Raw genomic sequence first — 46,007 nt, 5'->3', positions numbered from 1 at the left:
GTTTTAACCAGAGGTAATTATCAATTATCCATTATCAATTATCAATTAATGAAGATCCCCCTAAATCCCCCTTAAAAAAGGGGACTTTGAAGACTCCCCCCTTTTTAAGCTATCCCTTATAAGGAACTTCTAAAACTCTTTTCTGATAGGGAGATGGGTAGGTGGGGGGAGAAAAACCTCTAATTAAATAGGTTTACTCTCCTGAAATCTGCATTGAATAGCAAATACATAACTTCTCTATGCGTGTGAAATTTTATGTTAAGAAAGATGTTTATAACCCACATTCCGCACTTCAATTTGTAACATGAAAATTAGTCTAAAATTCCATAGCTTAGTAAGTATTTATACTATGCAAATTATCTCAATTACTGTTTCTTCATCAAATTCCCAGTACATAATTAAGCATAAATACTTGCTCGATCAAGTAATCGATCGTGGCAGCTATGATTTTCTCCTGAATTCTGTCTCCTGTCTCCTGTCTCCTGACTCCTTCTTCTATACTACGTTTTGTCGTGCGGAATGTAGGTTATAAAGCATAGCTTTTTAAGGGGGGCGGGGGGATCTTAATTTGGTATAAAAAAATGTTTCATCTTCAGCTATTAGCAAATATTTCTAAATTCTCTTCCCTCCTAACTCCTGACTCCTGACTCCTGTCTCCTGACTCCTAAACAGTAACCTAAATATTTGTAGCCAAAATTTATCAAACTAATATTACTCAAAATAAGCAGTCGCATCTTCTACCTTTAAGGGATAAGATAAAAAATATCCTTGTCCATATTCACAACCAAGGGATTGAAGAATATCTAATTGTGCAGCAGTCTCTATTCCTTCAGCAATTAATTCCATTTCTAATGTATGTGCTAGGCTAATAATAGCACGCACAATTTCTAAATCTTCCTGAGAGTTATCCATTTGATTCACAAAAGAACGGTCAATTTTTAAACTATTTAGAGGCAACCTTTGTAAATAACTCAAAGAAGAATAACCTGTGCCAAAATCATCCATACTTAACTTAATATTCAATTGTTGTAACTCGGATAAAATCTCAACTGCTTTAACCGCATTTTCCATCAAAGTAGTTTCTGTAATTTCTAACTTGATATTTTTCCCACTAACTTGTGTTTTTGTCAAAATCTGCTGAATTTTATTCGTTAAACTTGAATCATTGAGTTGTCTTGCAGATAAATTAATACTGAGGACAATATCTCTTGCTTGTGGAAAATTTTCCTGCCAAGCTTTTAATTGCAGACAAGCGTTTGTGAATACCCAATCATCAATTTCAACGATTAATCCTGTTTCTTCAGCGATAGGAATAAACTGCCCTGGAGAAATAAAACCTTTTTGAGTATGTTGCCAACGAAGTAATGTTTCAAAACCAACAAATTTTTGGTTTGTTAAAGATATAATTGGCTGATAATACAAGAGAAATTCTTGACGTTTGAAGCTTTGTTGTAAATCCTGTTCCAACTCTAATCTCTTGAGAGTATAAGAGTGGATATCTTGGTTGAAAATAGCATAATCAACTTGACTACTTTCTTTAGCTTCTCTCATTGCTAAATGAGCATCCCGTAAAATATTTTCACCACTTTCATAAACATTACAATCACAAACAATGCCAATACTAACCGAGATAATTACTTCTTGTTGATCAAAGTGAAAAGGAGATTGTAATGTTTCTTGAATGCGTTGAGCTAGACGAATTCCTTCCTCACAAGATTTGCTATTTTCTACTAAGATAGCAAATTCATCTCCTCCACAACGGGCGACAGAATCTTCAGTCCTAATTATAGTTTTTAATAAATTAGCGAATTGTATGAGTATTTGATCTCCAGTAGGATAGCCTAAACTGGCATTTAAGACCTGAAATCTATTAATATCAATCAGCAATATGGAAAAGAAATAAGTTGCATCTCGTTTAGCAATTTCTAATACATGGGATAGTTGTTCGATAAACCAAGCACGATTTTGTAAATTTGTCAAAGAGTCATGGGAAGCATTGTAAAGTAATTCTTCTTCAATGTTTTGACGTTGATGGATAAGGTGGTTTAGTTCTTGTTGAAGTTGGTTTAGTTCTTGAATTTGTATAGCAATACGTTGTTCTAATTGCTGCTTTTGTGATAAAATTTCAGTTTCTGAGTGTTTTCGTTCAATGGCATAGTAAATTGACCGAACTAAAAAAGCGGTGCTAACTTGTTCTTTGATGAGGAAGTCTTGTGCTTTTTCCCGAACCGCTTCTATCCCTAATTCTTTGCTATTAATTACTGTCAGTACAATGATGGGAGTATGTGGAGCTTGTTGGTTAATTGAGATAACTGTTTCAATTCCTCGACTATCGGGTAAATTCAAATCCAGTAAAATTACCTCAAACTTATGTTTCTGAAGTTGTGTAAGTCCTTCTTCTAACCGCTCAACCTGAGTTACAATAAATTTCGTTGTATTGGCTAATCTTAACATTTCGAGAATTAGGAAAACATCTCCTGGATTATCCTCAATTAATAAGACATTTAAGGTTATAGATGATGGGTAGAGTTGGTTGGACATAATTAATAAATAGATAGCAATCCCCATAGCTATGAGGTACAAAATTCTAGGTTTTAGGGAATAGGGAATAAAAAAGAAATTAAAGATAGGTGTACTTCATAAGCTTGAGAAACGCTATAAATAATTAGATTAAGAGTAAGTGGAAATATCCTACCTTATGTAAGATTTTTCTTTCTCTTAAAGCTTCTTTCTTCTTCCTTCTTCCTTAGCAAATTCGGAGGTCTAAAGCCTCCACTTTTAAGTGGATAAAAAAATATTTAATATCATGTCCGCTGGTATCGTTTGTGTAAAAGTTAGGGTGAATATGTACAGGAAATTTAAGTTTTTTCCAGCTTTTAAGCCTTCTTTCTTCTTACTTCTTCCTTCTTCCTTACCCTTACTTACAATACTGATGCTACCGGACTTGATATAACTCAGTATTTTAAGCCTCCGACTAAACTTGGAGGTTCACTGATAACTGATAACTCCAATAACCTTCCCTATACAAGACAGATGCTACCGGACATGATATAAAGACTAATTCCCGATTAATAAAGCTTCTAATGCTTGAGCTTCTAATGGTTTTGAGAACAAATATCCTTGTCCTTTTTCGCATCCTAATTCCTTAAGTTTTTCCAATTGATACTTAGTTTCAATCCCTTCAGCAATGATATCCATATCCAAATCATGAGCCAAATTAACGATAGAACGAATAATAGCTATTTTCTCATCATTTGGTTGAATCTGACTAACAAAAGATTGGTCAATTTTTAAGACATTAACAGGAAACAGATGTAAGTAACTCAAAGATGAATAACCTGTGCCAAAATCATCCAAACAAACATCAATATCTCTCAGTCTAAGCTCCTTGAGAAAGTTAGTTGCTATGGTCATATTTTCCATAAGTATGCTTTCAGTTAACTCTTGCTTCAAACTTTGAGCAGGTATATTAGTTTCCCTGATAATCCTGTCAATTTCTTCTATTATAGTTGAGTCTCTAATTTGCCGACTAGAGATATTTACACTAGCAGTAAGCGAATTTTGATGAGGGAATTTTTGATGCCAAATAGATAGTTGACGACAAGCTTCTTCTAGTACCCATAAACCTATAGGAATAATTAACCCAGTTTCTTCTGCTAGAGGAATAAACTTACTAGGAGAAATGAACCCTTTTTGGGGATGTTGCCAACGAATTAAAGCTTCAAAACCCAAAATCTTATTAGTAGTTAATGAGAAAATTGGCTGATAGTAAAGCCTAAATTCTTGACGTTCTAGAGCCTTTCTTAATTCAGTTTCTAATTGCAACCGATTAACTGCTAGGTGGTGCATTTGTTCATCAAAAATCATGCAACCCCCTTTCCCCAATTTTTTAGAACGATACATTGCCGTATCCGCATCCCGGAGAATTTCTTCTGGTTTGTTATACTTATCTTTACTGAGGGTGATACCAATACTGGTATTAATAAAAACTTCCTGATTATTAAGAATAAAAGGAGCCAATAATTGTGCGTGGATTCTCTCGGCAACCTTGAGCGCGTCTTCAATATCCTTGATTGGTTCTAAAAGGATCGTAAACTCATCTCCTCCCAAACGAGCTAAAGTGTCCCCAGCACGCAACAGAATTTGCAAACGATGGGCAAAAGTTACTAGCAGTTCATCACCAGCTAAATGTCCTAAACTATCATTAATATTTTTGAAATCATCAAGATCAAGGAAAAGTAGAGCAAATAAATATTCTTTATTGCGCTTAGTTTGACTAATAGCTCGCTCTAAGCAATTCATAAATATTTCTCGGTTAGGAAGATTCGTTAGTGAATCATGAGAAGCATCGTATTCTAACTTTTCTTGCATGCGAAGACGCTCAGTCACATCACGAAGAATAGCAGTATAGATAACTTCATCGTTTATCTTCAACTTAGCAATAGAGACTTCAGCAGGAAACTCACTTCCATCTTTGCGACAACCAAAAACCCTCGGACGTTTAGTCATTACCTGTGCTTGCACCTCTGAGTGACTAAACTGTTCTATATGGCCTGTATGAACCTGAGCCAAATGTTGAGCTAGCAGTATATTCATGGGTTTTCCTAAGACTTCCTGAACGTCATAGCCAAATATTTTTTCTGCTCCCTGGTTAAAGAGAATAATGCGATGATTCTGATCAATAGAAATAATGGCATCCTCAGCATTATCCACAATACCTCTGAACCGTGCTTCTGATATTTCCTTTCCTTTCTCTGCTTGTTCACGAGCCAGAATATTCAATGATATTTGATAGCTTTGAAAAGAAATAACCCCCAAAATAAGCAGGTTAACTCCAAAAAGTAATCCCTGAAGAAGTTTAAGACTTTTTACTTGAGATTCTGCCAATTTTTGAGATGTCAATGTTGCTTTATCGGCTGCCATCCAGAAGTTTTCACTAGCTTCTATTAGGATATCTTTTTGCTGAGAATCTTGTTTAAATATCTCGATAGCTGACTTTAATTTTATCCAACTCTGTTCCACTACTTTCATATCATTGATGAAAGTCCGATCTTTTGGTTTAGGGATCTTTAAAGTTGGGCTACCATGAATTAAACCTTGAATCTTCTCCTCAATTTCAACAATTATTTCTTTATTTGTGCTACTTCCCATCAGCTCTTTTTTGATGAGTCTTTGAGCTCCACCTCTCACCATTCCGGAAATATTAATAATTCTTTCATCGTCTATCATCTCATTGATTTTTTGATAGATTAATCCTAGATTTAAAATAGCAAATATCAAAAGAATAATTATTATATTTCTCAGTTTATTAGTAATGTTCATTATTTTTTTTATTGCTCTATTTTAAGTAGTTTTAACTTATCCAATTAGTTAATTGAAGTTATAGTTTCAATGTCGAGAATATCAGGTCATTAATGGATAATGGATAATTACCTATTCTTAAAACCGTAAGGGAATTGAATATAAAGAAATCAAAATTTCTTCTCTTGATAGATTTGCTATAGTGAGGTTTCCTTACCATCGCATCTTAGGGAAAGCTCCGCTTTTCATGTCCCGCAGCTAAACGACCGCTTTTTCTCTTGAAATAGAAGGCTTTAAACCTTTGGGGATTAATTATCAATTATCAATATTCAGAAGGCAAAGAATTCAGCTTGTATAAATGTATAATTAATTTTGTGTATCTGCTTAACTTTTTCATATAACAAAATCATACCAATTTCATTCACTTAGACTGCACTACTTTCTTAATACTGAAATGTGAAATAATTTCCTGAAATTACTCTAGCGTCAAAGTTTTGAGCCTATAAAATCTTACTTTTAACTTTTAACTATCTTGAGTGCGTCTTACATTCTGTTCGCGGAGCGTTTCCGCAGGAAATGAAGACCTCAGAATTACACACTCCCTTTTGACTTCCGTAAAACGGTATTAGATAAACTCCATAATAATTGGAAAATACTGACAGTTTCATTTGATTAAAAAATATTACAAATTGTATCTAAATATCTATTTCTGTGAATAAACCTTTGAAAAAATTCGCAAGAATTATAATATCTATAAATATCCTAAATAGGAAAACTGGAAATTATAGCTGCCATAAGTATTATTTCCTAATAAACTGTTTGGTGGTCAAAGACTAGATAATTTATAAAACAGTTTATATATAACATTAGTGATATTATTTAATCCTAATTTAACCCTAGTTTTTATTTCGTTGAATCATAATAAATTATGCAATTATTGTCCCAACATCATAAAAATACTCAAATAGTAACTTATAATATTTCTTATATCTCAAATGAGAATAAAACCATGTTTAGCAATAACCATGTCAATCAAAAATCTTATTTAAATACCTTATTAGTAGAGGATAATCCAGGAGATGCTTTTCTGATCAAAGAGTTGTTGAAATTTAACTCATCATTGGATTTTAATGTAATTCATTGTAATAGATTATCCTTAGCCATTAAGCAACTTAATGAAGAAAAAATTGATCTAGTTTTGCTCGATTTAGGACTACCTGATAGTCAAGGATGTGAGACGATTTCCCAGATGATAGAAATGGCTCCTAATATTCCAATTATTGTTTTAACCGGAAAACATGATGACGATTTTTCTGTTGAAGTAGTTCAAAAAGGAGCGCAAGATTATTTAGTTAAAAGTGAAATTTCCGCAGAATTATTAATTCGTTCGATCCGCTATTCCTTGGAAAGAATTCAGTTAGTGCAAAAACTACAGGATAGAGAACAAGAATTAAGTTGTTTTAATAAAAAATTAGCTGATGAAGTCCGAGAAAGAACTTATGAGCTTAAGGAACAAAATGAGAAGCTCCAACATCTACTAAAAATATCAAATACAGATGGTTTAACAGGTATTCCTAATCGCTATTGCTGGGAAACAGTTTTAGAAAGAGATTGGCAAAAATCTATCCGCGAATCTCAGCCCATCTCTTTAATAATGATAGATATTGATTTTTTTAAATTATTTAATGATACTTATGGTCACCCTGAAGGGGATATTTGTTTAAAAAAAGTGGCTCAGGTAATTCAAAAAACTTTAAAAAGACCAACAGACTTAGTTGCTCGTTATGGAGGAGAAGAATTTGTGGTAGTATTACCTAGTACAGAAAAATCTGGAGCCATGTATATTGCTGAAAGTATTCGCAGTGGAGTTAATAGTTTGAAAATTATCCATGAGGCTTCAAAAGTTGATGAATATATCACTATTAGTTTAGGTTTGGCAACAACTATTCCGACTATAAATTCACATGCAGATGAATTAATTAGTCAAGCCGATAAAGCACTTTATTTAGCGAAAGAAGAAGGAAGAAATTGTGTTAGGTCTTTGACTTATAATATTGATTGAATCAACTGCTTTGGGGGAGGCAAAAAGTCAAAAGTCAAAAGTCAAAAGTCAAAAGTCAAAAGTCAAAAGTCTTCCCATGCTGATGAATTATGGGGTTGAGATCAAGTTGATTTTTTCTCTGTATTCAATTCATTATAGCAACTTTTGTGACAATTGAAAAAGCAAATTCATTAATTGATAATGGATAATGGATAATTGATAATTACCTCTGGTTAAAACCGAGAGGATTGAAGATCAGGAAATATTATTTCTTTTAACTTTACATATTATAATCTGGCTGAAACCTAAAAACTGACCGCTATTTGTGCAGTATTCCAGTTGAGTAATTATTGTTTTGAGAAAAAATATATATAGAAATACTATAAGTTAAAAATCATGGCTAAAACCATTGCCTTTGCCAACCTAAAAGGTGGCACAGGAAAAACTACTATTTGCATAAATATAGCCGGATGTTTAACTTTAATTAATCCAAAAAGTCGGGTATTAGTAGTAGATTTTGATCCTCAAGCTAATGCAACTTCTGGATTGGGAATTGATGAGAAGAGTTTAGAAAATTCTATTTATGATGTAGTCTTAAATCAATTTCAGGAATATCAAGGAGTTCCTATTACTCAGACAATTGTAGAAACACAAATAGAAAATCTTCATTTAGTTCCCTCAGAATTAAATTTAGCAGTAGCTTCTATTTTAATGCACCAATGTAAAGATCAAGTCGGAATTTTAAATCGAATTTTAGCTCCGATTAAATCCTACTATGATTATATTTTAATTGATGTACCATCGGATACGGGCTTATTTATGCTGAATAGTTTACGAGCAGCAGATGAAGCTGTTATTCCTATTGATAGTAGTATTTTTTCTCTCGAAGCGTTAGAAAAATTCCAAATTTATTGTCAAGATATTCAGAACATGACTAGATATAAAATTAGTCGATTTATGGTTGTTTTGAATCGTTATACAAAATCTAAAACCTCATCTCAATCGAAAAAAAAATCAAAAAATAGTATATCTGAAGAAATTGAGGAGGCAGTAAAAAGAATGTCTTATCCTCTATTTAAAATCCCAGAATCTCTTTTAGTTTATCGTTCACAACAGGAGGGAATGCCAATTTCTCATTTTTCACCGACTAGTCAAATTGTGAAAAATTATATGGAAATAGCTAACTATTTATCATAGGTAAATTGACCATAAATTCCTCAAAAATAAGTCTGTCATTTTAATAATTTGAAAATCAAAGGTGAAAATTATAGCAGTTCTTTAATCTATGAGGTACAGATTTAGATCCCCCCCCGCCCCCCTAAAAAAGGGGGGAGTCTTCAAATTTCCCCTTTTTAAGGGGGATTTAGGGGGATCATAAATTCACCTCATAACTGTGGAAATTGCTATATAATCAAACCAAATAAATAAGGTTTCAATACTACTCTCTTAAGGGGATAAAAGAAAAAGAAAATTCCATATTTCTAGCCTCCTACTAATTCCTTCATTTGCTGATAACTGATAACTGATAACTGATAACTGAAATGACAATTCCTAAAAAACGAAATCCTGGTCGTCAGGTCTTCTTTGAACATCCTGAACCAACTGCAGAAAACCCCCAAGAGACTATAACTGAATCTGAATCTGAATCAATTTCATCAACTCCAATTTCTCAAGCAAAAACTAATATTGATATGAATAATAATCCTAATTTTGACTCCTTATTAACTGCTCTTAAAGCTGCTAGAGATGGAGATTTTACCGTGCGTCTTCCCGAAAATAATGGCTTAGGAGAAATAGCTATTGTCTTTAATGAAATGATAGTTATTAATCAAAACTTTGCCGAAGAAATGCGGCGCATTAGTCTTGAAGTTGGAGAAGAAGGAGAATTAACTGCTAGAGCAAGTTTGACAGAATCTAAAGGGTCATGGAAATCAAGTATTTATGCGGTAAATGGACTGATTAATAATTTGGCGCGACCCACTACGGAAGTTTCGCGGGTATTAGAAGCAGTAGCAAATGGAGATTTGTCCAAAAAAATTAACTTAGAATTGCAAGGAAAATCCTTAAAAGGAGAATTTTACCACATTGGTACCATTGTTAATCAAATGGTGGACAAACTTAATAGTTTTTCCTCAGAAGTAACGCGGGTTGCTCAGGAAGTGGGAACAGAAGGTAAATTGGGAGTCCAGGCCAAGGTTGAAGGAGTATCTGGTGTTTGGAAAGAGTTAACAAACAATGTTAATGAGATGGCCAGTAATTTGACAAACCAAGTGAGGAATATTGCCAAAGTTGCTACAGCTATTAGTGTGGGAGACTTAACTCAGAAAATTACGGTAGAAACAAGAGGGGAACTCCAACGACTGAAAGATACTATTAATTTGATGGTGGATAGTCTCAATACTTTTGCTTCAGAGGTAACGCGAGTTGCCAAAGAAGTGGGAACTGAGGGAACATTGGGAGGTCAAGCGAAAGTAAAAGGAGTCGCGGGAACTTGGAAAGAGTTAACAGATAATGTGAATGGTATGGCAGCGAACCTAACTTTACAGGTGAGAAATATTGCTGAAGTAGCTACTGCTGTTGCCGAAGGAGACTTAAATCAGAAAATTACTGTTGATGCTCAAGGGGAGATATTGGAACTCAAAACTACCCTGAATAAAATGGTAGACCAACTTAATGCTTTTTCATCAGAAGTAACCAGGGTTGCCAAAGAAGTAGGAAGCGAAGGAATATTAGGAGGTCAAGCTCAAGTTGAAGGAGTAAGTGGCACTTGGAAAGATTTAACAGATAATGTAAATGGTATGGCATCTAACTTAACTTATCAAGTTCGCAATATTGCAGAAGTAGCTACTGCTGTTGCCGAAGGAGACTTAAGTAAAAAGATAACCGCAGAAGCGCAAGGGGAGATATTGGAACTCAAGACTACCTTGAATAAAATGGTAGATCGACTTAATGCTTTCTCCTCGGAAGTAACGCGGGTTGCCAAAGAAGTAGGAAGCAAAGGAGTATTAGGAGGTCAAGCTGAAGTAGAGGGAGTTGCAGGAACCTGGAAAGATTTAACAGATAATGTGAATGGTATGGCAGCTAACCTAACTTTACAGGTGAGAAATATTGCCGAGGTTGCTACCGCTGTTGCGGAAGGAGACTTAAGTAAAAAGATCACTGCAGAAGCACAAGGGGAAATTCTCGAACTCAAGACTACCCTGAATAAAATGGTAGATCAACTAAATGCTTTTAGTGGAGAAGTAACGCGAGTTGCTAAGGAAGTGGGAAGCGAAGGAACATTAGGAGGTCAAGCTGAAGTAGAGGGAGTTGCAGGAACCTGGAAAGATTTAACAGATAATGTGAATGGTATGGCAGCTAACCTAACTTTACAGGTGAGAAATATTGCAGAAGTAGCTACTGCTGTTGCTGAAGGAGACTTAACTCAGAAAATTACAGTAGAAGCGCAAGGGGAGATATTGGAACTTAAGACTACCTTGAATAAAATGGTAGATCAGCTAAATGCTTTCTCATCAGAAGTAACGCGGGTTGCGAAGGAAGTGGGAAGCGAAGGAATATTAGGAGGTCAAGCTGAAGTTAAAGGAGTAAGTGGTACTTGGAAAGATTTAACAGATAATGTAAATGGTATGGCAGCGAACTTGACTTACCAAGTTCGCAATATTGCAGAAGTAGCTACAGCGGTTGCTGAAGGAGACTTAACTCAGAAAATTACAGTAGAAGCGCAAGGGGAGATATTGGAACTTAAGACTACCTTGAATAAAATGGTAGATCAGCTAAATGCTTTCTCATCAGAAGTAACGCGGGTTGCGAAGGAAGTGGGAAGCGAAGGAATATTAGGAGGTCAAGCTGAAGTTAAAGGAGTAAGTGGTACTTGGAAAGATTTAACAGATAATGTAAATGGTATGGCAGCTAACCTAACTTTACAGGTGAGAAATATTGCTGAGGTTGCTACGGCTGTTGCTCAGGGAGACTTAACTCAGAAAATTACGGTAGAAGCGCAAGGAGAAATTCTGGAACTGAAGAGTACCCTCAATAAAATGGTAGACCAACTTAATACCTTCTCATCAGAAGTAACGCGGGTTGCCAAAGAAGTAGTTGCAGGGCAATTAGGAGGTCAAGCTAAAGTACAAGATGTCAGGGGAGTTTGGAAAGATTTGACAGATAACGTCAATACAATGGCAGCTAACCTCACCGAACAAGTGAAAAAAATTGCCCAAGTAGCGATCGCTGTTGCTAAGTCTTCTGAGGAGATGATGTCGGAAAGTCAAACTATGAGTCAAGCATCTCAAGAAACCTCCACTCAAGCAGAGTCAGTTTCTAGTACCGCCGAACAAGTTAGTGCCAATGCTCAGTCAGTTGCTACTGGTGTAGAAGAAATGACTGCTAGTATCCGAGAAATTGCCAAAAATGCCACTAATGCTGCTCAAGTTGCCACAACTGCTGTAGAAACTGCTGAAATTACTAATGAAACTATTGGCAAGTTAGGAGTTAGTAGTGCAGAAATTGGTAATGTGATTAAAGTCATTACTTCTATTGCTCAACAAACCAACCTCCTCGCCCTTAATGCCACCATTGAAGCAGCAAGAGCGGGAGAAGCAGGAAAAGGTTTTGCGGTAGTTGCCAATGAAGTTAAAGAATTAGCTAAACAAACCGCCAGTGCAACTGAAGATATTAGTCAAAAAATTGAAGCTATCCAAGGAGATACCAAAGGAGCAGTAGAAGCGATCGGTCAAATTACCACTATTATTAATCAAATTAACGACATCCAAAATACGATCGCTTCGGCGGTAGAAGAGCAAACTGCCACTACCAACGAAATTGCCCGTAACGTTAACCAAGCAGCAGAAGGTTCATCAGGAATTGCGCGTAATATTACCAGCGTGGCACAAGCAGCACAAAGTACCAATAATAGCGCCGCTAAAACCCAACAGTCTGCAACTGAGTTATCTAAAACAGCGGGGGATTTACAAGAATTGGTAAATCAGTTTAAATTTTAGAAACTGTAGGAGCTATTACAAGATATTGTAATATTATGTGCCCCCTTCGGGGGAGCTACGAATTGCGGTTAAATAGTTATTATAATTAAAGTTCGTAGTAGGGCTTCAGCCCTATCTACAGTTCGGGCTGAAGCCCTACTACAAACCATATACTTTATTATAAGTGATTATCCGAACATGATATAAGTCCTGAATTATCAATTAATGAACATCTGTTAATCAGTTGCTTAGTCTAGTGAACTGACACATCTAAAATATTGCAATAGTAGGGGCGGGTTCGGCGTTCAAATTAATACATCAACATTCAGTCAAATGAACCCGCTCTAATGTACTTATTAGGTAAATTATCAATCCTAAATTTTTAACAAATAAACCTAAGTTCTTCTCATAATTAGAATATCTGACTCCATATATTTTTCTAATATTTTATTTATATTAATCAACTTCATCAAAACTGCTCTTTATCAGAGGTTATTTTTCTTAATAATTGTTACGTCTAATAAGCAGGCAAACAAAATAAATTACACATTGAGCGCAGCTAAAATCCTTACTGTGTAAACATTGTTTGTGTAAATAATTCTGTGTAAGTGGCCATTATTAATTATCCTACATCCTAATTGTAAAACCACTTTATAGGAATTAATAAAATCCTTCAATAATCAATATTTTAGGCTATTTTGATGGGTGGGGTAAGAAATATAGATTTATATAAATAGTTTTGCAATTCAAAAAAAATTATATTTTTCTATCTCTATTAACTTCATCAAAACTTCATAAAAGTAGGGATTTTTGTAAAGATTTAATGAAGTTTCCGGATTCTGTGAGAATACGGATTGACGCGAGATTTTACTTCTGGCTATAGTGTGAACGTGAACAAAAAAACAAGCAATTTTTCTTATAAGGTAATTTCCATGATTAACAAAACTATTTCTGCTTTAATTGGTTCTTCTGTTTTGGCTACTGGTGTTGCAGTAACTTCTTCTTTTATAGCTCCTGCTGCTCAAGCAGCATCTTTTTCATTTAGTGATTTTTCTAGGATTGAACCTTCTAATAACGTAGAGGATTTATCAGATCAGTTATCTTTTAGCGTTCTAGATGCTACCAGCGCTTTCGATCTTTATAACATTACATTAGGCGCAGAAGAGGTTCTTTTTACTTTTACTAATGACGTTGGTATTGCTTCTAATATCGCTGAAATTTACATAGACGATAACACTGATCCTTCAACGTTTAATGGATCAGTAAATGTATTTAATAGTCTTGGTGGATTTACTAAATTTGGTATTTATCCAGGTACTACTACAAATCCAGGTAATTTACCAGGTGGACAAAACGTTGGTTTTGACGCAGATATTACCCTTTCTGCGGATACTTTATCTGGACCACCAAAAAACGGAATTAATGAAGCAGCAGATATCCTTGGTATTTCCTACGACATTGGTGGTGCTTCTTTGACAGATATTGAAAATGCTTTTACTTCCGGTGATATTCGATTAGGCTTCCATATCAGAAGTATTGGTCAGGCAGGAGGCAGTGATTCTTATGTGACTCAAGGCGGCGGCACAACAGGAGGCACAACAGGCGGCACAACAGGAGGCACAACAGGCGGCACAACAGGAGGCACAACAGGAGGCACAACAGGAGGCACAACAGGAGGCACAACAGGCGGCACAACTGGTGGCACAACAGGCGGCACAACAGGAGGCACAACAGGCGGCACAACAGGCGGCACAACAGGCGGCACAACAGGTGGCGGTACAACAGGTGGTTCAACATCCATTCCTGAACCAAGTACAGTGTTAGGTTTAGCTTTATTCTTAGGTGGTTTAGTAACTTCTCGCCGTCGTAAATCTAACTAATTTCTTAAATGATTTGAAATTAAAAAAAATAATATCAGGACTTACGCATTAGGTACGAAAAACTAGGGTTTGAGATTGCTTCCCTATCGGTCGCAATGACGAAAATACGTTGTAATGCGTAAGTCATAAATAGAGTTGTTGGGGTTATAAGTTTAGAAGAAAAGCTTTTAACCCTGATTTTTTTTCTATATTATATAGGCACCAATATAATATGCTTCGTTCCTCGCAATGACGAAGCAATCCCAGTTATACCATGTCCGGATAATTAGTGATAAAAAAGTTTTTGTTTGTAGTAGGGCTTTAGCCCGATAAATACCTATCTTAGGGCTAAAGCCCTACTACGAGCTTTAATTATCACTGTTCAACCGGACATGATATTATGTGGAATCTGCTTTATGATTAGGGGCGGGTTCACCTGATTGAATGTTAAACTTCATTAATTTACAGCGGTTTTCATATTAATAAACCACAATGATACTGACTCATTACTCCTTACTCATTACTCCTTACTCATTACTCCTACAACAGTTTTGTGGTCTACTCAACTGAAAAGCGCTGTAACGTGGAACCCGCCCCCACTATTGCAACATTTTAGGCGTATCACGCCACTATGATAATGGACTATTTTAGCTTGGGGTTATGAGTTTATTTAAGCCCAATTTTTGTTAATATCTATTTACAAAGATTACAAGGTTTTATTCTGTAATGACTTCTAGAGAACATCCATTACCAACTTATTCCCTGGCAACCCGAGAACAACTATTCGGATTAGACTTGCGATCGCTAGCTTTATTTCGGATTGGTTTAGCCTTAATTATTATTGTTGATTTAATCCAGCGTTTTCCTTATCTTAAAGCTCACTATACAGATTTTGGCCTGTTACCTCGCGGACCACTAATTGAAAAATTTTTAAATCCTTGGGTTTGGTCACTTCATCTTTTCAGTGGTAATGTTTTATTCCAAGGACTACTTTTTACGGTTGCCTTCATTTTTGCAATAGCACTTCTAATTGGTTATCGGACTCGGTTATTTACTATTTTATCTTGGGTATTACTTGTTTCTTTGCACAGTCGTAATCACATGATTCTCAATGCTGGAGATGTGGAATTACGCCTACTTTTATTTTGGGGAATATTTTTACCTTTAGGTGCACATTATTCAGTGGATAGTGCCTTAAATTCTTCATCAAAACCCTTACCTAAATCAATTATTTCAGGAGCTACTATCGCTTTAACCCTACAAGTATGCTTTGTTTATTGGTTTACTGCGGTTCTCAAATCTCATCCGATGTGGTGGGAAGATGGAAGTGCTGTTTATTACGCTTTAAATATCGATCAACTTGCTACTCCTTTGAGTAGTTTAATGTTGCAGTTTCCTAAACTTTTAATATTTGCTAATTTTGCTACCCTTTGGGTTGAATTATTAGGACCTTTTTTATTGTTTTTACCAATTAAAAACAGCTTTTTTCGTTGCTTGACAATCTTTACTTTTGTTGGTTTACATATTGGTTTTCGGCTGGGCTTAGTTTTAGGCTTATTTCCTTATGTATGTATTGTTAGTTGGTTAGTATTCTTGCCTAGTGATTTTTGGGATTGGTTGAGTCAAAAATTAAAATCTCAAGAGACTAAGAGTATCAAAATTTATTATAATTCCGACCATAGTACATATCAAAAAATATTATATTTACTTTGCAGCTTTTTATGTTTACCAAGAGAATTAGTTGTCTCAGCAAAGACACAACCTGAAATTTACACAGCAATTCAAACCACTAATTCATTGTTATTAGTTGAAAATCAAGGCAATCAATATATTCAATTTCAAGCATTAATTCATCTTTGTAGTTTTTCTCCTATATTTCGACCTCTAACTTTTATTTTGAGTCTGCCTATAATTACAAACTTAGGCAAAAAGCTATCCAGTCAGCTCAACAATATCAATAGTAATTTTTATCAACTAATTTCCAGATTACAATATCGTCCCATTCAAGTTTATCCAACCAATTATCAGAACATACTTGCCTTATTATTTATTGCTTTTGTATTCATCTGGAATCTTCATAGTATTTCTCCAGAAGTATTTCCTATCCCCAAAATAGTACGAGCAACTAATTTAATCCTGAGATTAGATCAAAAGTGGAGTATGTTTGCACCTTATCCTTCACTCGAAGATGGTTGGTATGTCATTCCAGGTAAACTTAAAAATGGTACAGAAATTGATTTATTTCAAAATGCTCAACCTGTAACTTGGGATAAACCTCTATTAGTCTCATCAACTTATCCTGATGAACGTTGGCGTAAATATATGATGAACATTTGGTTAAAGGGTTATGCTGCTTATCGTCTTTATTATGGTCAGTATTTGTGCCGTGACTGGAATAGTAAACATCAGGGAGAGGAACAACTTGATACTTTTGAAATCTATTTTATGTTAGAGAAAACCTTACCTAACTATCAAACTCCTGAAGTAGAAAAAGTTATGATTCATAGACATTATTGCTTTAAAAAATCTGAAAAATAATCATTTTAGCAGTTAGGTTTATTCAGAAAATAATCAATCTAAAATTGTTAATATATAAACTGTCAAAGGAATAACGGGAATACCCCAAAAAGACATTTTTATCAGCAGATTTATAACATCATGTTTGAAGAAAAGCTCGTAATTACCAACAATATGCCTCTGGATAAACTACAACAGCTAACAACTAAGTCTGTTGATTTGCTAGGGACGATTCTTGATAATTCAAACATACCACTAATAGAAAGAGCAGAAATTGCTTTGCGAATATTAGAGATAGCTCAATCCACTGAAGGAAATATTCAAAATCAAATAACTTCAGCTAATAGTAATATTGTTGCACCTCCCACCTTCAAAATACCGAGATTTATCCATAATTATTCTGAGTCAAACTCAAATCAAAATCAATCCACTATTTTACCTATCAACTACCTGCAAATTGATAATTTTCTGCAACCTCAAGAACTAGAAGCAGCGCTCACACTTGCCATCCAAAATAAAAGTAATTTCACTGATTCTTCAGTTCACAATAAAAGTACGAATCAAGTAAAGAAATTTCGACAATCTTCAGTTCTTCACCATAAATTTTATCCCGAAATTGCTGCATCCATACAAAATAAAGTCTTAAAGACTCTCCCTTCAGTTTTGGCAAAACTAAACCACCAAAATTTCTCCACATCTAATATTGTTATTCAATTAACAGCACACAACGATAATTGTTTCTACACAATTCATAGTGATGCTAATACAGAAATGACTGCCACCAGAGAAATGAGTTATGTCTACTACTTTTATCAACAACCAAAATCATTCTCTGGAGGGGAATTAGTAATTTATGAAACGAAGGTAGAGGGAAATAATCTTTCCAAACACAATGATTTTAAAGCGATCGAACCTCGCAATAATAGTATTATCTTTTTCCCAAGTCGTTACTTACATGAAGTCTTGCCCGTTAGTTGTCCGACTAAAGCGTTTGAAGATAGTCGCTTTACATTTAACGGTTGGATTCGCCGTGAAGATTAGGTATGATGTTACAGATTTTATAAGTAGGTAGTTCTAAATTAAATGTTAAAAAAATTGTAGGGGCGGGTTTCTCCATTAAATTAATGAGTTTTCACATTTGATATCATGTCCGGTAGCATCGGTATTGTATAGAGAAGGTAAGGAAGAAGGAAGAAGGAAGAAGAAGGAGGGAAGAAGGGAAGAAGGGAAGAAAAAACCTTACATAAGGTAAATATTTCCCCAACTTTTACACAAACGATACCAGCGGACATGATATGATTAGATAAACCCGCCCCCAATGATGTAACGCACCATTTTAGATATGTCGGTTTACTACCTACTAAAAAATTATTTCTATATTTTACTTTGAAGTAATTTTGAAGATGATGACACAGAAAAAATCAGGCGAAAATTTAGGAATGGAAATCTTACCCAAAGAAAAACTACAACATCTAGTTAATAAGTCTGTTGAAATCCTTGAAGCAGTTCTCACTAACCAAAATATTTCTGAGCAAGAGCGAGCAAAAATTGCTGCTAGAATTCTGGAAATTGAGAATCAAAGAAATAGCAACAACTCATTCCAGTCTGACGAGAAATTATTAAATAGACAAAATCAATCTGAAATTTCTGATGATTGGAAACAATGGATCGCTGAAAGTAAATTGCGCAACCACCCTGATGCTTCAATTATTCAGGAAATGGTTAAAAGAGGAATAGATGAGCAAATTGCTGTAGCAGAATTAAATCATCTAACTGCCGATCCTTATTTTAAAGCAAGCAATAACATGACGCAGTTGTTAAGAAAACTGGAGTCTATGTTAGAAGTCCGCCATCAAATTTCTCAACTGTCTCCCAACTCTAGCTATATAGAACGCAGAAGTCATATTTCCAAAGAAGAATTTTTAGCAAAATACTACGCCACAAATACCCCAGTTGTGATTACAGACATGATGACTCAATGGCAAGCTATGTCTTTATGGACTCCAGAATACTTTAAAACTCATTATGGCGATGCTGATGTTGAGATTCAACATAATCGTAATTCAGATGCACAATATGAAATTAATAAAGGGCGACACAAAAGAGAATTAAAGTTAAGCGAATATGTCGATATGGTTGTCAATGGCGGTGATACTAATGATTATTATATGGTTGCTAGTAATCGTAATTTTCAACGAGATAAAATTAAGAATCTCCTGGATGATATAAATGTTTATCCTGATTTTTTAGATAGCTCAAATACTAAAGGTCAAATCAAATTATGGTTTGGTCCAGGTGGTACAATTACACCAGTACATCATGACCAAACTAACCTCATAGGCGCTCAAGTCTATGGACGAAAACTTTGGCGAATTATTTCTCCCGATCAAACCCCATTTCTCTACAATTATCAAACTGTTTTTAGTCAAGTGGACTTAGAAAATCCAGATTACTATAGATATCCTTTGTTTAAAAAAGTCAAAATTATCGAGGTAATTCTTGAACCTGGAGAGATGATTTTCATCCCTATTGGTTGGTGGCATCAAGTTAAGTCACTAAATGTTAGTATTTCTCTTTCTTTGATGAACTTTGTTTTTCCCAATTACTATAAATATCAAAATCCTAATATCCAGTAAGCAGTTAGCAGATAATACTCGTTTCATAGTAATATCATGTCCGGTTGAATAGTTATAATTAAAGTTCGTAGTAGGGTTTTAGCCCTAAGTTATGGATAGGGCTGAAGCCCTACTACAAACAAAAACAGGATTTACATATAGACTCTACATATAGTGTTTAAAAACTGTTGCGCAATAGTTTTAGACTCTAAATTTAGTAGCTCTGCGTAAGTCCTGAAAAACTTTATTATCACTGATTATCCAGACATAATATAACTGGAGTTTAGGCTAAATAAATATTGAATAGAAGAGATAAATTCAATATACAGAGTTTCAGAACTATAACAGGATAATATTTACTTTATTCTACTAAATTTCATCAACTCTTTACCAAAAGTCTATTTTGTATAAGGTTTTGATGAATATTTTTGCCTCCATGAAAATACAGGTTTACAGTAGGTTTTACTGATAGTTATATTGTGAATAAGCAATTTATCTTACAGGATAACTCCAATGATGAACAAAACTTTTGCAACTGTACTACGTTCTGCGAGAAAAGTTATATTTGATTCTTCGTTTTTATCAGTAACTGGTGTTGCTATAGCATCAACAGTTTTATTTCCTACTTCGGCTGAAGCCTTTACTTTTAACTTTGGAGCCGACAGTACATCTTCCAATCCTACTGCTACTGGGGCTTCAGCTTCTGTAGATTTTGGCTTCACCCAGCAGGGCTCTGATGTTAAGATTGAATTGGGCATTACAAATACTACAGGTAGTAGTATTTTTGGTGCTGAAGCCACTGCTTCTAAGTTGACAGGCATTGGTTTTGATCTCTTGGATGGTTTAAGCTTTGCTGGTTCCTTCAACTCTGATGGTTTTCTTGATACATATATAGAAAACGCTGATTTTAATCCTTTTGGTACTTTGGATGTTGGTATTGCTGATAACAATAATTTCTTGGGTGGTAATGCTAATGGCGCTCTTGCTCAAGGTCAATCTACTAATGTTAGCTTCTTGGTAAGTGGCACTAATCTTGTGGCTGCAACTTTAGAAAATGATTTCCTTACAGCTTTCACGAATCAAACCTTAGATATCGGCGCTCGTTTCCAACAGGTTAACGCAGGTGCAGGAAGTGACAAATTATTAAGTGGCACAATCGGCGGCACAACTGGCGGTACAACTGGTGGCGGCACAACTGGCGGCACAACTGGCGGCACAACTGGCGGCACAACAGGTGGCGGCACAACAGGTGGCGGCACAACAGGTGGCGGCACAACAGGTGGCGGCACAACAGGTGGAACAACTGGCGGCACAACAGGTGGTGGCACAACAGGTGGTGGCACAACATCCATTCCTGAACCAAGTACAGTATTAGGTTTAGCTTTATTCTTAGGTGGTTTAGTAAATTCTCGTCGTCGCCAAAATGGTTAAAATTACCTCTATAGCAATGAGCGATCATGTATTTACAATGTTCAGCTCAAACCCCAGTTTAGAAAAGGTATACAAAAAATAATATGTAAATATGCCAGCGCACATTGCTATAATAGTATTGCTCTAATACAAATCATTTCAGCCAGGTATATATAGTATCTACAATCGCCGCATCTACAATAATTTTTTCATATATTTTTCCAAAAGCTACACATTCAGGAGCACCATCCATATCAATATATTTTGTTATTCCAGGTTAGTAGTAACAATCTACTTCTAACCTGAATTTGTATTTCTCATCTAAATAGGGCTTGCTGATTAAATATCAAAGCGTTTAGCAAAAAATCAAGGTATAAAGCCTTCTATATTCAAGAGAAAAAAAGTGCTAGGATATCTCCTTATATTCAATTCCGTTACAGTTTTCTTTGAGATAATTATCAATTATCAATTATCAATTATCAATTATCAATTAATAAATAATCGGTCTATGATTTTGGATATAAAATCTAATATAGGACTTATTCGATTTAATTTCTAAATCTATGACCACAACTGTAAAAGTTAAAACAGAGTATGAAGCGATTATTGGTCTAGAAACCCATTGTCAGCTTAGTACCCAAACTAAAATTTTCTCTAATTCCTCCACAGAATTTGGTGTTACTCCCAATACCAACATTGACCCAATATGTATGGGAATGCCGGGAGTATTACCTGTACTTAATCAAAAAGTTCTAGAATATGCCGTTAAAGCAGGGTTGGCCCTAAATTGTCAAATTGCACCCTACAGTAAATTTGACCGGAAACAATATTTTTACCCAGACTTACCGAAAAATTATCAAATCTCTCAGTATGACTTACCCATTGCCGAACATGGTTGGTTAGAAGTAGAGATAGTAGATGAGGATGGTAGTGCAACTCGTAAAAAAATTGGTATTACTAGACTGCACATGGAAGAAGATGCGGGTAAGTTAGTCCACGGAGGTAGCGATCGCCTAGCTGGTTCAACTTATTCGATGGTGGACTACAACCGTGCTGGTGTGCCATTAATCGAAATTGTCTCAGAACCAGATATGCGTTCTGGAGTAGAAGCTGCTGAATATGCCGAAGAACTAAGGCGAATTGTCCGCTACCTTGGAGTTAGTGATGGGAATATGCAGGAAGGTTCCCTACGGTGTGATGTGAATGTTTCTGTGCGACCTGTGGGCCAAAAAGAATTTGGTACAAAAGTAGAAATCAAAAACATGAACTCCTTCAGTGCCATACAACGGGCGATCGAATATGAAATTGAAAGGCAAACTGAAGCTATTGAGGCAGGAGAAAAAATTATTCAAGAAACCAGACTCTGGGAAGAGGGTTCTCAACGTACTATTAGTATGAGGACTAAAGAGGGTTCTAGTGACTATCGTTATTTTCCAGAACCGGATCTCCCTCCTATTGAGGTATCGAGTCAACAGTTAGATGTTTGGAAAACTGAGTTACCAGAATTACCAGCACACAAACGTTACCGTTATGAAAGTGATTTAGGTTTATCTGCTTATGATACTCGTGTCCTAACTGACGACTCCAATGTAGCAAAATATTTTGAAGCTACAGTTGCAGCAGGTGGAAGTTCTAAACAAGCAGCCAACTGGGTAATGGGAGATATTACTGCTTTTTTGAAAAATGAAAAAGTTAGTATTAATGATATTGCTCTGAAACCTGATAATTTGGCTGAGTTAGTAACAATTATTGAAGATGGTACTATCAGCGGTAAAATTGCCAAAGATATATTGCCAGAATTATTATCAAAAGGTGGTTCTCCCAAAGAATTAGTAGAGAAAAAAGGTCTAATTCAAATATCAGATACTAAGGCAATAGAAGCAATTATTGATGAAGTTTTAGCAGCACATCCAGACGAGTTAGCAAAATATCGTGGTGGTAAAACAAAACTCAAAGGTTTTTTTGTTGGGCAAGTAATGAAAAAAACACAAGGCCGTGCTGATCCAAAGATGACTAATCAATTAATTAGTAAGAAGTTAGAAGGGTAATTAATGGATAATGGATAATTGATAATTAATAATTGATAATTACCTCTCCCTAAAAGGAAAAAAAATTATTTTCTTTTGGTTAGTAACAGCCGAAAACAACCGCTTTTTATTCTTCAGAGGGGAGGCGTTTAACCTGAATTATTTAATTATTAATTATTCGGTAGAAGTTTGAGTTTAGGTGTTAGGAAAATCTATTACTGAATGACCTACACCTAATATCAAATCTGCTTTCTTTGGAGTGTTATAGAAACCATTTGGCATTTTGCCGCGATTAAATTTTTGAGTTATATCATGTCCGGTAGGATCAGTATTATATAGGGAAGTTCATTAATGGATAATGGATAATGGATAATGGATAATGGATAATTACCTCTGCCTTTTAGGGAGAGGATTGACTAAAAGGAAAAAATTTATTTTTCTCCCCTTTAAAGGGGAGGCTTTAAACCTGAATTATCTAATGATTTAATTGTTTAATTGTTTAATTATTTCGGTAAGAAAGAAGGAAGAAGGAAACAGTTTTAAAAGTAAAGAAGAACTCTAAAATAAGGTAGATATTTCTCCAGTTTTTACACAAACGATACCAACGGACATGATATTACGAGTTTGGTGAAGTTTCCGAAATAATGCTTGCTTATTCCTCATCAAATCTTTCCATTCATACCTCCCTAGTGCAAAATTACAAGCATTTTCATTTTCTGAAGCTTTAGAAAAAAATCGGGGGTGAAAGGATTTATTATTGCATTCTCATAGTTTTTGTGATGTGCTTTTTTACCTTATAGCAGTTGAAGTAAAGATTAGGACATTTATAAATCCTCAAACCCATTGACAGTCTACTATTCCCTATTCCCTAGCGCTACGCGCTATATCCTTTATATATAAATATATATAACTTTTTATTCAACAATTTAAGTTATAGTTTCTCAGCTCATACCGATAGCAAAATATTAATCAATACTTTGTTCAAAAGCCTTTTTCGCTAATCTAGTCACATAAATCGTCACTAAAATTGTAGCAATTAAACCAACTATCTTAATTATCCATTTAGTTACTTCTATAGTAAAATTCGTAGGCTGTTGAGATGTACCAATTAAAGCAATATCACACATTAAAGAGCCAATATAAACATACATAAATGTTGCTGGAATCATTCCCAAAGAACCAAAAATATAATCTTTTAAAGAAACCTGCATAACACCAAAAGCATAATTCAAAAGATTAAAAGGAAATAGAGGGCAAAGTCTAGTTAAAAAAACAATTTTGAATCCTTCTTTAACTACAGCTACATCAATAGCTTTAAACTTTGGATATTGACTTAATTGTTGACAAACCCAATCGCGAGATATATATCTACCAATTATAAAAGCTATTGTGGCACCTAAAGTTGAAGCAAAAAAGACATAAATTGAACCCAGAAAAACTCCAAATATTACTCCTCCTCCGAGAGTCAAAACTGAACCAGGAATTAATAGTAAAGTAGCTAAATTATAAATAATTATGAAGGCTATAGGACTCCAAAAACCTAGACTTTCAATCCATATTAATGTATTTTTTAAAACTTCCGGTAGATTAAAATATTTTCCTATAATAATTAGACTTGTAATTACAATAAATAACAAAATAAACTTGACAATTTTTTTTAATTTTCTACTTTTATTAGTAGTGAGATTCATAATCTAAGTAGTTGGGAATAATTAAATATTACTATTTCCGCAGCGACTCTAAGCGAGTCTAAGGAAGCAATCTCAAGATTATGGGGTGCTTAACGGAGTCAGAAGTCAGAATGATTTTGATAAATATTTTGTTATATGGTCATTTTTCTTGGCGCCCACCTAATACCTTTTCAAGGAATTCATGCATCAAGTGCATAATTATGAGGTCTCCATTTCCTACGGAAATGCTTTGCGAACAGAATATTAAGACGCACATCTGACAGTAAAAAGTCAAATTTGATAGACTAAAAACTTTCGATATTACATTAATTTCAAGGGATCATTTGACATTTTTTAAAACTATTTGTGATATCTTTCAAATGAATTTGTATAACTTAATCACAAAAGAATTCCTGAATCTTGACCCTAAATTTAATGTATTAATTTAGGTTCAAAATTATATATACATGATTATATTCTCATCAAATGATAATTATCCGAATTAACTATGAATTTTTCCTGAGAATATAATGATATATACATAGCAATCAGGAATCAGATGTGAGAATTAAAGTATTTTAAAAAAAATAAATTATAGCAGTTATCTTATTCATATACATTCATTTTTTCCTTCTTCTCTGTTCCCTGTTCCCTATCCCCGATTCGCTGTTCCCTAAAAATCTTTAATATCTCAAAACTAAAATCGTCAGGACTTAAGTAGGTAGGTGAAAAAATTTACAAGTATGTCATTGCGACTGCAGCGGAGCGGAAGGAAGCAATCTCAAGGGTTTCAACTGCTTTAACATTTCGTTACATAGTGACGTTTATTCGCGCATACCTACTTAGGCATTGGTACTATATATAGCGAAAAAAACTATAACGTTATAGTTTTGAACTCTACTTATGTGGTCTATGCGTAAGTCCTAATCATATTACTATATAAGTAAGTAGCCCAACATGATTAAATGTCACGATATCTAATATTTATGTTAAGTTCCGACTTAACCCAACTTCTAAAAGTTGAAATTAGAGTTAGAGGAATTTTTAGGATGTTGAAATACAGTTTAAGACTAATTGATATTTCCTATTTCCTATTCTCTAAAGCCCTAATACTTTCTACCTCATTTAAAATGGAAAAATCTAATGCTAGTCAGACTTTAACCAAAGCTTAATTTTATTTTAATTATTGTATGTTACTATTAACTTTAAATTTAAATATATTTTGCCAAAATTTTTAATCAATGAATTTATATTATCGTATTTTATGGAGTACAATCTTAATATTAGGTAGTCTATTTATAACTAACTTAAGCGTCTTAGCATCTGCAAAGAAAACCAGTCTTTTGATTGAATCAAATAATAATAATTCTTATAAAAGTCTAGTAGAACAAGCAGAAAATTTAGCGCAAAAGAAAATCAATCAAGAATTTACTAATAATTCAGAAATCACAGAAATTACTATTACTATATTAGGAGAACGTAGAAGTCAAATAGTACCTGTAATCCGTTCTACTGTATCTCGTGAGGAATGGCAAAATAATCCTAAGATTGATAATTTTACTAGATATTTTGCTGATGCTAAATTGTTATTAAAGTTTGAGGATAATAGTAATATTTCTGATAATCAACCTCCAGTTCCTAATTCTTCCCCTCAAGTTCCTGCTCCACCTCCACCATCAACTGATTCTCAACCAAAAGTTCCTCAACCTAAAAATACATCTCCTAGACGAAGACCTACATCTTCTCCTAGATTTCCTACTGATGAAGATGACCCAAAAATAATAGATGATTAACGACTAATACGGGTATACAAAAATAATAATATAAGAGATTAAAATTTCAGACTTTACTTGTAATAATTGGTTTGAATTCTCAAGTTAGCTTTAGTGCTTTTACAGAAAAATCAAGGTAAAGCCTCCACATTCATCGAGAAAAAACCTTCGTTTTGCTGGGAAATAACGCTGATTATTAATTAGACATCTCTGGAAAATACGGAGCAGTAAGTAGGAATTACGGAGAAATATTTGATTATTTATGTGCGATAATTGATTTTATTTTTGATTAGATTTAGATATGTCTATTTTCTTGTTTCAGCTACTTGATAAATAAATAGTAGTAATAGCGATCGCTATATTTATAAATTCCTAATAATTTCATTTTACCACAACAGTATTACATCATCAAGCTATCCCTACAAGATTGATAAATATAATCACTAAATTCAAGATAACTCCAATAAAATTTGTAATTAGATATCTTCCTGATATTTAGTTGATCTATCCATTAACCAAAACTTAAACAATACTTAAACTACATTTAAACCAATGATAAACCAAAGATAAATTGTTATAGATAAACTTCTGGAGGCAGTATTAAAAAAACTGATTACATCAACATAATTTAGGTAAAAAATACTGCTAGCAATAGATTCAAAATCCATATCTACTACTTCTCATTAAGAGAAGCTCTAGAAAAAATTTTATGTCCAGACTAACTCGCAGAAAACTATTAATGTTCTTCGGATGTAGCGCAGCAGCTACAGCACTATCACCCAAAATTGGTAATTTTTTGGGTTCCGAAGTTGCTCAAGCTCAAACTGGAGGTTTGAGTTTCACACCTCTGAAATTGGCACATCCTTTAGAAGCTTATGAAAATAGCCCTAGCTTTGTACCTCTAGGAATTGGTGGACAAGGAAATACCATAGGAGCAGGCGTAGATGTAGCACTGCAATCCTATCAATACTTTGATGATGTCATAGTACCTCCAGAATATGAAAGATATGTAATTGTTGGTTGGGGCGATCGCGTATTTCCGAACCCAGAAGAATACTTTGGTTATAACTGCGACTATGTAAGTTTTATCCCGATTAATGGTAATCCAGATGATGGATACCTATGGGTTAACCACGAGTATGTCTCCTATCCGATATCATCATTAGTAGGTGGTGATGACCTAGCTGGTTTCCCCACAACAGACCAACTTGTACTAGGTTTAGATTTATCTCAAGAGAGTGCCTTCACCCGTGGCGAATTTGCTTATAACCAAGGTGGCTCTATTGTCCGAATTAGAAAAGGTAGTAATGATCAATACGCTCCTGTAGCGGATGATGCTAACCGTAGAATACATCTTTTATCTGGACTAGGACTTAACTCTGAACGTTCTGATGGTTATCAAAGCGTTACATCTTGGGGTACAGCTAGCTATCAGACTGGAGACCAAAACTACTTAATAGGTACTGGACCTGCTGCTAGTGATGTATTTCCTCTAAGTTCTGATGGACTTGGTAATCGAATTATTGGTACAGCCTTCAATTGTTCTGGTGGTACAACTCCTTGGGGAACAATTCTAACAGCAGAAGAAAACTTCCAAGGTAGCGTTACCGAATCTGTACTACCTAATGGTACTCAAACTGGTTATGATGAAGATCAAGAGATAGGTTTTATCTTTGGTTTAGTCGGTGAAAAGTATGGCTGGATGGTAGAAATTTCTCCAGCAGATCCAAATTTCCAAAACAGAAAACATACAGCTCTAGGTCGTTTCCGCCACGAAAATATTGCCTTCCGAGTTGAAGCTGGACGACCATTAGTAGCTTATATGGGAGATGACCGTCGTGGTGGTCATACATGGAAGTTTGTGAGTGATGGTATTGTTTCTAATCCTAGCGATCCAAGCAACAGTGTATTATTTGATAGCGGAACTCTCTATGCTGCAAGATTAAATCCTGATGGTAGTGGTCAGTGGATACCCTTAGTTCCTAGTACACCTACTAATCCTCTATCACCAAGTGAAATTGCTGAAGCTGAATTAAATGCTTTTGGTGAAGCTCAAAGAGATGGTCGAATTCGCTTACCTCAGCGTGCTGGTATTCCTGGAGCAGAAGAGGATGGTGGGTCTTTCATTGTAGACCTGACAAATGAAAGTGTACTATCTAATTATCAAGGTAGAACTCTAGGAGATTTTTACACTAGCCAAGGTGCTATTTTAGTTGACGCTTTCTTAGCTGCTAACTTAGTCGGTGCTACTCCTACTGCTCGTCCTGAAGATGTAGAAGTTCACCCCGGTGATGGTAGTGTATTTATTGCCTATACAGATAATGCACCTGGTGGAGATGGATATCCAGATTCTAGAGTCTTTGTTGTAAGTAAATACTCTGCTGATGTTGATGCTCAACAGCAATTTGGTGGTTTATACAGAATCATTGAAACTAATAGCGATGCAACAAGTACCACTTTTAGCTGGTCTGTTTTTGAGCATAGTGGAGAAGATGGTGCAGTTAATGGTGCAGGTTTTGCTAACGTTGACAACCTAGAGATTGATACTCTGGGTAATATCTGGGGTGTAACTGATATGTCTACCAGCAATCACAATGGTTTCAGAACTGGTGCTGCTGGAGAACAAAGAGAGATTGACCATACTGCTACTGGAAATATTTCTAGCTTAACAGGGGTATTTGGTAACAACTGGTTGTTCTACATTCCTGTTGTTGGACCAAATGCTGGCTTAGTTGTACCTTTTGCTTATGGTCCACCTCGTTGCGAAATGACTGGACCATACTTTATCAGAAATAGTAGTGGTGTAGATGAAACTCTACTATTAGCTGTACAACACCCTGGAGAAAGCTCACCTATTGGAGATGGAGTGTTACTAGGTCGGGATATTGAGATGTTAAATTTAGATGGCACTCTCTTTACTCAACAGCGAAGTGTACCTCGTGGTAGTAATTGGCCTAGTAATACAGGATATGTAGGTAATCCTGGAGGAAGTTTTAATGGGTTACTACCCCCAAGACCTTCTGTAATTGGTGTTACTCGTAGAGATGGTGGTGCATTTGTTTAAAATTTAAGTCTAGTAGTAGACTGACACACCTTAAATGGTGCAATAGTAGGGGCGGGTTTTAGCTAGAATTTTATGCTTACTCTAAGATTTAGATAAACCCGCCCCTAGGACGTTGATTTATATCATTGGGGGCGGGTTTATCTGACAATCTGTGAAAACTGTACGGACGTTGCATGCAACGTCCCTATGGTGAAACCCGCCCCTACGGAGTATAATTTCCTAATGCACTATTTTAGATGAAACATCCACTACTTTTGACTTTAAGAGCCTAACTAAAATCTATGATTTCTCCTTAACTTCTTCTTTTATTGGTAAAGGAAGTTGAGCAAAATCTGGTAATCTTACTAATTCTTTTTCCTTCTCTTTAATTGCCATTGGTAAACGTAGAGGTTCTGGTTTTTCTTCAATCAGATGACCAGCTACAGGTAATGTTCTTTCTAAATCATCCAGTGGTCTAGGAATTACCATTACAGCATTTAACTCTCCAATTCTTTCTGCTTCGTGCATTCCAGCTTCTACAGCTACCGCCACATTAGAAACGGAACCCCGCACAATAGCAGTACACAAACCTGCACCTGTAGTTTCATAAGCAGTTAACTGTACATCAGCAGATTTGAGCATCGCGTCACAAGCTCCCACCATTGCCGGAAAACCTCTGGTTTCTATCAAACCAACTGCCTTATTTCTAAACTCAGTAGAAACTCTACCTTGAGATAGTCTAAATAAAAGACTGCCAATAGGTAATACAACTTCTAAATTAGGTAAAGGTCGAGGAATGACAGTCTTAGAAACAAGTTGTCCAAATTTTTCGGCTGTTTCTGCTCCAGAGTCCACTGCCAAACGAACATCTGCTATACCACCACGAACTACTGCTGTGCAATATCCACTACCAATTTTTTCATAGCCTACCAACATTACGCCAGATGACTTCAGCATCATGTCAGCAGTACCAACTATGGCCGGAAAACTTCGAGTTGTGACTAAACCAAGAGCAGCATCTCCAAACTTGATTGGGGATTCAATAGACTCTAGCTTATAGTTATTGTGGGTTTGGATTTTCATTTTCTACCTCTTGACTTCGGCGTAGCAGTTAACCCACCTAACTCTCTCCAACATTCTAGCTGATGGTCTTTAGGGCTACTTTGAGAATTTTTTATATGAAATTAAAAATATCAACTGGTTTAGTTCACCTAAAATTACAGTTAAACTCTTACCAGTGGGAGTTTTAAGATTAAAAAGTTAATTTTTAGAGATTATTAATCACTTTTTGTCCCTATAAAGATAGAAAGTTTTTTAGGTATGCCTCTACTTAATTTTAGATTATATTATATTTTTTTGATAACGATCAAGTTATCTCTTACCAAAGAAATGTGTTCTTGTTAAACAGAAATTTTCCGTTGATCTGCTAAAAATTTATACCAATTTACTTTAAAAATGTCACAAATAGTTGGCAACTGATAATGTGAAATAATAAGCTGAAATTACTGTATAACCAAACTTTTAAGCCAATCAAATCTCACTTCTGACTTCTGACTTTTGACTTCTGACTTCCATAAAACCGTATCAGTAGCTCCAAATTTAGTGTCAAGTCTGGATAAGACGATATATTTTAGTCTTCATCATCAGGATGAGAACTCAAAGAATTCTTATGAGGAAATAAAGTCTTCATTATCTGGTTGACATATTCCTTACCATAAATTTGAGGATCTATATTTGGAGATGCTTCTTCTTGTAATTGAGTGTTAGCTTGTTCAGTGTCTGTCTGAGTTTCTTCTGAAGATGAAGAAGTACTTGCTGATTGTAATTGAGTATTAGCTTGTTCAGTGTCTGCTTGAGTTTCCTCTGGAGATGAAGAAGTACTTGCTGATTGTAATTGAGTATTAGCTTGTTCAGTATCTGTTTGAATTTCCTCTGGAGATGAAGAAGTATTTACTGATTGTAATTGAGTATTAGCTTGTTCAGTGTCTGTTTGAATTTCCTCTGGAGATGAAAAAGTATTTTCTAAATCTGAAATATAATTATTTTCATTGATTTCATCTGATATATAATCATTTTTAGATAAATTTTTATTTTCCAGTAAATCAGTTTTGATGGGTGTAAATGTATTATTATCTAATATTTTTCTCCCTGAGTTGCCAATAATAGAAGTAGGTAGTACAACCTTATCTGGCTCCAAATCTTGTTCTATAATAGTTGCCAAAGCACCAACACAAGCATTAGCTCCTATCTTACTCTTACCAACTAATAAAACACCTGAACCAATAGTAACTCCTGATTCAATTTCGATATTGCCTTGGTAAGCATGAATAATAGCTCCCATACCAATACAAACCCCCGCTGCAATAATAATCTGACAGTTATCAGCAGCTTGAATAATAACACCAGGAGCGATCGCCACACTTGGATCGATTTTTACATCACCACTAACAAAAGGCTCAATATTTGTTATCGGTTGTAGTGGTGGCAACTGCATAAATACTCCTTTTTATAATAATTTTAAGCATAAAATATCAGACAATATAAAGTTAATTTAATCTAATTTTTCCAGAAGTAAATGAATATTATTTTGGAGTTGCAAAAGAGGAGATTCATCAGGATTTTCATCCAAATCTTTAACTAGCCAATATTCAATTTTATCAACCCATTGAGGAAAATTAGATTCCATTAAACGACGATGAGCAACTTCATCAACAGCAACAACTTGATTAGCATTTTCTAAATCTGTTTGTTGAACTTGCATTGGTTCCCTCAAAGATACAGAGTCAATCTGAATACCTAAAGATTCTAAAGCTTTAATAACCTCCGATGAAATAGCACCCACATTACCAGATTCTGGATTAACATTCAAACCTCGTGAATCGGCTTGCCATTTTACTCCTTTTTTTGAAGCTAAATCATTGAAAAAATACTCACTAAATCTACTGCGGTAATAATTACCTGTACAAAGAAAGAGAATTTTTTTCATAACTATTAATTATAGTGCTATCAAGCATGATAAACTTGCAAATAAGACTTTTGATTATTGTAGCTAGATTCCGAAAATATGAGGTCAAGCGGGAATAGGTTGTAGGTTCTAGGTTATTGTTTTTAGGTAACTATTTTTACCCAATATCTAATTTATAGGACTTACACAAAGAAACCCGGTTACTAGGATAAATCCTTGGTTTGAACAATAGACATCTACGAAAAAACCTTCTTTCTGGGTTGAGTGAGTAAGTCCTCATCTAAACACCTAAAAACCTACATAATTGAGTTAAAAACAACCTCTTCAAAGTGTCTGGCAAAAGGTGCTAAGTCATAGGTTACTCACCTCAAACCTACCACCTAACACCTAACACCTGCTTCAATTAGTTCTTACCGTTAGGTTGCTGAATAATCATTTCTAAAACACGGCGTTTCGCTTTAGGATCAATACCAATCAAGCGGACATATTCTCCCTCATGTTGAGCCAAACTTTCCTCAAGCACTGGGAAAACATCAGCCTCCCGTTTAGCATCTATTTGAGTATCAGTTTTCCAAGAGCTAGTGCGGAAACGACGTTGATCAGCATATTCAGTACCAATTTTATAACCACCCGCAATCAAAGAGCGAATTTGTTCAACTGCTTCTTGATTTAACTTCTTTGTTGCAGCAGAATTTGTTACACTACTATAAACAGGAACTGACTGAGAATTACCATTATTACCTACTCCATTTCCATTAGAAGTAGCTTTAAGAGGAGCAAATCCTTGACCCTTACCATTTGGCTGTTGAATCACAGTTTCCAGCACTCGACGTTTCGCATTAGCATCGACACCAATTAAACGTACATACTCCCCACTATATTCTGCCAAAGCTTGTTCTAGTTCAGCTATTGCTTGAGAGGGATTAGTAGCAGTAATGGGAGCGCCACTCATCCATGAGCTAGTCTTAAAGCGACGTTCATTAGCGTGTTCTAAGCTAATCCGATATCCTTGATTAAATAATGAACGTACTTGATCGGCAACTGCCTGACTTAATCCACTATTAATTGCAGCACCTTGGCTAGATACAGGAGCTTGATAACTTACAGAAGCAGCCGTAGATTGTTGAACTGTGCGATTGCCTGGTTTTTGAATTAATATTTCTGCAACACGACGTCTAGCATTAGGATCAACACCAATTAAACGGACATATTCACCACTGTGTTCTGCTAAAAATCCTTCCAGATCTGCCAAACCTTGAATAGTAGGACCATTTTGCCAAGAGCTAGTTTTAAACCGACGTTCATTGGCATACTCTGTACCAATCTTGCATCCTTGAGACATCAAAGAATTAACTTGATTTACTACTTCTGGAGTTAAACCTGTAGCATTGGGAGCAGTAGTAGTTTGAACCCTAGGAGCAGGAACACTGTAGCTACCATTAGTTGATTTTTGAGCAACTTTTTTGCCATCAGGACGTTTAATCATAATTGGAGATATGCGACGTTTGGCTTTAGGATCTATACCAAACATCCGTACATACTCGGCAGCGTGTTCTGCAATACAACCTTCTAGAGCTGCCACTACTTCTGAAGAATTAGTGCTTTCAATTGGAGAACAAGTCTGCCAAGAACCTGTTTTGAAGTGACGAGTATCAGCGTGTTCTGTACCAACATAATATCCTTGAGATACTAGCTGCTTTACATGAGCAATTACTTCTGGGGTCAATTTACCAGTTCCTGCTGAAGAGTTGTAACCGTTACCATTTGTGTAATTAATGTTCATTTCATTTCTAATAGGGGTAATGCAAGACATATTGTTCGCACACAGATAACCTTGTCGTAAAGATTCGTTAATTCCCACCACATGATGGGCAAATTCCATATCATCGGGTAGTACATCTGGCAAACGATCTGCTTGCTGTTGATTTGTAATAATTGCTCCTGAAGGCACATACTTACCAGGAGCAATTTCTACGTCTTGGATCAGAGCGTGTAGCATAACGATACACCCTTCACCAATGCGGGCGTTAAAAACTGTAGAACGAAAACCGATAAAACAGTCATCACCAATGTAACAAGGACCGTGAACTAGAGCTTTATGAGTGATAGAAACATTGTTACCTATCCACACAGAATACTTTTGTTGGTCATCACCTATGACCCGTCCTTGTTCTAAACCGTGAATAACTACTCCATCTTGGATATTAGTACCCGAGCCAATAGAGAAGGGAGTACCTTCATCAGCACGAATTGATGTGCCAGGGGCTACTAATACATTAGCTCCAACGCGGACATCTCCAATAATATTGGAAAAGGAGTGAATATAAGCTGTCTCGTCAATCTTTGGCTGCGCCAAGCCTTGTGACCAGGGGGTAGGTGGAGCTGCTTCCTTACGGTGTGGCATCTATATTTTTCCTCTCTCAGTTAAATGTTGGGTGTTGGGTATTTGGTAAATTTCTTGTTGTTTATAGTTCAACATCCAACAGTTCAACAGTTTGGTAGTACACTGTTCAACGATATTGGTCTTTTTTACCGTAGATCATGCGATTGTCCACAGTAATCGTGTCAATAATAGCTACTACTCTGGCATCTACAGGTAGTTTTTCACTACCAGGTATTTCACGAGCAGCTCCACCACGGCTAACCAAAACCCATTCATCGATTCCGGCACCGACATTATCGGCAGCTACTTCATACTTTGGCAGTGGATGGCCTTCTTCGTCTATGAATTGCAGCAGAAGTAGCTTTGTTCCTCTTAAATTAGGCTCTTTCTGGGTGCTGACAACGGTACCACGAACTTTGGCAATTTGCATGATCTGTTTTCATTACATGATTTCAGATTTTAGATTTTAGAGTTTTACCTGAAGAAAGTTTTTAAGCTTATCAATAGTAATGTTTGTGAGTTATCCTGCTTGATAAAACTGATATAAAACCTCACAATTAGTAACATTCCACCAATATATATAGCAGTCATCAGGGTGGTTAGGAAATTTTCGCGCCTCTCAAATGTTAGTCATAGTCAGAAGTTATATTCTGACTTCTGACTTCTGTCCGTCGCCAATCCGACGGCTCCCCGATCTGACTTCACCTTAAGTTCAATCTCAAATCTACCATCTGAAATCTATTTACTTCTATGGTCTACGAACTGCAGTGGTACTATCGCGGAACTGCTCTACCTCTTCAGTATAACGAATAGGCAGAACATACTCTAGGTTTTCATGGGGACGAGCAATAATATGAGTTGACATAACTTGGCCTCCATTTACCCGCCGAACGTTATCAACTCCTGCTGCTACTGAAGCTTGTACTTCTGATACATCTCCACGAATAATTACGGTGACACGACCACTACCAATTTTTTCATAGCCAACAAGGGTGACTCGTGCAGCTTTCACCATTGCATCTGCTGCTTCTACAACTGCTGGAAAGCCTAGGGTTTCTACCATCCCAACGGCAATTGACATTATCTTTACTCCATGATATTATTTTACAGATTATTTTAGTTTCTAGTCTATATCTTGACTTTTATTGACTAATCGCCAGACTCAATTCAAGGAGATCCTAAGATGATACTGGGCAACAAGATACATCCAAGTTGCTTACTCTCTTCTTAGCTGACAACAGAAATATTCTTTGGAGACAAGTCAAAATACCCGTATACAGTCGGCTTAGGTATAAACTTCCCTTTCTGCCTACTTTTGTGATAATTTTTTTAGTCCCTTTAGTTTTATCTACCCCAATTCGTCTTGAAGTTTTCTCCAGAGTGGGCAACCTCTGTAATGATTGCCCTAAAACTTTAGGGTAAACTTGTTTTTTCTACTAGCAAATCAAAGTATCATCCTAAAGTTTGGGAAAATCAATCAGCTCTAGCCAAATATTTAAGACAAATTCCCGCAACTCAAATTAATAAGTTCGGAACTGATCGACTTCTTCGGTATATCGAATTGGCAAGACATACTCTAAGTTTTCGTGAGGACGAGCAATGATATGAGTTGATACTACCTCACCACCATCAACTCTTTTGGCTGACTCTATTCCTGCCGCAACAGAAGCTTGTACTTCCGAGACATCTCCTCGGACAATTACTGTTACACGAGCGCTACCTATTTTTTCATAACCCACTAGGGTAACTCTAGCTGCTTTAACCATCGCATCAGCAGCTTCTACTACTGCTGGAAACCCTCTAGTTTCAATCATTCCCACAGCAATTGGCATTCTTTTCTCTCCTATTGACAGAAGTTAACTTAAGCATTGAGGCCAGTATTGTCTCTAGATAGCTTTGCAGGGAATTCCCATTTTTACAATCAAAATCTATCAAATGCTATACTTTCAGCATAGAGAAACATGGCATCGTTGACAATAGCAACTATCATCATAATTCATAATTGAAGCGATTTAGAAAAATAAATTCTTTACCATTGAAGTTCTTATAGTTAATGGTGAATTCAGCGATTCTCAGCTCCCAGGTATCAATCCTAAATTTTTTTTTAATTACTTTTGGCTCAATACCCTATCAGCAGCAAAAACAGTATATATACTTATAATAACTTGAATCTATATTAATCGTATGTATATATTTATTTTCAATACTTAAGGTCAAGAAATATAATGTCCGAGTTTATCATTCAAAACTTCTGGTGGATACCTTTTTATGGCTTAGTTGGAGCAATTTTAACTCTGCCATGGTCAATCGGGATAATCAAACGTACTGGGCCACGACCAGCAGCTTATTTTAATATACTGATGACGCTATTGGCCTTAATTCATGGCTCTATTATCTATCAAGCTATCTGGAATCAAGAGCCACGAGAAATAATATTCAAGTGGCTAGAGACTGGAGACCTAAACCTATCTTTTGCCTTCAATATCTCATCAGTAACTATTGGGGCAATGGATGTAGTAACTGCTCTGAGTTTATTAGCCCAAGTTTATGCTTTGGGATATCTAGAAAAGGATTGGGCATTAGCTAGGTTCTTTGGACTAATGGGATTTTTTGAAGCTGCCATGACTGGCTTGACAATCAGCGACTCTTTGTTCATTTCCTATGCTTTGCTAGAAATGTTAACCCTTTCTACCTACTTATTAGTAGGTTTTTGGTATGCTCAACCTCTTGTAGTCACAGCCGCTAGGGATGCGTTTTTAACAAAGCGTGTAGGAGATGTTTTACTTTTAATGGGAGTAGTTGCTATCTCAGCTTTAGCTGGGAGTATGAATTTTAGTGACCTCTATCAATGGGCCGAAAGAGTAGAACTGTCTCCAGTTACAGCTAATTTGTTAGGCTTGGCCTTAATTGCTGGGCCAATAGGTAAATGCGCTCAATTTCCTCTGCACTTATGGTTAGATGAAGCGATGGAAGGTCCAAACCCTGCTTCCATTTTGCGGAATACTGTGGTGGTGGCGATCGGAGCTTATGTATTGATTCAAATCCAACCAATTTTAATTATCTCTCCTATTGCTCTGGCTGTGTTGGTAGCGATCGGAACTATAACAGCGATCGGAGCTTCTTTAGTTGCTCTGGCTCAAATTGATCTTAAGCGTGCTTTATCTCATTCTACCAGCGCTTACCTAGGATTAGTTTTCATTGCTGTTGGTACACAATGGACTACTTTTGGCTTGGTATTACTCTTGGCACATTGTATTGCTAAAGCACTATTATTTATGAGTGCTGGTGGTGTAATATTGACTACCAATAGTCAAGACCTCACAGAAATGGGGGGATTATGGTCTCGAATGCCTGCAACTACTACTTCTTTCTTAGTAGGAACTTTGGGTTTAATTGGATTATTACCTTTGGGAGGCTTTTGGGCGTTGCGAGAAGGTTTAGATGTTTTTTGGATTATCGATCCTTGGGTAGTACCTGTTTTGTTATTTGTTAACTTCTTAACTGCTTTAAACCTAACTCGTATGTTTCGTTTGATATTTTTGGGTAAACCTCAACCTAAAACTAAACGCTCACCAGAAGTTCCCTGGCCTATGGCTGTGTCGATGGTATCGTTAATTATTGTTACTCTGTTAACTCCGATAGTTATGGAACGGTTATCACTTTTACCTGACTGGGGTTATTTGAATTTAGCTGTTGTTATTTTGTTAGTAACATCTGGTTTATTTGGTGTTATTCTGGGTAGCACTATGGAGTTAGGTAGAACTTGGTCGAGACCAATACAAGCTCCTTTACGTTTTGCTCAAGATTTCTTTGCTTATGATTTTTATGTGGGTCGCCTCTACAATTTAACTTTGGTTTTTGCAGTTAGCCAACTCTCAAAGTTAATTGCTTGGATTGACCGTTATATTGTTGATGGAGTGGTTAATTTGGTTGGTTTGGTAACTATTTTTAGTGGTCAAGGTTTGAAATATGGGGTATCTGGTCAAGGTCAATCTTATGTTGTCACTATTCTGCTCGGAATTGGTGTCTTAGGAATTTTGGTGCTTTGGTTGATCAATTTCAGCTTTTAAACATTAGCAGTTGTGTAAAAATAACCTACACAGTTTTTTTGATGGAAGCTAGATTTCACAATTCAATCTAGGTAAAATCTGTACAACTTATTTTTACCAATGGATAATGGATAATTGATAATTAATCAATTCGGTTTAAAGCCTTCTATTTCAAGAGAAAAAGCAGTCGTTTTGCTAGCGCACAGCTCGCCGACATGAATGCGGAGCATGATATAGCATGGGATGGCGAAGAAAGAGATCGGTCCTTTTGCTAGCGCAAAGCTCCGCTTTTGCTTGATGGAATCCTCCGCAAATATGTGGCGGAGAGTTTTTGATGTCGGCTGTCGCTGACATGAAAAGCGGAGTTCCGTAGGGTGGGATGGTGTACTTCGTAGCAGCTCTGTCAAGAGCGAGTTGCTCGAAGAATCCAGAGCCGCTCCGCAATTCAAAGCTCCACGTTTTCCTTTGCTGCGGAATGCTACCCAAACGGAACATGAAAAACGAAGTTGTGCAGAGCGCTAAACGGCATATTCAATCTTCCCTCGACAAAAGAAATAAGATTTCCTGATAATTCAATCTTCGAGGGTAAAACCAGAGGTAATTATTCATTATCAATTAATGAAATGACTCCTGATACCAATTTTATAAATGTTTGCTACAAATGGTAGAAATAAGGAAGAAGTAAGAAGGAAGAAGCAAGAAGGGATAAACATTCAAAAAACAGGAAAAACAATAGATATAACTATCTAAAATGAATTGGAGCAGCTATTTTTCAGCACGTCCCATCAAGAGCTATATTTTCGTAGCATTATTTTTTCAAAGTGGTATGATAGCGATCGCTAAATAGATTGAAAAAAATTATAAACTAAGACAGGGTAATTATTTAAATTTTTTTTTCAAATCTCAATGTCTACCAACTTGACATAGCAAGGGTTTACGCATTTTTTTTGCTGATAAAGGTGTAAGTCTATTCAATATCTCCAGAAAATAAACTTGCCCTTGATTTCACATAATCTAGAGTGATAAAAGTGACTTCATTTTAATTTCTCATACCTTTTTCCGAAAAATATCTTCTTTATTGCCTCTTGACTCTTGCTTACTATATACAAAAATCTATATCTTTTTCACGCCTATGTGTATATTTTTGAGGCAGGGAATCGTTTGTGGATATAGAAAATACACCAAAAAAATGGAAAAATATTCCAATATACCCTATCTCTTTGTCTCCTCATTTCCTCATCATACCATCTATTTTTCAATATACATCAAATGGGTTCTATAGGTTTTGTCTCTAAACTTATGCCATAATTAGATTGATAATTGATTAGAGCAAATCCGTTAGGTTCTGAGTAATATAGTAACAGTTTTTTAAGGCAGGATATATAGCATTTTTTTTTCAAATTGGTATAATATCGGATTCGCTTAATTCGATATAAAAAAATGTTTCATCTGAGGGCTATAGAACAAATCTTTCTAAATTCTTTTCCCCTCTAACTGCTGACTCCGAATTAACTATCTAAATTATACCTATACTACCTGATCTGACATAACTCCTGTAATATAAACTATTTTTCAAAATTTTCCTGGAGATGATGATGCTTAACTTATCTAATTATGAACAAACAAACCAAATATATACTGGAACACGCACTCTAGTCTATCGAGCTATCCGATCTTCCCCGGTGCAACCAGTAATTATCAAAATCTTACGCAACTCCCACCCCAGTTTCAATGAATTAGTCCAATTCCGCAACCAATACATCATCACTCGTCACCTAGAACATCCAGCCATTGTTAAACCTCTAGCCCTAGAACGTTATGGTAATGGCTATGCTCTAATTATGCCAGACTTAGGAGCGATCGCTCTTTCCGACTATTGGCAAAACTCACAGCCAAACCTGAAAAATTTCCTCCACATTGCTATTCAACTAGCAGAAGCTTTACAGTATCTTACCAAACAACGAATCATCCACAAAGACATCAAACCCACTAACATTCTCATCCACCCAGAAACAAAGCAAGTCCAACTAATTGACTTTAGTATTTCCAGTTTACTACCTACTGAACAACAACAACTAATTAACCCTCATATCTTAGAAGGAACCCTGGCCTACATCTCTCCCGAACAAACCGGACGGATGAACCGAGGTATTGACTATCGTACCGACTTCTACTCTCTAGGTGTAACCTTCTTTGAACTCCTAACGGCAGAATTACCCTTTACCACCACGGATCCGACAGAATTGGTATATTTCCATATTGCCCAAAAAGTTCAGTTTCCAGTCAACATCGAAATTCCTGAAGTCTTGCAAGAAATAGTTATCAAGTTGATGAGTAAGAATGCTGAAGACCGTTATCAGAGTGCCTTGGGTTTGAAGCACGATTTACAACAATGTCAGCAACAGTTAGAAACTACAGGGAAAATTACATCATTTGAGTTGGGAATGCGGGATAACAGCGATCGCTTCCTGATACCTGAAAAACTTTATGGCAGGGAAACCGAAGTAGAAACCCTACTTGATGCTTTCGAGAGAGTGACAGCAGGCCAAACAGAAATGATGTTAGTCGCAGGATTTTCCGGGATTGGCAAAACTGCTGTTGTGAATGAAGTTCATAAACCCATAGTCAGGCAAAGGGGATATTTTATTAAAGGAAAATATGACCAATTCAATCGCAATATACCCTTTAGTGCCTTTGTCTCAGCTTTCCGAGATTTAATGAGTCAATTATTAGGAGAATCTGATACAAATTTAGCCAATTGGAAAGATAAAATCCTCTCAGTTGTAGGAGATAATGGTCAAGTTCTCATAGACGTAATTCCCGAATTGGAACATATTATTGGTAAACAGCCACCAGTAGCAGAACTGTCGGGTAGCGCAGTTCAAAATCGTTTTAATCTACTATTTAGTAAATTTGTTAGCATTTTTACTACTGCAGACCATCCCTTAGTTATATTTTTAGATGATTTACAGTGGGCAGATTCAGCATCATTGAACTTACTGAAAGTGTTAATAAATGAGTCAGGGACAGGTTATTTATTGGTATTAGGAGCTTATCGAGATAATGAGGTTTTTCCAGCTCATCCATTGATGCTCACCCTTGATGAAATTCAAAAACAAGATGCAAATATTAATACTATTACCTTAACTCCCTTAGACAAAAAAGATATTACACAATTAGTTGTCGATACATTACTTTGTTCAACGGAAATTGCTAAACCATTGTCTCAATTAGTTTATCAAAAAACCAGAGGAAATCCATTTTTTACGACTCAATTTTTGAAAGGTTTACATCAGGAAAACTTGCTCAAAATCAACAGTGAAAAGGGATATTGGGAATGCGATCTAACTCAAATACGAGAGCTAGCTCTGACAGATGATGTGGTGGAATTCATGGTAGGGCGTTTACGGAAACTACCAGAGGTAGCGCAAAATGTTCTGAAGTTAGCAGCTTGTCTGGGGAACCGTTTTGACTTGACAATGTTGACGGTAGTGTGCGAAAAACCTCAAGAGGAAGTGGCAACAGATTTATGGGGAGCATTGCCAGAAGGTTTTGTGATTCCTGAAAGTCAAACATATAAATTTTTTCAGGGAAACAAAGAACAAGATATTGAAAATATTTCAGTGAATTATCGCTTTTTGCACGACCGGGTGCAACAAGCAGCTTACTCATTAATTGATGATAATCAAAAACCCGCAACTCATTACCATATTGGTCAACTGATGCTGACAAAGCTTGATCAAACAGAACAAGATGAGAAGCTTTTTGATATTGTCAACCACCTCAACTTTGGCAAATCTCTGATCAATCACAAAAAAGAGCAAGAGCAACTGGCACAGCTTAACTTAGCTGCTGGTCAAAAAGCTACATCTGCTACAGCTTATCAAGCTGCGATTGAGTATCTAGAAACAGGGATTAACTTACTAGAAAAAGATGCCTGGGTTAATCAATATAACTTGAGTTTAAATCTGTATCGTCACCTGGCAGCAGCTCAGTTAAGTCATGCCAAATACGAGCAATTGGAAGAGACAATTGCAATTGCTTTACAACGGGTGAGTGCTCCTATAGATCTAGCAGATTTTTATGGCATTCAAGTTACTCAATTTAGTTTACAAGGTAAATTTGCAGAAGCAATTCAGGCAGGTCTGATTGGATTAAAAAATCTGGGAATTGAGATTGATACCAACAATCTGACTCAGCTAGTTCAGTCAGAGTTTGCCTCCATGAACGAGAGTTTGACAGAACGCTCTATCTCCTCACTATTAGATTTACCAACAACAGTTGAACCACCTATTAAAGCAATGATTAAATTGCTGATTGCTCTAACTGGACCAACACGTCTCAGTTCTAGCATTGAACTTTACAGTTTTGTCTCTATAAGAGCAGCTTACCTGTCAATTAAACATGGAAATATTCCTGAGTCAATCAAGGCTTATAGCAGCTATGGATTATATCTCGTGCTTCAAGGGCAGTATCAAAGGGGTTATGAGTTTGCAGATTTAGGTATGCAACTAAGTTACAAATTCAATAGTAAATATCAGAGGTGTCAAGCTGGGTTAGTCCTTGGAGCTTGGGTTTATCCTTGGGCAAGACCAATAAAAGGGGCAATAAATATAAATTATGAAAGTTTTATAGCAGGATTAGAGTCTGGAGAAAATCAATATGCTGGTTATAACTTATCAGGTAATATTGTCAATCGATTCTTCCAAGGAGAAAATTTAGGAGCAGTTGCCCTAGATATAGAAAAATATAAGTTGGTGGGAGATAAAATCCAGCACGAGATTATGCAAGTAATACTTGCCGGAGCCAAAATTTTTGTCACCAAACTCTGCCAAGGCAAAGAAGCAGAAAAAGGAGATGATGCAATGATTGAAATTGAAAAAACAATCACTTATGTAGAAGCATCCAAAATATCGTTTTCAGTTTGTATCTATTACATTCTGAGAATGCACCTTTCCTGTTTAACAGAAAACTTTGAGATTGGTTTAAATTATGCAACCAAAGCAAAGCCGTTTCTTAATTATATCAAAGGCTTGGCAATCTATAGTTATTACTATTATTGTCTTTCTCTGATTTTACTTAACTTGTATTCTGGTATGTCTGCGACAGAACAGAGTAATGCTTGGCAGCAAATAGAATCAAATCAGCAGCAGCTCAAAATTTGGTCAGATAGCTGTTCAGAAAACTTTCTACATAAGTATCTTTTAGTTGAGGCAGAACAATGTCGGTGTCTGGATAAAAAGTTAGAAGCAATCGAGCTATATGATCGCGCTATAGCAGAAGCTCAAGCTAACGAACATATCCAAGAAGAAGCTTTAGCAAACGAACTGGCAGCCAAATTTTACCTAGACTGGGGTAAGAAAAAATTTGCCGTGGGATATATGCAATCAGCTTACAATTGCTATGCTCAATGGGGAGCCAAAGCTAAGACTGATCAACTTGAACAAACTTATCCTCAACTGCTCACAGTGATCCTACAAAAAGATAAGTCTCTTTCTAATCCTAGTGATTTCCGTACTTCCTCGCAATATATCGGCACTATTAGCAGCACTACCTCTATCTTTGACCTGGCTTCTACTATCAAAGCTTCCCAGACTATTTCTGGAGAAATTGAATTCAATGTCTTGGTATCTAAATTAATGCAGATTCTAATGGAGAGTGCTGGAGCTAACAAAGGAGTCTTATTGTTAAACAACTCTGACAATTGGGAAATCGTTACTCAATGCAATTACGAAGCGTCTCACATATGCACCATGTTAGTAGAGCAAACCGGAGATCTACCCTATACAATTATTAATACTATCAAACGGACACAAGAGAGCTTAATCATTAATAACTTTGAACAAGACAATAACTTCACAACCGATCCCTACTTTATTCAAAAACAACCTAACAGTATTCTCTGTACTCCCATTCTCAACCAAGGAAAATTGATTGGTATCCTCTACCTGGAAAATAACTTCACCAGAGAAGCTTTCACTCCACAACGCATAGAAGTTATTAAACTGCTTACTGCCCAGGCAGCCATCTCTATTGAAAACGCTAGACTTTACCACCAGCTAGAAGTTAAAGTTGAGGAGAGAACTCAACACCTGCAACAAACCCTACAAAAATTGCAGCAGACTCAAGGTCAACTTATTCAAACTGAAAAAATGTCTTCTTTAGGTCAAATGGTGGCCGGAATTGCCCACGAAATCAATAATCCTATTACCTTTATTTCAGGTAATATAACTCACGCTCGCGAATATGTCCAAGACTTACTAGAGCTGCTCAATCTTTACCAGGAGAACTGCTCCGCTCCCAGTGCTGCTATACAAGAGAAATTAGAAGAGGTCGAATTAGAATTTTTATGTGAGGATTTAGAAAAACTATTTTCATCTATGCAAACAGGAAGCGAGCGTATCAGCAAAATTATTCTGGGTTTACGCAACTTCTCCCGCCTTGACGAAAAAGGTATGAAACGGGTAAACATCCATGAAGGATTAGAAAATACCCTGCTGATTTTACAGCATCGTCTGAAAGACAATGGCTTATGCCCAAAAATAGCCATTATCAAAAACTACGGGGAACTACCTCCAGTCAACTGCTACCCCAGTCAACTCAATCAAGTTTTTCTACAGATTATCACCAATGCTATTGATGCTTTAACTACTTCCAAGGCACAAGATTGTCCCGAAATTAGTATCACCACTCAAATGCAGAACAACCAGACTATCAGGATTTGCATTGCTGACAATGGGCCAGGAATGAGTGAGACTGTTCAGCAACGTATTTTTGATCCCTTTTTTACGACTAAACCAGTTGGTCAAGGTACTGGACTAGGGTTGTCTATTAGTTACCAAATAGTCACAGAGCAGCACGGAGGACAATTGCAGTGTATTTCTCAACTGGAAAAAGGTACTGAATTTATTATAGATATTCCTAAATTAATAATTAATAATTAATAATTACCTCATTCTTATAAAGAAAAGGATTGGTTAAAAGAAATTTTTTTCTTCTCTTGGTTGATTGGATATGGCGTTTCGGCGCTTGAGCCGACATGAAAAGCGGAGCGGCTCTGTTAAGAGCGGGAGACCTCGCCATCCCATCCTAACGGACTGCTCCGCAAACAACCGCTTTTTTCTCCATGAATGGAGAGGCTTTCTACCTTAATAGTTCGTTCATTAATGGATAATTGATAATTACCTCTGGTTAAAACCGAGAGGATTGAAGATAAGGAAATATTATTTCTCTTCTCTTGGTCGATTGGATATGCCGTTTCGCTGCGCGACATGAAAAGCGTTTCGCTATCCTACGGAATGCTAACGCAAACGCGACATGAAACGCGGCTCTGTTAAGAGCGGGAGACCTCGGCATCCCATCCTAACGGACTGCTCCGC

24 protein-coding genes are annotated in these 46,007 nt (G+C 36.0%); 13 read left to right on the top strand and 11 right to left on the bottom strand.

Going from position 1 to position 46,007, the window contains the following annotated elements:
* Positions 1-711: 711 nt before the first annotated feature.
* Together ACP6PL_RS19340 and ACP6PL_RS19335 are read right to left on the bottom strand one after the other, a co-directional pair.
* Positions 712-2,541, bottom strand: a complete 1,830-nt coding sequence (locus ACP6PL_RS19340) for a putative bifunctional diguanylate cyclase/phosphodiesterase (RefSeq protein WP_426546907.1) — start codon at positions 2,539-2,541, stop codon at positions 712-714.
* A 516-nt stretch (positions 2,542-3,057) separates the two neighbouring features.
* Positions 3,058-5,322 (bottom strand): putative bifunctional diguanylate cyclase/phosphodiesterase, encoded by a 2,265-nt coding sequence (locus ACP6PL_RS19335; RefSeq protein ID WP_426546906.1) that lies wholly within the window; start codon positions 5,320-5,322, stop codon positions 3,058-3,060.
* A 988-nt stretch (positions 5,323-6,310) separates the two neighbouring features.
* On the opposite strand from ACP6PL_RS19335, the gene ACP6PL_RS19330 reads away from it, so the two are divergent.
* The 9 genes from ACP6PL_RS19330 to gatB all read left to right on the top strand — a co-directional run bounded on the left by ACP6PL_RS19330 (position 6,311) and on the right by gatB (position 22,767).
* On the top strand, positions 6,311-7,363 hold the full coding sequence (locus tag ACP6PL_RS19330; RefSeq protein WP_426546905.1) for a GGDEF domain-containing response regulator: 1,053 nt from the start codon (positions 6,311-6,313) through the stop codon (positions 7,361-7,363).
* Positions 7,364-7,738: 375 nt separating this feature from the next.
* Positions 7,739-8,539, top strand: a complete 801-nt coding sequence (locus ACP6PL_RS19325) for a ParA family protein (protein ID WP_426546904.1) — start codon at positions 7,739-7,741, stop codon at positions 8,537-8,539.
* A 344-nt stretch (positions 8,540-8,883) separates the two neighbouring features.
* Entirely contained in the window at positions 8,884-12,339 is a 3,456-nt protein-coding gene (locus ACP6PL_RS19320; RefSeq protein ID WP_426546903.1) for a HAMP domain-containing protein, read from the top strand.
* A gap of 911 nt (positions 12,340-13,250) precedes the next feature.
* A complete protein-coding gene (locus tag ACP6PL_RS19315) occupies positions 13,251-14,198 on the top strand; it encodes a PEP-CTERM sorting domain-containing protein (protein WP_426546902.1) in 948 nt (315 codons plus the stop codon).
* A 705-nt stretch (positions 14,199-14,903) separates the two neighbouring features.
* Entirely contained in the window at positions 14,904-16,715 is a 1,812-nt protein-coding gene (locus ACP6PL_RS19310) for an HTTM domain-containing protein (protein ID WP_426546901.1), read from the top strand.
* A 120-nt stretch (positions 16,716-16,835) separates the two neighbouring features.
* On the top strand, positions 16,836-17,735 hold the full coding sequence (locus tag ACP6PL_RS19305) for a 2OG-Fe(II) oxygenase (protein ID WP_426546900.1): 900 nt from the start codon (positions 16,836-16,838) through the stop codon (positions 17,733-17,735).
* A gap of 362 nt (positions 17,736-18,097) precedes the next feature.
* On the top strand, positions 18,098-19,330 hold the full coding sequence (locus ACP6PL_RS19300) for a cupin-like domain-containing protein (RefSeq protein WP_426546899.1): 1,233 nt from the start codon (positions 18,098-18,100) through the stop codon (positions 19,328-19,330).
* A 492-nt stretch (positions 19,331-19,822) separates the two neighbouring features.
* Positions 19,823-20,740, top strand: a complete 918-nt coding sequence (locus ACP6PL_RS19295; protein WP_426546898.1) for a PEP-CTERM sorting domain-containing protein — start codon at positions 19,823-19,825, stop codon at positions 20,738-20,740.
* Positions 20,741-21,282: 542 nt separating this feature from the next.
* Positions 21,283-22,767: an Asp-tRNA(Asn)/Glu-tRNA(Gln) amidotransferase subunit GatB gene (gene gatB, locus ACP6PL_RS19290; protein WP_426546897.1), complete on the top strand. Its 1,485-nt coding sequence runs from the start codon at positions 21,283-21,285 to the stop codon at positions 22,765-22,767.
* Positions 22,768-23,711: 944 nt separating this feature from the next.
* On the opposite strand, the gene ACP6PL_RS19285 is transcribed toward gatB, so the two are convergent.
* Positions 23,712-24,437 carry a TVP38/TMEM64 family protein gene (locus ACP6PL_RS19285; RefSeq protein WP_426546896.1) on the bottom strand — a complete coding sequence of 242 codons (726 nt, stop codon included), beginning with the start codon at positions 24,435-24,437 and terminating at the stop codon, positions 23,712-23,714.
* Positions 24,438-25,657: 1,220 nt separating this feature from the next.
* Here ACP6PL_RS19285 and ACP6PL_RS19280 point away from each other — a divergent pair.
* Both ACP6PL_RS19280 and ACP6PL_RS19275 read left to right on the top strand, forming a co-directional pair.
* Positions 25,658-26,209, top strand: a complete 552-nt coding sequence (locus ACP6PL_RS19280) for a hypothetical protein (RefSeq protein WP_426546895.1) — start codon at positions 25,658-25,660, stop codon at positions 26,207-26,209.
* Between the two features lie 688 nt (positions 26,210-26,897).
* Entirely contained in the window at positions 26,898-29,252 is a 2,355-nt protein-coding gene (locus ACP6PL_RS19275) for a PhoX family protein (protein WP_426546894.1), read from the top strand.
* Positions 29,253-29,531: 279 nt separating this feature from the next.
* On the opposite strand, the gene ACP6PL_RS19270 is transcribed toward ACP6PL_RS19275, so the two are convergent.
* The 7 genes from ACP6PL_RS19270 to ACP6PL_RS19240 all read right to left on the bottom strand — a co-directional run bounded on the left by ACP6PL_RS19270 (position 29,532) and on the right by ACP6PL_RS19240 (position 36,411).
* Positions 29,532-30,314 (bottom strand): beta-carboxysome assembly protein CcmO, encoded by a 783-nt coding sequence (locus ACP6PL_RS19270; RefSeq protein ID WP_426546893.1) that lies wholly within the window; start codon positions 30,312-30,314, stop codon positions 29,532-29,534.
* Between the two features lie 547 nt (positions 30,315-30,861).
* Positions 30,862-31,725, bottom strand: a complete 864-nt coding sequence (locus tag ACP6PL_RS19265) for a beta-carboxysome scaffolding protein CcmN (RefSeq protein WP_426546892.1) — start codon at positions 31,723-31,725, stop codon at positions 30,862-30,864.
* A 57-nt stretch (positions 31,726-31,782) separates the two neighbouring features.
* Complete coding sequence (locus ACP6PL_RS19260; RefSeq protein ID WP_426546891.1) at positions 31,783-32,217, bottom strand: arsenate reductase/protein-tyrosine-phosphatase family protein; 435 nt, start codon at positions 32,215-32,217, stop codon at positions 31,783-31,785.
* A gap of 382 nt (positions 32,218-32,599) precedes the next feature.
* The gene (locus tag ACP6PL_RS19255; RefSeq protein ID WP_426546890.1) at positions 32,600-34,600 is read right to left on the bottom strand and encodes a beta-carboxysome scaffolding protein CcmM; all 2,001 of its coding nucleotides are present in this window, start codon (positions 34,598-34,600) and stop codon (positions 32,600-32,602) included.
* 106 nt (positions 34,601-34,706) lie between these two features.
* A complete protein-coding gene (locus ACP6PL_RS19250; protein WP_426546889.1) occupies positions 34,707-35,009 on the bottom strand; it encodes a beta-carboxysome shell vertex protein CcmL in 303 nt (100 codons plus the stop codon).
* Between the two features lie 318 nt (positions 35,010-35,327).
* Positions 35,328-35,660, bottom strand: coding sequence for a carbon dioxide-concentrating mechanism protein CcmK (locus tag ACP6PL_RS19245; RefSeq protein ID WP_426546887.1), 333 nt, complete (start codon positions 35,658-35,660; stop codon positions 35,328-35,330).
* A 439-nt stretch (positions 35,661-36,099) separates the two neighbouring features.
* Positions 36,100-36,411, bottom strand: coding sequence for a carbon dioxide-concentrating mechanism protein CcmK (locus ACP6PL_RS19240; RefSeq protein ID WP_094678177.1), 312 nt, complete (start codon positions 36,409-36,411; stop codon positions 36,100-36,102).
* A gap of 393 nt (positions 36,412-36,804) precedes the next feature.
* On the opposite strand from ACP6PL_RS19240, the gene ACP6PL_RS19235 reads away from it, so the two are divergent.
* Positions 36,805-38,649, top strand: coding sequence for an NAD(P)H-quinone oxidoreductase subunit F (locus ACP6PL_RS19235; protein WP_426546886.1), 1,845 nt, complete (start codon positions 36,805-36,807; stop codon positions 38,647-38,649).
* A 1,568-nt stretch (positions 38,650-40,217) separates the two neighbouring features.
* Positions 40,218-45,572, top strand: coding sequence for an ATP-binding sensor histidine kinase (locus tag ACP6PL_RS19230; protein ID WP_426546885.1), 5,355 nt, complete (start codon positions 40,218-40,220; stop codon positions 45,570-45,572).
* Positions 45,573-45,688: 116 nt separating this feature from the next.
* On the opposite strand, the gene ACP6PL_RS19225 is transcribed toward ACP6PL_RS19230, so the two are convergent.
* Complete coding sequence (locus tag ACP6PL_RS19225; protein WP_426546884.1) at positions 45,689-45,901, bottom strand: hypothetical protein; 213 nt, start codon at positions 45,899-45,901, stop codon at positions 45,689-45,691.
* Positions 45,902-46,007 lie beyond the last annotated feature (106 nt).

It is taken from the genome of Dapis purpurea BLCC-M126 (assembly GCF_050015975.1).
Lineage (GTDB): Bacteria > Cyanobacteriota > Cyanobacteriia > Cyanobacteriales > Microcoleaceae > Trichodesmium.
The sequence above is the reverse complement of the archived record's forward strand: the minus strand, read 5'-3'. Positions and strand labels throughout refer to the sequence as shown.

Excerpts from the sequence above, each read along its gene's own strand:
- ACP6PL_RS19240 (WP_094678177.1), bottom strand. The coding sequence starts at position 36,411 with ATGCCAATTGCTGTGGGAATGATTGAAACTAGAGGGTTTCCAGCAGTA.
- ACP6PL_RS19285 (WP_426546896.1), bottom strand. The coding sequence starts at position 24,437 with ATGAATCTCACTACTAATAAAAGTAGAAAATTAAAAAAAATTGTCAAG.
- ACP6PL_RS19295 (WP_426546898.1), top strand. The coding sequence starts at position 19,823 with ATGATGAACAAAACTTTTGCAACTGTACTACGTTCTGCGAGAAAAGTT.
- ACP6PL_RS19335 (WP_426546906.1), bottom strand. The coding sequence starts at position 5,322 with ATGAACATTACTAATAAACTGAGAAATATAATAATTATTCTTTTGATA.
- ACP6PL_RS19340 (WP_426546907.1), bottom strand. The coding sequence starts at position 2,541 with ATGTCCAACCAACTCTACCCATCATCTATAACCTTAAATGTCTTATTA.
- ACP6PL_RS19305 (WP_426546900.1), top strand. The coding sequence starts at position 16,836 with ATGTTTGAAGAAAAGCTCGTAATTACCAACAATATGCCTCTGGATAAA.
- ACP6PL_RS19255 (WP_426546890.1), bottom strand. The coding sequence starts at position 34,600 with ATGCCACACCGTAAGGAAGCAGCTCCACCTACCCCCTGGTCACAAGGC.
- ACP6PL_RS19245 (WP_426546887.1), bottom strand. The coding sequence starts at position 35,660 with ATGTCAATTGCCGTTGGGATGGTAGAAACCCTAGGCTTTCCAGCAGTT.
- ACP6PL_RS19270 (WP_426546893.1), bottom strand. The coding sequence starts at position 30,314 with ATGAAAATCCAAACCCACAATAACTATAAGCTAGAGTCTATTGAATCC.
- ACP6PL_RS19330 (WP_426546905.1), top strand. The coding sequence starts at position 6,311 with ATGTTTAGCAATAACCATGTCAATCAAAAATCTTATTTAAATACCTTA.
- ACP6PL_RS19275 (WP_426546894.1), top strand. The coding sequence starts at position 26,898 with ATGTCCAGACTAACTCGCAGAAAACTATTAATGTTCTTCGGATGTAGC.
- ACP6PL_RS19260 (WP_426546891.1), bottom strand. The coding sequence starts at position 32,217 with ATGAAAAAAATTCTCTTTCTTTGTACAGGTAATTATTACCGCAGTAGA.
- ACP6PL_RS19325 (WP_426546904.1), top strand. The coding sequence starts at position 7,739 with ATGGCTAAAACCATTGCCTTTGCCAACCTAAAAGGTGGCACAGGAAAA.
- ACP6PL_RS19225 (WP_426546884.1), bottom strand. The coding sequence starts at position 45,901 with ATGTCGCGCAGCGAAACGGCATATCCAATCGACCAAGAGAAGAGAAAT.
- ACP6PL_RS19280 (WP_426546895.1), top strand. The coding sequence starts at position 25,658 with ATGAATTTATATTATCGTATTTTATGGAGTACAATCTTAATATTAGGT.
- ACP6PL_RS19235 (WP_426546886.1), top strand. The coding sequence starts at position 36,805 with ATGTCCGAGTTTATCATTCAAAACTTCTGGTGGATACCTTTTTATGGC.
- ACP6PL_RS19320 (WP_426546903.1), top strand. The coding sequence starts at position 8,884 with ATGACAATTCCTAAAAAACGAAATCCTGGTCGTCAGGTCTTCTTTGAA.
- gatB (WP_426546897.1), top strand. The coding sequence starts at position 21,283 with ATGACCACAACTGTAAAAGTTAAAACAGAGTATGAAGCGATTATTGGT.
- ACP6PL_RS19265 (WP_426546892.1), bottom strand. The coding sequence starts at position 31,725 with ATGCAGTTGCCACCACTACAACCGATAACAAATATTGAGCCTTTTGTT.
- ACP6PL_RS19230 (WP_426546885.1), top strand. The coding sequence starts at position 40,218 with ATGATGATGCTTAACTTATCTAATTATGAACAAACAAACCAAATATAT.
- ACP6PL_RS19310 (WP_426546901.1), top strand. The coding sequence starts at position 14,904 with ATGACTTCTAGAGAACATCCATTACCAACTTATTCCCTGGCAACCCGA.
- ACP6PL_RS19300 (WP_426546899.1), top strand. The coding sequence starts at position 18,098 with ATGATGACACAGAAAAAATCAGGCGAAAATTTAGGAATGGAAATCTTA.
- ACP6PL_RS19250 (WP_426546889.1), bottom strand. The coding sequence starts at position 35,009 with ATGCAAATTGCCAAAGTTCGTGGTACCGTTGTCAGCACCCAGAAAGAG.
- ACP6PL_RS19315 (WP_426546902.1), top strand. The coding sequence starts at position 13,251 with ATGATTAACAAAACTATTTCTGCTTTAATTGGTTCTTCTGTTTTGGCT.